Here is a 57,671-nt window from a genome sequence, read left to right as displayed (position 1 = left end):
TAATGAAAAATTACGTTGCGAAATTATGCCTGACAGCCCAATTCAAGGCTCTGCGAACCTTCTCGTCATGCCAGATATGGAATCGGCACGCATCAGCTATAATCTCTTACGCGCCGCCACAACAGCCATTACTGTAGGGCCAATGCTAATGGGATTAAAAGCACCAGCACATATTTTAACGGCTACCTCATCGGTGCGTCGCATTATCAATATGGTCGCACTCACTGCAGTGAAAGCAAAATAACCGAACTTTGCCCTAAAAGCGTGTCTTGTGCACGCTTTTTTAATGTATTGTTAAAATAATGATCTCGATCAAAAAATTTGCTATAATAACTCGCATTATCTAGCAACCAACACAAAGAAGGAAATGATTATGGCTTATACTTTACCTGAACTGGGCTACGCCTTTGATGCGCTTGAACCGCACTTTGATAAAGAAACCATGGAAATCCACTACTCCAAACACCACCAAGCCTACGTTAACAATGCCAATGCTGTGCTGGAAACATTACCAGAGTGGGCCGACAAATGCCCAATCGAGTTAGTTTCAAACTTGGATAAAATCCCAGCCGACAAACGCACCGCACTTCGCAACAATGCAGGCGGACACGTTAACCACTCAATGTTTTGGAAAGGGTTAAAACTCAACACCACGTTACAAGGCAAACTGAAAGATGCCATTGAGCGTGATTTCGGCTCTGTGGATGCGTTCAAAGCAGAATTTGAAAAAGCAGCCGCAACTCGTTTCGGTTCAGGCTGGGCATGGCTTGTGTTAAAAGATGGCAAATTGGCTGTGGTTTCAACGGCTAACCAAGATAACCCATACATGGGGAAAGACATTGCAGGCTGCGAAGGTTACCCAATTTTAGGTCTCGATGTATGGGAGCACGCCTACTATTTGAAATACCAAAACCGCCGCCCAGACTACATCAAAGCGTTCTGGATCGTGGTAAACTGGGACGAAGCCGCTAAACGTTTTGAAGAAAACGCCTAACTACATTAAAAATATAAAGACTAAAAAAGCCACTACAACGTGGCTTTTTTATTGAGCAAAGTGAAAGTGCGGTTAGAGTTAGTTAATAAGCACCTTTTCCTTTAATCACTACACTGACAGTCTTAGCCAAAATTACAATATCATTCCACAACGCCCAATTTTTGACATACCAACAATCAAGGTACACTCGCGTTGGATAATCTGTATCACTACGTCCACTCACCTGCCATAGACCAGAAAGTCCAGGACGCACCATATAATAATAAGTTAAATCATCACCATAAAATTTTAACTCAGGGCGAATTACTGGTCTCGGGCCTACTAAACTCATATCGCCTTTTAATACATTCCACAACTGTGGAAGCTCATCAAGGCTTGTGCGACGCAATAAATGCCCAATCTTAGTAATTCGAGGATCGTTTTTTAACTTATAAGTTGCATACCACTGCTTTCGCGCTTGCTCATCATTTTGTAATAATCTTTTTAATACCTGTGCAGAATTTGTTACCATCGTTCTAAATTTATAACAATGAAAGGCCCTTCCATTACGTCCAACACGAACTTGACTATAAGTAGCTGAACCACCGTCTTGACGAATACGCCATACTAGATATAAAAACAATGGCGCGGTAAATACCAGCAACAGAAATGCAACCACAATATCAAACGTACGCTTAACAAAACGAGAAGAGCGTTTAGCAAGGTTATTATGGATACGGAGAGCTATTGCTTCATGCCCAAAAAAGTGAGAGACTTCCGCATCATAAAGTGGCACACCGCGCAGTGGTGGCAAAATTGATACATTGCGCAGCCCCTCTTTAGCGAGCTTGCGCACCCAACACTCTAACAAAAGCGGATGTTGATTATCAAAGGCGATAAACACCTTTTGGAACTGGTTCAATTGTGCCCAAAATTCTGGAGGCGTGATATACTCCACTCCACTAATCAGATCCGGGCGTTCTTCTCCCTCACCTTGTAGCACAATTGCTGTGATATTGTAGCCCAAATAGGTTTCACTGGTGATGGCTTGAAAAGCCCCCTTCAAACTCTGAGCATCACATACCAGCGCACACGACATATTCCATGTGCCAAGTTCACGCAAGTTTTTTTTACACAACATTCGCCCTAAAGGCAGTAATACTCCAGCGAGTAGCCAAGTATAGCACCAAGTATAAAGCGAAAAATGATTATTACTAAATACTAAAAGAGCAAGATTGATCAATGCACCAATAAAGAGCGTGACATAAATATCTTTCAACTCATCCCAAAAGGGTTTACGGTAAGTATAATGTCGGTAAACTACCCAAATCCAGCCCACAATCCCAACTGCGGAGAACAAAAATAAACTCAAACGCACAACAGAATCATAAAATTCTTCAACAGAGAGGGAGAAGTCATCAGGGAAGGAAAGATAGTAAGCAAGAAAAATGGCAATGCAGAGTGAAAAAAAATCACATAAGATTAAAAAAAGTTTGTTCACTTTAGGTGATATTTTTTTTACATCTAGCATATCATTCCTTTATTTAAATAATTTTCGTCTAATCATATTGAATGCTTTGAGCAGTAAATTCTCACCCTCAAGATTGACAACGGGTAACTCTTTCACTTTAAGTTTTTGTTTGTATAACCAAACGTTGAAAAGACGCTCGGCTAAAAATCCAAAAACACGCTTTTGATAAGCGTCATAATTTACAACATCAATGTAAGATTCAATCTTAAACAAAATCGTAAATAGCCATTTGCAATAAGCATTGAAATCATCAACAGACATCACAAACATATTATAAAGTGCTAACTTTTTTTGAGACATGATAGCATCAAAGGCATCAACATAGTCTGGAAAATCAGACTTAATAATCGCTCTCACTTTATCTAAATCAGCTATATTGTGTGCATGTTTGTAATGAGAATAAACAGACTCAATCCAATAATTTCTTCTCTTAGGAACAATAACATCATATTGAGTTAGCAAGTCAGAAAGCATTTCAGGCTCAGCTATATAAACATCATTAAAAGCTAAATGACCTTTAAAATAGCGACGATAATGATTAAGGCCTATAAGGTCAGCGTCAAATTTTGAATAAAGTGCATTTTGCCAAATACAATAAAGTGCGGTCAACTCACAAAATGAAGCATTTTTCTTGGAAATATTGTCACCGACATCATCACGCCAAAATCCAAGATCGGCTTGTGCACACTCAGCCCCAACTTGAATAGGCACATAGCTTCCATGACTTGGGAAACTATATGCTTTATGCGTTGCGATGAATATCACAAGACCTTTCACCTAAATCAAACTCCCATATCAACATAAAATGGTTTTAACGATTGTTGTTTAGACAACGCATTAATCACTTCATCAGCCACTTCTAGTGCTTCTTTAATAGTGACGTCCATATCGAGATAGCGATAGGTTGCAAGACGACCGACAAAAGTTACCTTATTCTCTTTCTGCGCTTTTTCTACATATTGTTTCAAAAGCGCCTTATCTTTGACAAGTCGAATTGGATAATAAGGAATATCATCTTCTTCACACAAACGTGAAAACTCTTTATAACAGATGGTTTTTTCATGTTCTTCCCACGGTGCAAAGTGCTTGTGCTCAGAAATACGCGTGTAAGGTACGTCTTGATCGCCATAATTGATTACCGCATTGCCTTGAAAATCGCCTTCGTCTCTAAAAGCCTCAAAGTCCAAAGTGCGGTAGCCAAGGCGCCCTAATTCACAGCCAAACCACGCATCAAGCGGACCTGACCAAAAAATATGATCATATTGGTTATACATTTCATCATAATATTGTGTATTCAGTTTTACTTCAATATTTGGATGTTGAAGGATTTGTTCAACAAGTGCTGTATAACCTTCTTTTGGCATGCCTTGGAAGCGATGAGCAAAATAATTATCATCATAGTTAAAACGCACAGGCAAACGCTTCAAGATGCTTGCAGGCAACTCTTTCGGCTCAACACCCCACTGTTTTTTAGTATAGCCATAGAAAAAGGCTTTATAAAGCTCATCACCAACAAAACGCTGCGCTTGTTCCTCAAACGTTTTGGGTTCCGTAATCGACATGTCAGCTTTACTTTCAATCAACGCTTTAGCTTCCTTAGGTGAGTATGTTTTACCAAAAAATTGGTTAATTGTGTGGAGGTTGATCGGCAAAGAATACACTTGCCCTTGGCTTATCGTTTTCACACGATTAACGAAAGGCATCATCTCAGCAAAGCGATTAACATATTGCCACACCCGCTCATTATCTGTGTGAAAGATATGTGGGCCATAAACATGAACCATTACACCTGTTTGCTCATCACGTTGAGAATGACAATTTCCTGCAACATGATCACGTTTATCAATCACAGTGACATCAAAGCCTCGCTCAGCTAATTGACGAGCAATAACAGCGTTAGAAAAACCTGCACCTACGAGTAAAAATTTCATTACTTACACCTCAATTTAATATTTTATGCTTTAAATATATATAATTTTTTCAATCAAATGATAGCTTATGTACGATATTGGAAATAGAAAAACAGAAAAAATTAAAATCTTAAATAATAATTCCAATTCATTATAAAAAGTCAATTTGTCTAAAAACCAAATTATTGAGGTATGAAATAAAAATTGCTCCAATTCAAGTTAAATCCCATAAAATGAGAATATACAACAATCAGAGAAAATATACCTCTTAGACTATCAAAAGCATATATATGTTTCATCATCAAAGCCTATTTTTCAGATATTCTTTTAATTTATTCAATCTAACTTTCATAAAGGAAGGCAAACGATTCCAAACTTTTTTAGCTAGTTTCCATTTAAAACTTTTTGGTGTTATAGTTTGGACAAAAACAGTACTTTCTGCCTTATCGTTATTATTCTTATTAAATTTAAACAAGACTTCTTCATACCAAAACGTTTTTCTTAGGTAATAGAAATAATATTCATTAAATCTAGCTTCGGGATTATTCCAAGGTTTTGTTTCATAACCAGCATAATGGATAATATAAGGATCCTTTCTTGCATCTTCAATTTCGCTAATTTGATCATGCGAAAGTCCATTGAATATCTCATCACCACAGTTCACCACATTCCACTTAGGTGATATAAATTTAATATTATTACTAAAATATTTATTTAAAATATCTTGATCAAGAAACCAATATTTTTTCTCAATTAAGGCTTTCACCATTACGTCTGATAAATCTAGCCTGCGTAACTTTTCTAGATCAAATAAAATCACGCCTGCTTGGAAATATTTATTCCAACGATTTTTCAGTCCTACATAATCCTCAAGATACTCTTTAGATTTTATGCTACCAATATCACTTATAGAGGGTATTCCTGCTTGACAAAAGTGATGCATGATATAGTCAAAAACAGCACCAATCGCTTTGCCCTCAAGATCCATAAAAAACAATTTACTCAAATCTTGATTAACAATTGTATCGCAGTCAATATATAGAACACGATCTCTATCTGTAACCAGTCTATCAAGAATCAAACGATAGAATGTTGCTTTAGAAAAATGCATATGAACAGATAGATTGTTAAATTCTGATTTTAGATCTAAAAACTGAATATTAGCATCAAAATTTCTGCATAAGGCTTGCAGCATATTATGATTATAAATACTAATTCCACCATCAAGAATAATCAGATCTAAATAAAATTTATCATCTAAATTTTCTATGATTGATAGTATCAAAGATGCTAAATGAGGAACATAATTGTTATCTGATGCTATGACAACACTCACAATCTCTTTATTAGTTTCAGGTTTTATTGAATACCAATTTTTACTTTCTGTATTTTTGACAAAAACACGTCTTAAGTAATTTACTCTTAATTTTTTATTCTCAGATAATTGATAATCAAGCCATACATTCAATAGTCTTTCTGATAAGTAACCAAAGACACGCTTTTCTTGTGCATCATAGCTTGAGATATCAATCTGTTTTTCAAGCTGAAACAGTATATCAAATAACCATTTAGAATAATCATTAAAAATTTCTTTTTTCATTATAAACATATTCGTAGTTATAACCTTAGAACTACGCATAACTTTATCAAATGAATAAATATATTCTGGATACAGTTTTTCGATTACATTTCTTGTTTCTTTTAAATCTCTTTCATGGTGATAAGCCGAATTTATATAATTATGTCTAACATTTCTCCAGCCTGCTTTTGTCAAATCCCATGGATTAGGCAACACAATATCATAAGGTACAACTTGAGATTCAATTGTAGATTCATTCAATCCATATTGCTCACAAAAATCTAATGTAAAATTATCTACTTCTAATAGTCCCCAATTATTTTCTTCTCTTTCATCATAAGTATTGAAATCAAAAAATCGTCTATAGTGCATGAGACCAATGTAATTAGAATCTTGATCATTCTTCCAGGCCCAATATTGTGCGGTTAACTCACAAAATGAATTATTTTTTTCCGCAATATTCTCACCTGTATTATCTCTTAAATTAATTTCAGGGATTTTAAGTCCAGTTCCAACCTGAATTGGTTTAATATTTGCATTATTCAATATATGAGATGATTTGTGGTATACTGTATACAATGATATATTTTCCATTTTTCAACCTTTAAGCTATATTAATTTTACCATGCTCTAAATGAATATGTTTTTGACAAACTCTATCAGCTAGTCCTTGATCATGGGTTGCCATAACCAAAATTCCTGCTTTATTAACAAATTCTTCTAATCTTTTTTCAGCCTTATTCCTAAATTGCTCATCACCCACACTCATCCACTCATCCATTAAAAGAATTTCAGGTTGAGTACTGGTTGAGATAGCAAAGGCTAAGCGCAGCACCATACCACTCGAGTAGGTCCTCACTGGCATGTTAATAAAGTCACCCAACTCACTAAACTCAACAATTTCATCAATCAATTGAGATGTGTGTTTAGGTTTTAAACCTAGAAATAATCCTCTAAGTTTAATATTCTCAAGCCCTGTTGCTTCTCCATCCATACCCAGCATTGAATCGAGCAAGCTTGTTACTTTCCCTTTAACACTGATTGAGCCTTCAACTGGCGTATAAACACCAGCTAACACTCTCAGCAATGTCGTTTTGCCTGATCCATTGTGGCCAATCAACGCCACTCGATCGCCTTCTTGAATATCAAGATGAATATTTTTTAATGCTTCAATCTCTGTCAAACTGCCAGGGCCTTGAATAATCCGCCCACCAGTTGCTGCATTGAGCATGGTTTGCTTAAATGAACGTTGCTTGGCATCATAGATAGGAAAGCGGACTGATACATTTTCAAGTTTAATATGCATTTTCATCCCTCCATTAAAGCCAATATGTAATTCTGTGGCGTGTTTTCATAAACACAAAAAAGGCGAAAATAAGCCCTCCCAACGCAATCAATATTCCTGATATCCAATGGCTTGGGTCTGGTGTGCCACCGAGCAGCGGTGTTCGTAAAAGGTCCAGCAAAATAGCGAAGGGATTCCATAAAGCGAGGTAGCGTCTGTCTTCTGGCAATTGTTCCATGCTCCAAATAATTGGTGTAACAAAAAAGAGCAATGTGATAATGCTGTTAATAACGGGCAACATATCGCGGTAGCGTGTACAGAAAATCGAAATTACAATACCTATCCAGAATAGATTTATCATTGTGATAAAAAAGGCGGGCAATATGAGTAAAACATCTAAGGATATTGGCTTCCAAAAGATCAATAATATCACGGGATAAAGCAAAAAATTGTGCAAAAAGATAATAAATTGACGATGCAAAACGCGCAAAATGAATACTACAGGTGAAATTTTTGTCTGTTTTAGATAGTGTGCGGCTTCAGCAAATGCACCACAAAAGTCATTAATCGATGACGAGATTAACGCCCAAAAGATCATGCCCAGTGCTAAGTGCGGTACAAAGTCACTCATATCATGCCCAAAGAGGGAGCCATATAATGGCCCCATTGCACTGATTGTGATTGCCATGCTCAAAGTGATCCAAAATGGCCCAAGGGTTGAGCGTCGATAACGGGCTAACACATCATACCAGCCTAATGTCGTCCATAGATAATATTCTTTAAAGGCTAGCCCTACATCACTGATAGCATCTTTAAGTTTATTCATGTTTGTTCTCTTCAATCTTTTGTGTTTTTTGCTCAGCGAGATCAATATCTGTTTCTTTTAAATAGATATGCTTGTAGCAGTAATTTGTCGCGTCAATAAACCCTTCCACACTGCCGCAGTCAAATCGTTTACCCTTGAATTTATAGGCAATAACGCAACCGTTCTTAGCTTGTTGCAGCAACGCATCTGTGATTTGAATTTCACCATTTTTGCCGGCAGGTGTATTCTCAAGCAAAGTAAAAATATCTGGTGTGAGGATATAACGACCAATAATGGCTAAATTTGTTGGCGCTGTACCTAATTCTGGTTTTTCAACCATATTTTCCACGCGGTAGAGATCTTCACTTAATTGTACGCCATCAATAATACCGTACTTATTGGTTTCACTTTCAGGCACTTCTTCAACCGCAACAATTGTACAGCGGAATTGGTTATAAAGCTGAACCATTTGCGCCAACACGCCATCGCCTTGGTTAATACAAAGGTCATCTGCCAAAACTACAGCAAAAGGTTCATCACCTACCAGTTCACGCCCAACCAAGATAGCGTGGCCCAAACCTAACATTTCTCCTTGACGAATAAATGTGAAACTCGCTGAATTAATGATTTTGCGAATATCATCCAGCAAAGGTTCTTTATTCGTTCCTTTAATCTGATGCTCAAGCTCATAATTTTTGTCAAAGTGATCCATCAAAGAATATTTACCCCGCCCAGTGACAATACACATGTCTTCCATGCCGGCTTCAATTGCCTCCTCAACACCATACTCTATTAATGGCTTATTCACAACGGGCATCATTTCTTTTGGCATAGATTTAGTCGCAGGTAAAAAACGCGTTCCGTAGCCGGCTGCAGGGAATAAACATTTTCTTATCATAAAAACTCCAACATTATTATTTTACTAATTTCAACAAATACTGCCCATATTCATTTTTGCTCAGTGCGGTGGCGAGTTGATGGACTTTGTCGGTGCTCAGCCAGCCATTGCGCCAAGCTATTTCCTCAAGGCAGGCGACTTGCAGACCTTGCACATTTTGGATGGTATGCACAAACGAGGCAGCCTCATTGAGGCTTTCGTGCGTCCCCGTATCTAGCCACGCAAAGCCACGCCCCAGTAGTTGTACATTTAGCGCGCCAGCATCAAGATACATCTTATTGATCGAGGTAATTTCCAGCTCCCCGCGTGCAGATGGCTTAACGTGTTTGGCAAACTCCACCACGCGGTTGTCGTAAAAATAAAGCCCCGTCACTGCCCAGTTGGATTTCGGCTTTTCAGGTTTTTCTTCAATTGACCGCACTTTATAGTTTTCATCAAAATCCACTACACCAAAACGCTCAGGATCTTTCACTTGATAGGCAAAGACCGTTGCACCTTCTTTACGATTAACCGCTTTGTGCAGCAATGGCGTGAACGATTGCCCGAAGAAAATGTTGTCACCCAGCACAAGACAACAACTATCACCAGCTAAAAACTCTTCACCGATAAGAAACGCCTGCGCCAGACCTTCAGGCTTAGGCTGCACGGCATAACTGAGTTGAATGCCAAAGTCGCTGCCATCGCCAAGCAATCGCTTGAAGCTATCGTTGTCTTCAGGGGTGGTGATAATCAAAATCTCGCGAATGCCAGAAAGCATCAACACAGAGAGAGGATAATAAATCATCGGCTTGTCATAAACAGGCAGAAGCTGCTTCGACACACCGCGTGTGATGGGATAAAGGCGTGTGCCAGAGCCACCTGCAAGAATAATGCCTTTCATACGCGCTCCTTGTTATTGCCCAGTGCCAAGACGTTCACGACTATAAGAGCCGTCTTGCACACGTTGCCACCACGTTGGGTTATCAAGATACCACTGTACCGTTTTACGAATGCCGCTTTCAAAGGTTTCTTGCGGCTTCCAACCCAGATCGCGGGCGATTTTGCTGGCATCAATGGCATAACGTAAATCATGACCTGGGCGATCATTCACAAAGGTGATCAAATCGCGATATTGCGCCACACCTTGCGGTTTCTGTGGTGCTAATTCTTCTAATAAATCACAAATGGTTTGCACCACGGTGAGGTTAGTTTTTTCATTATGCCCACCGATGTTATAGGTTTCACCCACTTTACCCTGTGTGACCACGGTATAAAGCGCACGGGCGTGATCTTCCACAAATAGCCAATCGCGAATCTGCTGGCCATCACCATAGACAGGTAACAGCTTACCCTCAAGGGCGTTCAATATCATTAATGGAATCAGTTTTTCAGGAAAATGATAAGGACCGTAATTATTTGAGCAATTAGTCACCAATGTTGGCAGGCCAAAAGTGCGGTGCCACGCTCGTACAAGATGATCACTTGAGGCTTTAGAAGCAGAATACGGGCTACTTGGCGCATACGGCGTAGTTTCGGTGAAAAGTGCGGTCGTACCTTCTAAATCGCCATAGACCTCATCAGTGGAGATGTGGTGAAAGCGAAACCGCTCTTTGCGATCCTGATCCAAATTCTGCCAATAGGCACGGCTGGTCTCTAGCAGCGTGTAGGTACCGACAATATTGCTTTCAATAAACGCCGCAGGCCCATCAATGGAGCGGTCCACATGGCTTTCTGCTGCGAGGTGCATTACACAATCAGGTTTATGCTTGGCAAACACGCGGTCAAGTGCAGGACGATCGCAAATGTCCACCTGCTCAAAGGCATAACGCCCATTATCTGCCACACTCGCCAGCGATTCAAGATTGCCCGCATAGGTCAGCTTGTCGACATTCACCACCGCATCTTGGGTGTGTTCAATCACGTACCGCACCACCGCCGAGCCAATAAACCCCGCACCACCTGTTATGAGAATTTTATACATACATCACCATCAATAGCTATAACCAAAAATATAACAAATTTCACTAATTTCTGGTTATATTTATAACCAGTGCTGGTTATGACGATTATACTTGCAAGCAAGCAAGCAAGCAAGCAAGCAAGCAAGCAAGCAAGCAAGCAAGCAAGCAAGCAAAGTATGTGATATTCCTCAAAATTTTACAAAGGTCTTTTAGAAACGCATTCTTCTCGCTATAATAGAGCGTTTTTAAATTTATAGCTTGATAAACAGGCTATGCGATAAAGTTGTGTAAATTAGAGGAACTATGGCAAAAGAAGATAGCATTGAAATGCAGGGTACCATTTTGGAAACCTTGCCGAACACGATGTTTCGTGTGGAGTTGGAAAATGGTCACGTTGTGACCGCACATATTTCGGGCAAAATGCGTAAAAATTATATTCGTATTTTAACGGGTGATAAGGTAACTGTGGAATTAACGCCTTATGATTTAAGCAAAGGGCGAATTGTATTCCGCAGCCGTTAATCAAAAGCTAGCAACTGCTAGCTTTTTTGTTTTTCTCGTTGTGCGATTTGCTGAATTTTGTACCGTAATCCATAGCTTGTGATGTTGAATAAAGCCAATATTAGTAACAAGCCGTAAAGCAATTTGTCGCCAAACTGACTGTAAGGGGTGATGATATTTTCATTTTCCAACGTGGCGGTCAGCGTGGTTGCTTGAAACTGTGGTGCTTGCGCGGTGATTTTTCCATGCGCATTGATAAATGCAGTAATACCGTTATTAGTCGCACGAATCACCGTTTTACCATTTTCTAACGCTCTCATGCGTGCCATTTGTAAATGCTGCCACGGACCGATGGTGTCGCCAAACCATGCATCATTGGAAATAGTGAGTATGTACTCACTTTTATTATGAGCGAGATTTTGTTGTAGCTGACTGCCAAGGACAATTTCGTAGCAAATTGCCGCCGTCATTGTGCTTTTTTGCGTTTTCAATGCGTTTTGTAAAAAATCCCCTTGGGTAAAATTCGACATTGGTAGGTCAAACATCGTGCCTAATGGGCGTAACATGGACTCCAGCGGCACATATTCCCCAAAAGGCACAAGGTGATGTTTGTTATAACGCACCGCACTTTCAGCCTGTTGATAAAGTGCGGTTGGGTTGCCAAGGGTAATAATTGAGTTATAAAAACGCTGCTGTGCGTGATCTGCATATACTGTACCAACGATTAATTCACTGCCCTTTTCTAACGCTGCTTGTTGCCAACTGAGCAATAATCTCTGCACCCGATTTTCCACCACAGGAATGGCGGCTTCTGGCAAAATAATCACATCACTTTTGCCTAAGTGCGGTTGGATTAACGCTTGGTAAATCGCTAGTGTTTTTTCCGCATAAGCAGGATCCCATTTCCTATTTTGTTCAATATTGCCCTGTACAAGGGTAATGGTTTGAGCTGTCGCACGTTGTGTTTTTTGCCCCTGAAAATTGGCATTATGCAATAATAATACCCCACCTGATACCACTGCAAGGCTCAACAAAGCGGTTATGCGAACAGAAATAGGCAAAGTGCGGTCAGGTTTGCACAATGTAAGTAGTTGCCCACAAGCAAACACGATAAAAAAGGTTACGCCCTGTACACCAAGAAGGGGCGCTATACCGCTAAAGGGGCTGTCGATTTGAGAATAACCGAGTTGCAACCATGGGAATCCTGTCATTACCCAGCCGCGTAAAAACTCGGTGATTGTCCAAACTATTGCCATGGCGACCGCACTTTTAATCTGAAAACGTTGGAGTATATAAGCAAATAATAGCGGATAAAGTGCAAGATACGCCGCTAACACGCCAACAGCAAGAAAGCTGAATATGAGCGGCACGCCGCCAAAAAGGTTAATGCTAACGTGAATCCAGTTAATACCAAAGGCAAAGAAACCCAATCCCCAAAAATAGCTGCCCCAAAGTGCGGTTTTACGCTGTGAATGAGTGGCAAAATACAAAAGTCCAAGTGTGCTGATAAAAGCAACAAGCCAATAATCAAACGGCGAAAATGCCAACACGCCCAGCACACCAAGTGCGGTCGCACTGAGTAGATAGAATAAAAATGCAAATCTCATGCTTTACTCTTGCGGGTTCTCGTCATCTGCCTTAGCAATCAGCTCATCAGGCACTCGCACGCGTAATTGGATAATTTTACGGCTATCGGCAGCCGAAACCTTAAACACGAGCCCTTCAAGCTCAATTTCTTCATCACGCGTTGGTAAATAGCCAAAGGCTTGCATAATCACGCCACCGATAGTGTCTACTTCTTCAGCATCAAAATGAGTGTTAAAACGCTCATTAAAATCTTCAATATCCGTTAACGCACGCACAGAAAACGTATGACGCGAGAGCTGACGAATGTCATCCGCACCTTGCTCATCAAATTCATCTTCAATATCGCCCACAATTTGCTCAAGAATATCTTCAATCGTTACTAATCCTGAAATCGCACCAAATTCATCGACCACGATCGCCATGTGAAAGCGCTCCGCTCGGAATTCTTTGAGCATGCGATCCACTCGCTTACTTTCTGGCACAATCACGGCTGGACGTAGAATGGACTGCATATCAAATGCCGTCGCGGTGGAGCGAGAAAAAGGTAATAGATCTTTTGCCAGTAATAATCCTTCAACATTATCACGCTCATCACTCACGACAGGAAAGCGAGAGTGTGCAGATTCAATGATAATATCCAAGCATTCATCAAGGCTTTGCTCTTTATTGATAAAAACAATCTGCGCACGCGGGATCATGATATCACGCACGCGTAGCTCGGCAATTTCCATTACCCCTTCAATCATTTCACGGGTATCTTGATCGATGAGATCATTTTGTTCAGAATCACGAATCACTTCCACTAATTCGTTACGATTTTTAACTTCCCCTTGGAAAATACGGCTAAACAAACTCCCAAAAAAGCCTTTTTTACTCGGCTCTTGAACATCGATATGTTGATCATCACTCATTATTTTTAACTCATTGGTCTTTTTTTTCAAAAATTAGCACATTTTATCTTTCTGCGCTAGCAAAACGAATAACCCAGCGAGGATTGAGGCAAGTAGGCCTCGTCTGTTAAACCTAAAAAATAAAAGTGCGGTCTGTCATAACCGCACTTTTAAGTAGAACCTTTTTATATCGTTATAATATAGTGTATGCAAGGGTATAACCGACAAAACACGCCACAACAACCCCGACTAAACCGGGTGCCATAAAGCTGTGGTTGAAATAGAATTTACCTATTTTGGTGGTGCCAGTCACATCAAAGTTGATGGTGGCGATGTCTGACGGATAATTTGGAATGAAGAAGTAACCGTAGGTCGCTGGCATCAAACCGATCAACAATGGCACAGGCAAACCGATGGCTAAACCCACTGGCAACATCATCCGTGCGGTGGCTGCTTGGCTGTTGATGACAACAGACACGGCAAACAACGCAAAGGCAAATGTCCACGGATAAGATTCCACCATCTCAGTCACACCCGCTTTGAACGACGGCATAGCGTAGCTAAAGTAGGTATCGCTCATCCACGCAATCCCGAAAATGGCAATCGCGGCGACCATTCCTGATTTAAATACCACTCCATTCGGCACATTCTGCGGATGTGTTTTAGTGGCGATCATGATAATACCACCAAAGGCGAGCATCATCATTTGGATGATAAGGGTCATGGAAACGGGCTTTTCAGCATCCCCTAAAGTGCGGATCTCTGGCATTACCGCCACAATCACGATAGTTACCAAGGCGAGGATAAATAGCAACACAGCATTGCGTGCAGATGTTGGCAATTCTTCATTTAACGTCGTGCTTATTGTATTGGCAATACGCTCACGCCATACTGGATCTTGCAAACGGCGTTGATATTCTGGGTCATCTTGCAATTCTTTACCGCGACGTAAGCTATATAATGACAATGCAATTGTGCCCAGCAATGTGGCAGGAATGGTCACCGCAACAATACTAACCAGAGTGATGTGCTCAAAACTTGGAATTTTTACCACTTGCCCGAGGTAATACACCACGGCTGCGGAAATTGGGCTTCCTGTAATCCCGAGCTGAGATGCCACAGAGGCCGCCGCCATTGGGCGTTCTGGGCGGATGTTATTTTTCAACGCCACATCACCGATGATTGGCATAATGGTATAAACTGCATGACCTGTGCCGAGCATTAAGGTCATGGTGTAAGTGACCAATGGACCCAGAATGGTGACCCGTTTTGGATTGCTGCGCAAAATGCGTTCTGCAATTTGTAACATATATTTCAAACCGCCCGCCGCTTCCAAAATGGAGGCACAAGTAACCACCGCAATAATGATTAACATCACATTGATCGGCGGTGACGTTGGCGGCATACGCAACACAAAAACTTCAATCACTAAGCCGATACCTGATACCACACCAAGCCCAATGCCACCAAAGCGGCTGCCTGTATAAAGCATGACAAGCAAAAATAAAAACTCAAGATATAACATAACGTGTTCCTTAAAATTTTTTGAGAAAAATGCTGATATTTTTTGAAAATCTACGCGCGATCGTACTCAATTTAAGGTAACAGGCAAGCAGTAATTGTAGAAAATTTGATTTAACGCATAATTTTCTTTTTCACATAAAAAAAGCAAAATGATCTTAATCATTTTGCTTTCTGAAAGACTAAAGTGCGGTTTATAGAATGTCTAATAATTCCACATCAAATACTAATGTGCTAAACGGTGGAATTGCTTGACCTGCACCACGTTCACCATAGGCAAGCTCATGCGGAATCACCAAACGCCATTTCGATCCAACTGGCATCATCGTTAATGCTTCTGTCCAGCCTTTGATCACGCCATTCACTGGAAACTCGGCTGGTTGTCCACGCTGTACAGAACTGTCGAATACGGTACCATCTGGCAGGCTACCGGTATAATGCACCCGCACTTTATCATTCGCGCTTGGCACCTTGCCGTTACCTTCAGTCAACACTTGGTATTGCAAACCACTTTCCGTAACATTCACACCGTCAGCTTGTTTGTTTTCTTCTAAAAAAGCCTTGCCAGCAGCTTCAATTTCTTTAAATTGCGCTTGTTGTCGCTCTCTTGCCACCTGCTCCATTTGTTGTAAGGCTTGCCCTACGGCATTGAGATCGGCGGCGGGCGGATTTTGATTTAACACATCAAAAATGCCTTTGGCAACGGCATTCACATCAACAGGAAGTTGGCTTTGAACTAATTGCTGTCCGATTTGCAAGCCAATGCCATAGCTGCCTTGTTGTTCGGTTGTTTGCAGTTTTACGTTGTTAAAAAAATCTGTCATAATGTTTCCTTTAATTGTTGGTTGAATTATCTGTTTTCGGTGCACTCATTGCTTGCCCCATTTGCACCGCACTACCTGAAGTAAAGTGCGGTAGCAATGCAATCGCATCCTGGCTAAACAATGTTATTACGGTTGAGCCTAATCGAAATGCGCCCATTTCCTCGCCTTTTGCTAATTTGACCGCACTTTCTCCTTCCTGTGGATATTCCCATGTTTGAATCTCTTTCGTGCGTGGTGGATTAATCACGCCAGCCCATGTTGTGCTAATACTTGCCGTGATCGTCGCCCCAACAAGAATTTGTACCATTGGACCAAAATCGGTCTCAAAATAACAAATCACACGTTCATTACGGGCAAATAAATGAGGAATATGCTCACTTAAAAAGGGATTAACCGAAAAAAGTGCGCCTGGTACATACACCATCTTGCGCAACGTGCCTGAAACTGGCATATGCACACGATGATAATCACGTGGCGAAAGATAAACCGTCGTAAACTGCCCTTGCTCAAAGTGCGGTAGCATACTGTCATCGCCAGCAAGCAAGTCAGACAATGAAAATGAATGCCCTTTTGCCTGTAATAGCTGCCCTTGTTCAATACGGCCGAGTTCGCTAATATGCCCGTCGGCAGGGAACACCGCCACATCACGCCCATCTATTGGGCGTGCATCGGCTTTGAGTCTACGGATAAAAAAGTCATTAAAGCTGGCATAATCACTTGGGCGTGATTTTTCCGCCTCTTGCCAATTAATGTTATAATGCCAAGCGAATAATTTGATTACCCCATGGGTTAATGTGCCCCACTTTTTCTGTGCAAACCAGCCAGCCAAACGCGTCAGTGGCAGTTGCGGCACAAGGTAGTGAAATGCAATTTTTATGCGGTCGAAATAGCTCATTCGTTGCTCCGTTGGTTATGTTTAGCCATTGCTTAACAATATTGGGATCATTTTGCCGATTTCAAGCCATTTCATTTTTATACCGCACTTTGACTTTTTTCGTTTATCTAGTTGACTATTTTGCGTTGTGCGGTTAATATGCGCTCCCTATGCAAAAGGTTAAACTTCCTCTGACTGTTGATCCAATTAAAGCCGCACAACGGCGATTGGAATACGCTGGATATTATGCGCCCAACCAGCTTGAGCGTTTGCACGATAGCGTCAGTCAAGTGTTGGGCAATGCGCAGGCGACGATGTCGTTTGAGATTGATCCGCAACGTTTAGTGGTCATAAAAGGCAATGCAACAATTGATGTTGAGCTAATTTGTCAACGCTGTGGTAAACCTTTTATAATGACATTGGCAAGTCGCTTTACGTACTCGCCCGTGTCAAATCAGGATCAGGCAGAAAAACTACCTGAGTACTACGAACCCCTTGAAATGAATGAATTTGGGGAAGTAGATTTGCTCGAGGTGGTGGAAGATGAGTTAATCCTTGCACTACCCCTTGTTCCAAAACATAACATAGAACACTGTGAAGTGTCCGTGGCTGAACAGGTTTTTGGCGACTTACCCGCCGATGCGGAAAAACCAAACCCGTTCGCTGTATTAGCTAATTTAAAAAAGCAAAAGTAATTTAGGAGTATAGCCAATGGCTGTTCAACAAAACAAAAAATCTCGCGCTCGTCGTGACATGCGTCGTTCACATGATGCTTTAACCACTGCAGCTGTTTCAATTGATAAAGAAACAGGTGAAACCCATTTACGTCATCATGTAACCGCGGATGGCTACTATCGTGGTCGTAAAGTAATCAATAAATAATATTGATGCTTTAAGGAACGACATTGACTCGTCTAACCCTTGCGTTAGATATGATGGGCGGGGACTTTGGTCCCCGTATTACTTGCCCTGCTGCACGTCAAGCATTGGAAAGTGATCCAACGCTCGAATTATTATTGTTTGGCGATCGCCACCAAATCACCCCTTTTTTTGAAAATTGCCCTACCAATATCACGTCACGTATTACCTTACATCACTGCGATAAAGTCATTAAAAATGATCACGGTCTTTCTATCGCATTACGTCGCTCCAAAGGCAGCTCAATGCGTTTAGCCATTGAAGCGGTGCGGGATGGTAAGGCGTCTGCGTGCGTAAGTGCTGGCGATACCGCACTTTTAATGGGGCTGGCGAAGGTGATTTTGCAACCTTTACCAGGCATTATTCGCCCAGCACTGGTCTCGCTTATTCCAACGATAGAAGGCAAGCAAAGCGTGATGCTTGATCTCGGTGCCAACATAGATTGTTCCGCACAGGTTTTAACACAATTTGCTCAAATGGGTGCCGTTTTTGCTGAAAATCAATTACAATTAGTTTATCCACGGGTCGCATTACTTAACATTGGCATTGAAGAGCTCAAAGGCCTGAAAGCTATCCGAGAAGCCGCAGAGTTAATCCATCAAACCACGCAGCTCAATTATATCGGCTACATTGAAGGGAATTTATTACTCAACGGTGTCGCAGATGTCATCGTGGCCGATGGCTTTGCAGGGAATATTGCGTTAAAAACGCTCGAAGGTAGCGCAAAAAACATGCTTTCTTTATTCAAACGTGGCAATCAATCGCCTTCTGTGATACAAAAAGGGCTGAAAAAAGTCGGGAAATGGGCTATTGCTCGTTGGTTTCCGCAATTTAAACAATTTAATCCCGATCAATATAACGGTGCGTCGTTACTCGGGCTCACCGCTGTAGTGGTAAAAAGCCATGGTGGTGCGAATCAACGTGCATTTTTACACGCAATTGAACAGGCAAAATGGCAAGTGCGGTCAAACATTGTACAGCAAATTCAACAGGGACTTGCATTGAGCCAATCGCCGCGCCCAATCAAGGATAATGAATAACAACATCTCAGGATGCGTATGTTTAGTAAAATTTTAGCCACTGGCAGTTATCTGCCATCGCATATTAGAACGAATGCTGATTTAGAAACTATGGTTGACACATCCGATGAGTGGATTGTCACTCGCACTGGCATACGCGAACGTCGTATTGCTGGGTGTGATGAAACTGTCATCACGATGGCGACACAAGCCGCACAAAACTGTCTGACTATGGCTGCCATCGATCCTCAAGACATTGACCTCATTTTAGTTGCGACAACCAGTAATCAATATGCTTTTCCAAGTGCCGCCTGCTCTGTACAACTTGCACTAGGTATTAGTGATGCTATCGCATTTGATATTGCTGCCGCCTGCTCTGGTTTTGTGTACGCTTTAAGCGTAGCAGATCAATTTATCCGCACTGGCAAAGTCAAAAATGCACTCGTCATTGGGGCTGACCTTTTTTCCCGTGCACTTGATGAACACGATCGTGGCACAGTGATTTTATTCGGGGATGGTGCGGGCGCAGTCTTACTTACCGCCAGTAATGAAGCGGGTATTTTATCCACGCACCTACACAGTGATCCGACGCAAAATGACATTCTCACATTGAAAAATGCCACACGCAGTCGCCTTGAGCCATCACCTGAATTTTTACAAATGCAAGGTAATGAAACATTTAAAATCGCTGTACGCCAACTAGCAAATGTAGTGGAAGAAACGCTGCAAGCCAATAATCTCGCCAAAAGCGACATTGATTGGCTTGTGCCGCATCAAGCAAATCTGCGCATTATCAGTGCAACTGCCAAAAAATTGGATATGGATATGTCTCAAGTGGTTGTTACCCTTGATCGTCACGGCAATACCTCAGCAGGCAGCATTCCGAGTGCATTAGATGAAGCTGTGCGCGATGGACGCATTCAGCGTGGGCAACTTGTGTTGATGGAAGCATTCGGTGGCGGTTTAACATGGGGCTCTGTATTAGTGCGATTCTAACCGCACTTTATGGTTTACGCATTTAGATTTTATAGCAAACGATAATGAGGATTTAACATGAAAACATTTGCTATGGTTTTTCCTGGTCAAGGCTCACAAGCCGTTGGTATGCTAGCGGAATTGGCAACACAATTTCCGATTGTTGAAGAGACATTTAAACAAGCAAGTGCGGTTCTCGGCTATGATCTTTGGGCATTGGTGCAACAAGGTGAGGCGGAAGAGTTAAACCAAACTTGGCGCACGCAACCAGCATTATTGGCTGCTAGTGTCGCGATTTTTCGAGTATGGCAAGAACGTTATCCTGAACTCAAACCAACCGTCATGGCTGGACATAGCTTGGGTGAATTTTCAGCCCTTGTTTGTGCTGGTGTGATTGATTTCCAAGATGCAATCAAACTGGTTGAATTACGAGGCCGTTTAATGCAAAAAGCTGTTCCGCAAGGCACTGGTGCGATGTATGCGATTATTGGCTTAGACGATCAAACGATTATTGACTGCTGTGCCAAAGCTCAAGAAGGTGAGGTAGTTTCAGCGGTGAACTTTAACTCACCAGGACAAGTGGTGATTGCCGGCATTAAAAGTGCGGTTGAGCGTGCAGCACAACTGTGTAAAGAGGCTGGTGCAAAACGGGCTTTACCATTGGCGGTCAGCGTACCATCACATTGCGCATTGATGAAGCCTGCTGCCGATCAACTTGCTGTTGCACTGGATTCAATCAGCTTCAAACAACCGCTCGTTCCCGTCATTAATAATGTCGATGTCAAACAAGAAAACGACGCAGATGACATTCGCAATGCCTTAGTTCGTCAGCTATATAGCCCTGTTCGCTGGAGTGAAAGTGTGGAAAAAATAGCATCACTTGGGGTCAATATGTTAGTCGAAATCGGGCCAAACAAAGTCTTAACAGGACTTACCAAACGTATCAATAAATCATTGGAGGCAATGGCGGTTAATGACATTCAGTCACTCAACGCCGTTGTCGATATTTTAGCGGAGTAAGGACATTGTATGAAAGGAAAAATCGCATTAGTCACTGGAGCAAGCCGCGGTATTGGTAAAGCTATCGCACAAGAATTCGCCGCTCTAGGGTGCACTGTTATTGGTACAGCAACCAGTGAAAGCGGTGCGCAAGCTATTTCAAATTATCTGGGTGAATCTGGTCGCGGTATGGTATTAAATGTAACAGACACCACCTCAATTGAGACACTACTCGCCGAGGTTAAAAGTGCGGTCGGCGATATTGATATTTTGGTCAACAATGCTGGAATTACACGTGATAATTTAATGATGCGCATGAAAGACGATGAATGGAATGAGATCATTACCACGAACTTAAATTCTATTTTTCATCTCAGCAAAGCGGTTCTCCGTCCGATGATGAAAAAACGCTTTGGACGTATTATCAATATTGGTTCAGTTGTTGGCTCTATGGGCAACCCTGGGCAAGCCAATTACTGTGCCGCCAAAGCAGGGGTCATTGGTTTTTCTAAATCACTAGCACACGAAGTGGCTAGCCGTGGCATTACTGTTAACGTTATTGCCCCAGGATTTATCGCAACGGATATGACCGACGCATTAACCGATGAACAAAAACAAGGTATTTTAGCCAATGTGCCAGCCGCACGTTTAGGCGAACCGCAAGAGATTGCTAAAGCAGCAGCCTTTCTTGCAAGTGATGATGCAGGCTATATTACTGGCACCACATTGCATGTTAATGGTGGCTTATATATGAGCTAAATCAAAGTGCGGTTATCGGATTTAAGAAAAAGATGACAACCGCGCGTTGATAATGGTAAAATCTAGCTCGGTATCGATTATGGTTATAACGTATTGAGCCTATAACCAAATTTGCATAGTATGTAGTGCGCTGAGATGCCCTCACAAGTCTAACTTGTTATACACTATCATACGATTTTTATCTGGTCGCTCTTGGCGATATACAATATAGGAAACTAAAAATGAGCATTGAAGAACGCGTAAAAAAAATCATTGTTGAACAATTAGGCGTTAAGGAAGAAGAAGTTAAACCTGAAGCGTCATTCGTTGAAGATTTAGGTGCAGACTCACTTGACACCGTTGAACTTGTAATGGCTTTAGAAGAAGAATTCGACATCGAAATTCCTGATGAAGAAGCTGAAAAAATTACAACAGTTCAATCTGCAATTGATTACGTTCAAAATAATCAATAATCTGTTGTATCAAGGCGGTTTTTACACCGCCTAAATTTCACCTAAAGACTGCCAAACAATATTCATCAACTCCCCTCGGAGCTTACATATATGTCAAAACGTCGCGTTGTTGTTACAGGACTTGGGATGATTACCCCACTAGGTAATGACGTAAATTCTACTTGGAATAATATTTTAGCAGGCAAAAGTGGCGTAAATACTATTGAGAATTTTGATACCACGAATTATACGACTACCTTTGCTGCACAAATTAAAGATTTTAACACAGAGCAATATATCTCACGCAAAGATGCGAAAAAAATGGATCTCTTCATTCAATACGGTATTGCTGCTGGCATGCAAGCCATTGAAGACGCTGGGCTTGAAATTACTGAGCAAAACAGCCATCGTATTGGTGTCGCAATCGGCTCAGGCATTGGGGGATTGGGGCTCATCGAAGAAAATCATCATTCCCTGCTCAAAGGTGGTGCTCGCAAAGTAAGCCCATTTTTTGTGCCATCCACCATTGTGAACATGGTCGCGGGTCATCTTTCCATTAATTATAAATTACATGGTCCGAATATTACCATTGCAACCGCTTGCACCTCAGGCGTTCATAACATCGGACACGCTGCCAGAATGATTGCCTACGGTGACGCTGATGTGATGTTAGCAGGCGGTGCTGAAAAAGCTAGCACACCATTAGGTATTGCAGGTTTTGGGGCTGCTCGTGCATTATCTACACGCAATGATGAGCCACAAAAAGCGAGCCGTCCTTGGGATACTGACCGAGATGGTTTCGTACTTGGCGATGGTGCAGGTGTTATTGTGCTTGAAGAATATGAACAGGCTAAAGCCCGTGGTGCAAAAATATATGCTGAACTTGTTGGCTTTGGAATGAGTGGTGATGGCTATCATATGACATCTCCACCAGCAGACGGAGCTGGAGCTGCGTTGGCAATGCAAAATGCCCTTAATGATGCAAAAATCCACGCTGATCAAATCGGTTATATCAATGCCCATGGGACCTCAACGCCAGCAGGTGATATTGCAGAAGCTACGGCAGTGAGTACTGTCTTTGCGGCAAATAAAGAGACGATTTTAGTTAGCTCGACTAAATCAATGACAGGACATTTACTTGGGGCTGCTGGTGCAGTGGAGTCTATTTTCACGATTTTGGCTCTGCGTGATCAAATCGCACCGCCAACCATTAATCTCGAAAACCAAGACCCTGCGGTCGAACTCGATTTAGTCGCCAATCAAGCACGCAAAGTAGAGATGACGTATGCGCTTTGTAACTCTTTCGGCTTTGGTGGCACGAATGGCTCACTCATTTTCAAAAAAATCTAATTCGAAAACCGCACTTTAGATAAAAGTGCGGTTTTTTGCCCTCTAATTATACATCATCAATAATGACATAAACATTTTTGACTGGTCCATGTACACCAACAACTTTTACCAGCTCAATATCTGCCGTTGCACTAGGTCCCGATATAATGTTGATACATGATGGCATACGCTCCCCCTTCGCAGCTTTTTGGTCTAAAATCGACGCTAATTGTGCCACACGAGGCAAAATACTACTGCGTTTCAATAGCACCATAGAAACGGGAGGGAGTAAGCTAACTGAGCGACCAAAATGTTTATCCGAATAAAGCACGATACCGCCTGATTCAGTCAATCCATATTCAGCAAAAACAATTCCGATATTCGCATTAGCCGCAAAAGTGCGGTTTTGCACTGCTGATTCTGGTGACCAAATATGTGTTTGATAATGTTGTGATAATGTGTTCACTACTCCTAACGCCTGTAAACGGGTATCATCATTGATGATCACATCTCCACCGCCATATTTTTCACATAATGCCAATATCGTTTCGCCAACTTCAGCCGGTCGAGTGGTTAAACAATCCACCTCCAACGCTTGTGCATTAAGCATAAATGTGGCTAATAAATTTTTCGAATCAAGCTCCGTTAAACGCGTTTTAGGTGCATCGGTGAGTTGGGCATAATCACCCTGTACTTGAGTACGCACCTCTCGCCCTAATTGTGCGGCGAGGCGTGCTAAAAATTGATCACGATTTGTTGTATCTAACATGCTACTATCCCTTATGTTGTTCACGATGTTTAAACCAATCACGGAAACTTTCTCCGTCAGGTTGCGGCAGGTCACGCGCTTTCGTCCATTCACCAATTGCACCAAGATCAAAGGGTGCTTTACCATTTTTGATGGTTTTGCTCATCACTTTTGCACCTATATTCATCCCCACTTTCCACAACGTTGGATGGTTATTAGCAAAAGTAAATGCTTTGACACTGATTTTCTCCATCGTTGGCGCAATGCCTTCTTCTACCATATTTTGGCGATGCTTTAACAGCAGACTTGCCAATGGGATTTTTACAGGACAAACCTGATTACACGCAGTACATAACGAACAAGCATAAGGCAGGTCTTTAAACTCTTGATACCCCCCTAAAATTGGCGAAAGCACAGAACCTATTGGGCCTGGGTAAATTGAGCCATAGCCATGCCCTCCAATTTGACGGTATGCAGGACACGTATTTAAGCACGCACCGCAGCGAATACAGCGAAGAATATCATTAAATTCACTGCCCAATGCTTTAGAGCGTCCATTATCTACGATCACTAAATGAAACTCTTCTGGTCCATCGGTTTCACCTGCTAAACGTGGACCTGTCAACCAAGTATTATAAGCTGTCAATTTTGCACCGACCGCACTTCGTGCTAATAGTGTGATTAAAATATCCACTGCTTCAAAACTAGGTGCAATACGCTCCATGCCCATAACAGCGATATGTGTTTTCGGCAACGTAGTAGCAAGACGTAAATTACCCTCATTTGTCACAAGACACACACTACCAGTTTCAGGCACAGCAAAATTACATCCACTGATACCAATTTCTGCTTGCAAGAAGTCTTCTCGAATCGTATTACGAATGAAAAGCGTCATTTCTTCAGGTGTGGCTGCCCCTTGATAGCCTAATTTATCATGTAGCACTTGACGGATTTGCTCACGATCTTTATGAATCGCAGGGACAACAATATGCGACGGTTTATCGCCTGCAATTTGTAAAATATATTCGCCTAAATCACTTTCAATAACCTGTATACCTTCTTGTTCCAAACAATGATTTAAACCTATCTCTTCCGTCACCATTGATTTGGACTTAACAATTTTTTTCGCTTTTTTTTCTTTGGCAACGTTTGTGATGTAATTCGTCGCATCTTGTGCAGTGGCTGCAAAATAAACATGTCCACCATTTTGGGTTACTTTTTCTGATAATTGATAAAGATAAGCATCTAAATTCTCTAGCACATGGTTACGAATCGCTTTTGCTTGTTCACGCCACTCTTCCCAGAGCCCCAGCTCATCTACCATTTTTTGACGATTAGCACCGATGCGCTCTTGTGCCATAACTAATGCTTTGCGTACCACATCATTATGAATCTCTTGATCGATACGCTGTTTGAAAGGAATCTGGCTTGTTTGAATTGACATATTTCCTCCTAGCGGCTCATCAATACTTCAGCAATGTGCATCACTTTAATTGGGCTTCCCTCACGGTGTAGTCGCCCACCAATATTAATTAAACAACTCACATCTGCACCAATTAAATAATCAGGTTGTACGGCTTGAATGTGCGCTGATTTTTCTTTTACCATTTCACCAGAAATCTCAGCCATTTTTACGGAAAATGTTCCACCAAATCCACAGCAAGTTGTTTGATTAGCGATTGGCAATAATTCCAACCCCTCGACTTGTTCGAGCAAGGCTATGGGTTCATGTTGAATATTTAATTTACGAAATAAGCTACAAGAAGGATGATACACAGCTTTACCAGACAATTTTGCCCCGACTTTAGTAATGTTCAACTGATTAACGATAAAATCCGTTAAGTCATAAAAGCGATCTGCCACATTTTGTGCACGCATTGCCCATTCAGGTTCATCTTTAAGATAGTCTGCATAATTTTTAATCGCATATACACAAGAACCTGCGGGGGCGACAATCGGATCATGGTTGGCCTCAAAAGTTTCAATCAGATTTTTCATCGCAGGAATGGCAGATTTAACATACCCACCATTGATTGCTGGTTGCCCACAACACGTTTGTCGTTCTAAAAATGTGATCTTGCAACCTAATTGTTCAAGTAACAATACACTTTGCTTTGCAACATTCGCACGCACAGCATCACCTATGCACGTTGCATAAAAATTAACGTTCATTTTTCCTCCAACACTCGGAAAAGCGCACAAAGTGTGCGCTTAATAAAACACAATTATTACTGTAATTTAACTTAATAACAACACCGCAACTAACGCCGCAATCACACCATAGATAAACATCGGAATAACCGTGCGTTTAATGATTGTGCCTTCTTGATTTTTCATATTCAAAATTGAGCACACAGCAATAATGTTATTGATGCAAACCATATTCCCCATTGCGCCCCCCACGGACTGCAATGCTAGCACCAACGTAGCCGAAAGCCCTGTTGTTTGTGCAATTGAATATTGGATACCACCAAAAGTAAGATTAGAAACGGTATTTGAGCCTGAGAAAAATGCCCCTATCGCACCTAAATATGCTGAGAAGAATGTCCAATTTTCACCCGTGGCTTGTGCAAAACTGCGTCCAATGATTTGCACCATTGACTGCTCTCCCCCCACTAACATCAATTTTACCATAATTAATGCGCCAACCAACGCAAGGAATGGTTTTTGCACTTGTGCAAAACTGGCTGTAAAAATGGCACTTTTTTGCCCCCGTTGTAATTTAAAAATCGTAAACGAAATCAACACTGTTACCACAAATGGAATCAATGCTGGCACATATAAAGTGCGGTAATTTGCACTCACACCTTGTTCAAAAATGTTTAACCAAGAGAAGATTAACGCTCGACTCACTTCAAACTGCCCTAATACACCCAGTGGCAATGTAAAAAGTGCGGTTGTATCATTCAGCCAGCCTTTAATACCAAATTGGTGAATCCGCGTGACCACTAAAATCGCGATAAGCAACATCGTCGGTAACATCGCCTTAAACACCACTGAAAATGGCACACTTTCTTGGTTCTCATCATGGATTTTCTGAATGCCAAAACCTTGATTGGCAAAGAAAATAGATAACAATAATCCAATGGCACCACCTACCAATGCTGGAAATTCATAATTAATTTGCGCCAATAAGAAATACGGTACCGTACACGCCAAAATGCTAAGATAAATAAATATAATATTACGGCGAATTTCAGCCCAGCCAACAATAAAACGTAATGCAATAATTGGAATAACTAGGGCGGCTATAGAATGAATGACCGCACTTTGTGCACCAACCTCTAATAACGCTTGTTCGCCTAAATTTAATGGTGCAAAACCAAACCATGTTGGTGTACCAACAGCACCAAATGATACCGGCACTGAATTCATCACTAGCGTAAACACCGCAACACGCAATGGCGCAAAGCCAAGCCCGACCAGAATAGGTGCGGCAATTGCTGCTGGCGTACCAAAGCCCGATGCCCCTTCAATCATAAACGCAAATGCCCAGCCTATGATCATTAACTGTGCAACAGGATTTGGATTGATGTTAGAAAGCCAATGGCGTAGCACATTAACTGAACCTGTTTCCTCCATCATACGATTAAATAAAATCGCACCAAAAATAATGGTTATCGGTGTTAACGTAGCAACAACACCTGACACCATATTAGCACTCAATAGCGTTAAATCTTCTTGAAAATAAAAAATCTGAATAACAAGGACAATAACTGCGGTAATCGGTAAAGCAATATAAGAAGGCAAGCTATTACGCTTTACCATCAAATAGATCAAAATAACAATAGGAATGATGCTTAAAAATAATGCCATAAAAATTCCTTCTTAAAGATAACAATTATGTTTGTTTTAAATTACATTTTTAACATTAAATTAACATTGGGCGCACACCTTAATCTAATGCAACTGTTCTCGCAATGATTCGATAATACAAATGTAATCTCTGTCACAAAATCAAGAACAAGATTGACTTAAACGAAGAAAAAACGATCAATTTTCGGCATTCTAACCCCGAATACAATTAAAGTGCGGTGCAACTTTACACAAAAAACTTGTCCACAGGCGAGAAACTCGGTATAATTTCCGCCCTTACAGCCACATTTATTTTCGTTCCTTGCTTCCAAAGATCTGTGGCTGGTCTTATCATGGAGGCTGATTAACCCGTAAGGAGCTGCAGTAATGCGTCACTACGAAATCGTTTTTATGGTCCATCCAGACCAAAGCGAACAAGTACCAGGCATGATTGAGCGTTACACTGGCGCAGTAAAAGACGCTGGTGGGCACATTCATCGCCTAGAAGATTGGGGTCGTCGTCAATTGGCATACCCAATTAATAAACTACATAAAGCACACTATGTGTTAATGAATGTAGAAGCACCGCAAGAAGTCATCGACGAGCTAGAAACCACATTCCGTTACAATGATGCAGTTTTGCGTAACGTAATTATTCGTACTAAGCACGCCGTAACAGAAGCGTCCCCAATGGCTAAAGCAAAAGACGAACGTCGTGCTTCAGCCGATGTTGCTAACAACGATTATGAGGATGCTGAAGAGTAATTTAACAATTGAAAATCGTCTTCAACTTGTGGGAAAAGTTTGCTCACAACTGAAACGATCGCAAAGCCCAAATCGGATTGAACACTGCCAATTTTATCTTGAGCACCGTTCAAACCAAGTAGAAGCTGATTTGCCTCGCCTTGCATGGTGTAAAATAAAAGTTTCTCTGAGTGGGCATCAATTAATTAAACAATCTCAAAGCATTACGGTCGGCAGTAACCTTTTTATTAGTGGCTTTTTAACCACCCATAAAAATGCAAATGGATTAAACCAGTTGGTGTTACATGCCGAGCAAATCGAATTTATAGATTAGGAGACTAGCCCTATGGCCCGTTATTTCCGTCGTCGTAAGTTCTGCCGTTTCACAGCGGAAAACGTACAAGAAATCGATTACAAAGATATTGCTACGTTAAAGAACTATATTACAGAGAGCGGCAAAATTGTTCCAAGCCGTATTACCGGTACTCGTGCGAAGTATCAACGTCAATTAGCTCGTGCTATCAAACGCGCTCGTTATCTTGCGTTGCTACCGTACACTGACAATCATCAGTAATTAAAGAGAGGATACGGTAATGCAAATTATTCTTTTAGATAAAATTGTTCACCTTGGCAATGTAGGTGATCAAGTTAATGTTAAAGCAGGTTTCGCACGTAACTTCCTTATCCCACAAGGGAAAGCTGTTATGGCAACTGCTGAAAATATTGCTCATTTTGAATCTCGTCGCGCAGAGCTTGAAGCCAAAGTCGCTAAAGAATTAGCTGAAGCACAAGCACGTGCAGAGAAAATTGCCGCATTAGGTTCTGTGACTATCGCCTCTAAAGCAGGTGATGAAGGTCGCCTATTCGGTTCTATTGGTACGCGTGATATTTCTGATGCGATCAAAGCCGCAGGCGTTGAAGTGGAAAAAAGCGAAGTGCGTTTGTCAGAAGGTCCATTACGTACCCTTGGCGAACACGAAGTGCGGTTCCAACTTCATGGCGAAGTATTCACTCAACTTATTGTGAATGTTGTTGCTGAATAAGCATAAAAAACAACTCCAACCCGAGTATCTTACTCGGGTTTTTTATTCTCCAACATATTTTATCTCTAGCTTGTCCTGATAATTAGCACTTGCGCGTCTTGGTGTAATCTCGTATCCTATTAAGAAATATTTTTTTTACACCTTAATGGAGTGATTATGTTAGATACACAAACGCGCGAAATTATCAAAGCTACCGTCCCCGCACTTGAGGCCTATGGCACAACCATAACAAAAACGTTTTACCGTAATATGTTTAATGAGCACCCTGAGCTGTTGAATATTTTCAATAAAACCAACCAAGCTCGTGGGCAACAACCAACCGCACTTGCGACGACTGTGCTCGCAGCCGCAAAACATATTGATAATCTCGAGGCAATTTTAGATCATGTTATCCAAATTGGTCATAAACATCGAGCCCTTGAAATTCACGCCGAACACTACCCTATCGTGGGAAAACATCTACTTGGCGCGATCAAAGAAGTATTGGGTGATGCCGCCACACCTGACATTTTAGACGCTTGGGCGAAAGCCTACGGTGTCATCGCAGATGCCTTTATTGGCGTTGAGCAACAGATGTATGACAATGCAGCATGGCTTGGCTTCCAACCTTTTACTGTTGTTGAAAAACGAAGTGTTGGGCAAGATATTGTTGAATTTACAGTAAAAAATGATGATTTGATCAATAACTTGACTATTACTGCAGGGCAATACATCACTGTTCAAGTGCAACCTGCGGGTGAACAAAATCTCGCATTACGCCATTATTCACTCTGTGCAATTGATCCACAACAAGGGCTAAAATTTGCAGTTAAACGTGATAATCAAGGCGAATTCAAAGGGCTTGTGTCCAACCATTTGCACGATAATGTCCATGTCGGTGATGAATTAAAACTTTCTGCGCCCGCAGGTGATTTTGTGTTACGACAAAATGACACACCAGTCGTATTTATCAGTGCAGGAATCGGTATTACCCCTATTTTAGCAATGCTGGCGGAGCAAATTAAATACAATGCCGATCGTCCTGTGCTTTGGTTGCACTCTACCCGCAATGCACAAACACACGCTTTCCAAACAGAAATCGCTACACTACTGGCACAAGCAAATGTCCAATTTAACGATACCGTTTACACACAAGACAACGCTCGCATTGACAGCAATTATCTGCGTAAGGTAATTCCTCCGCATGCTGATGTCTATCTGTGTGGTTCAATGGAATTTATGCAAGCGATGACAAACCAGATTAAACAACTTGAACAAGAGAACATCGCCATCTACTTTGAACCATTTGGTCCAAAAATGAGTTTAATTGAAGTTTAACCGCCAAAAAACCGCACTTTTACTTAAAGTGCGGTTTATCCTAAAAGCCACTTGCATTTATCCTAATTTGTTCTATTATTTGCCAATCGATCAAGATAAGGATTAGTTAATGCTCTATCTCACACTAGAAGATACCCACACGATTGGTAGCCCAAAGCAAAACGGCACGCACTCAAATGTGCACGACCACTTTGCGGTGATGTTTGAAGACGATGGCGAAACAGGCTATTTTTATGCACTCGATACACGCCAAGCACAAAGCGTTGTTGATGCACTGCACCTATATAATGTCGATAGCTTTAATGACAGCTTGCAGACAGATAATCAGTTACAAATTTGCTGGTCAGAAGATGGCAATATCGCGGTGTTATTGCTCAATGGGCAAGTGCAGGCCGCCTTTGATTTTGTCAAATTAATTGGCTACAACCATTCCCATTTTCCTGAGCCTGAATTGGGTTCTATGTGGTCTCGTGGTAAGCTGGATGACGCGTTTATTACAAGCCTAAAATAAAACAGGTGGCATTGCCACCTGAGTATCATTCGACCACACTTTTCCATTCGCTATAGCCTTGGGCATCCATTTCCGCCAAAGGAATAAATTTTAACGCCGTACCATTGATGCAATAACGCAATCCCCCTTTGTCCTGCGGACCATCAGGGAAAACGTGCCCTAAATGCGAGTCTGCGTCGTGACTGCGCACTTCCGTGCGGCGCATATTAAAGCTATGATCGGCTTTCTCAACGACCGCACTTTGATGAATAGGGCGTGTGAAACTCGGCCATCCACAGCCACTATCATATTTATCACGGCTAGAAAAAAGTGGCTCGCCACTGACAATATCCACATAAATGCCTGGAGCAAACAGACGATCATATTCATGACTAAACGCTCTTTCCGTGCCATTTTGTTGGGTTATATAAAACTGGCGATCGGTTAAGCCCATTTTCTCTGCACGATACTCTTTTTTAACCGCACTTTGCGTTTTTTCAGGCTCTAGCGGTTTGTCCGCCAATGACACATCAATGTGGCAATAGCCATTTGGATTTTTCTGCAGATAATCTTGATGATAGTCTTCAGCAGGGAAAAATTGGCGTAATGGCTCGACTTCCACCACAATATTTTGCTGATATTTTTTCTGCTCTTGTGCAATGGCTTGTTCAATTTGCGTACGTTCGTCATTACTCGTGTAATAAATGCCCGTACGATACTGAATGCCACGATCATTGCCTTGCTTGTTGAGACTGGTTGGATCAATAACGCGAAAATAACGCCGCAAAATATCAGACAAACTCACTTTCGTAGGATCATAATCCACTTTGACCGTTTCCGCATGCCCTGAGCCTGCAATCACGTCTTGATAGCTTGGATTTTCTGTATTGCCATTGGCATAGCCTGAAACCGCATCGATTACCCCATCAATTCGCTCAAAATACGCCTCCAGCCCCCAAAAGCAACCACCTGCCAAATAAATTGTTTGCTTCTCCACCGCACTTTCTCCTTTTTTCTGTTGTTGTGCCACACGTAAATCAGCATGTGGATTGTCGATAAGCTGCATTACCTGCTCAACCCCTAAATGCCCTGTGATTAAACGTACTAGTTCCCCGTTTTTAGTAAACAATCCCCAGCTCGGATAGCCTTTTAACCCTAGAGATTGCAACCACTCACCCACCTGCGGACCTTGCGCTAATAAAACAGGTGGGGTTGCAAAATCCAAGCCCTTATACCATGCAATAAATTCTGCTTGTGGTTTTTCACCCCAAAAGTTTGGAGTTGCCACCGTGGTGATATTTACTCCCGCTAAGCGTTTATCTTGACGCATTTGCTCTGTTTCTTCCAGCTCAGATAAACATTGCGGACACCAGCTAGCCCAAAATTTAACGAATGTGGGTTTATCACTTGAAAACAGTGTTGCCGCTCGGCCATCTAAATCTATAAAATCCACAGTCTGTGGCTTTGCTTGTAATGTTGCTGCCATCAATAGCAACCACACGGCAATGATACTACGCCATTTTATCATAATACGTCCTATTGCGTTTTTAATTGTAACACGTGTTCAGCAAACGGTTCTGGTGGCATAAAGCCGCTAATGCGAGCATCAGGCAACTCTTGCCCATGTTGATCGAAAAATAAAATGGTCGGCAATCCAAGCACGTTAAATTGTGTCATCAATGTGCGATTTTTCTCGCTAGATTGGGTTAAATCCGCACGCAACAATAACATATTGTGAAATTGTGCTTGTACCACTGGGGCTGAAAACGTGTATTTATCAAACTCTTTGCACGCTACACACCAATCCGCATAAAGATCGAGCATAGCCACTTTGCCGGGGTTTTCGCGAAGTATCCGTGTGAGATCATCGGCACTTTCAATCATCAAAAAGTGCGGTTCGGTTTTATGTTGCACCGCACTTTGCCCCTGCCACGCCAGTTGCGCAAGCGGATAACCTGCCAAGATAAGCACCGCAAATAGGGGCAGTTTCATCCAATTAGTCGGCAATGTCAGAATTAACCACACAAGAAAGCTGACTGCCAATGCTGACCACAAGCACCACGTCCACGTCTCATCCAATAAGCGAGACACTAAAAAGATAGGCACTGCCAACATCACAAAACCAAATGCAATTTTGACTTTTGCCTGCCACTCGCCACCTTTTGGTAAAATGGCATTACCGAATAAGGTCACTAGCACCAGTGGTACGCCCATTCCGAGTGCCAATAAATAAAGTGCCCATCCTCCCAGTATAAAATCGCCACTTTGTGCCACATATAATAGCGCGCCTGACAACGGTGCACTAATACAAGGCGATGCGACCAGCCCTGCGATCATGCCCATGAGAAATACACTACCGTATGCCCCACCTTGTTGTTTTTGGCTAAGTTGTATTAATTTATTCTGCCAGCGATTAGGCAGTTGTAATTCAAATACACCAAACATCGCCAGTGCTAAAATCACAAATAACACCGCAAATCCCAATAAAACATACGGGCTTTGTAAGGCTTGTTGGAACGGCAAACCAATAGACACCACCAACAACCCAAGTGCAGTATAGGTCAGAGCCATTCCCTGCACATAGCTGAGGCTTAATAATAACGCACGCAGGGTATTCGGGCGTTGCTGCTGCCCAATTACAATAGAAGAAAGCAGCGGCAACATCGGCAATACACACGGTGTGAATGCCAAGCCGAGCCCCAATACAAAAAACCACCACACATTAAGCTCAGATGGACTTTCTGATCCAACCGCACTTTGCATTTCTGCCTGCGGATTTGGTGCGGCAGGCATAACCGCACTTTCATTGGCGAGGGTATTGAGCATGACCACTTGCGTTTGTGGCGGATAACAAAAATTAGCGGTGCACCCCTGATATTCCACCTCCAACTGCCCATCTTGCCCTGCACTTGATACAGGAACTGAAAACGTTAATTCATTACGATAAATGCCTACCTCACCGAAAAAGTCATCATGGTGTGGCTCACTTAGCGGCAACTTGAATGTGCCTAGCGTGGCATTTTGCCCCACAATATGAATCGATTTTTGATAAAGATAGTACTCTGGTGCAATTTGCCAATGCAAATTAACCACCTGTTTATCAACCTGTGCCGAAAACGCAAACGCCTGTTCTGCGGGCAAAAATTCATTATTACGATCAAAAAGCCCAGCTGTTGCTAGCACACTCGTGGTCAGCGTGGTGAGAAATACAAAAAGTGCGGTCAATCGGGAAAACGTCATACTCTATCCAAAAAATAAAATCATACGCCTTATTTATCCATAAATAGGCGTGCAACACCTGTTATTACGTCTCAATTGCTATGCGGTTTAATCTAACATTATCGCAAATACGACAATCACTGTACGAAAAAGTTTCGTTACTGTGCTTTGGTACGGGTTTTGATCCAAAAAAAGAAAAACCAATATTGCACCATAACCAGCAAAATCAACGCAATGCGACCATAAATCGTGGGCATAAAATAAAAACTGATCGCCATCATCACGCCAGAAACCGCTAAAATACTGACTTTAGCCCGCATGGTCATACTTCGAGTTTCATTGAATTCACGCAAATAGTTATCATAAATTGCCGTTTGCATAAACCAACTGTGTAATCGCTCGGAGCTTTTGGCAAAAAAATAGAGTGCCAATAACAAAAATGGCGTAGTCGGTAAAATAGGCAACACCGCACCTAATAACCCTAAACCAATAGCCAAAAATCCTAAAAATATATACAGCAATTTAACTGCGCGCATCGTTTTCTCGAGTAATAATAATTCTCATTATAATAATAAGTTACGAAAAAAAGTAAAGTGCGGTTTAGTGGGTCAGCAACATCGTGAGCCGCTCAAGGCGTTCCCACGGTGCGATAGGTTGCCCTTGTTTCAAAGCGCGTTCAAGCTCTGCCAATAATTGAATGGCGTGAAATAGTGTCTGATAATTAAGGCGTTGCAATGCCGTTTGATACAATGCTCTACGGCTTTGCCAAATCTTCAGTGCATCAAACCGCACTTTTAATCCGCTGCTTGGCAATAACGCATGGCGATTACTGATGGGATGATCCTTGACCAATTCCAATAACACTGTCAGCTCTTTTTGCGCACTACGCAGCAAGATCAACGGCTCAATCTCTTCATTGTGTAAACTGTGTAAAATGCGGATTGCACGCTTACTTTTGCCAGCAAGCAACGCATCTAACCATTGATAAGGCGTAAATTGAGACGATTGTTCAATACAACTTTGCACTTTATAAAAATTGAGTTTTTCATCGCCAAAGCGTAATGCCAATAATTTCAGTGCTTGTGCCAGTGCCAACAAGTTGCTTTCATAGTTATGGCACAATAGCTGCTGTGCTTCACTGTCTAGTTGCAATCCTTCTTGTTTCAACCGCACTTTTAACCATTGTGGTAATTGTTCAGGAGGTGGCGTTTGGCAGTTGACGATGACCAAATGGGGAAATTGTGCGCTAAGTGATTTAAACCACACCTGCTTTTCTGTTTGAAAATGTAATTTTGGCACGCAGAAAATAGGCAAAATGTCGGCATGCAAAAAACTGAGCAATGTCTGCCACTGCTTTAGCAAAGCTTGTGTAAAACTCTCTGGTAAAGTCAAAATCAGCGTCGATCGCGCGGAAAATAACCCTTGCGATTGGCAATGTTCAAATAACATCTGCCAGTCCGTCGAGCCATTAATATCGAAACGCAATGTTTCATCAAACCCGTTTTCGCGTGCTCGCGTAATAATGGCTTGACGCGATTCATCAAGTAATAAAGGATCGGTGCCTGCAAGCAAATAGGCAGGCGCAAGTGCCTCACTGGAGGCACTTAGCTGAGCACTACTAAGACGTTTCACTGTGCGTTATTGAGTTGCTGTTGTAACGTCACTAACTTAATCAACAACTGTTTTGCAGCTTGGCGACGCATATCATCATAAATCACATCTTGCTCGACCGATTTTGCCAGTGCAGCACGTGAGTCATTGAAAAACGTACGGCTATTGTTAACATCAATTGGATATTCACCTTTACCTGGCACATAAACCGTTGCACGTACATTTAATGTCAGTAGATTTTCTGCTTCACGCCCCTGCTTAAATACCGACACCACATTTGAACTGATAGTTGAACCTTTCAAACGCAGTTGAGGAACATCATCTCGCTCAACGAGCGTTACTTGGTGCAGCTTCAGTTGCTCACGCACTTGTCTGCTGAGAAAGTCATACGGCTCAGAACTGACCAATTTCATCGTGCTAAACTGCCCTGTAACCGCACTTTGGTTCGCAAAATGCAAACCACAGCCTGAGAGCAATGCCAATAGACCCACCATTAACAGTGTTTTTAGTTTGTTGAACATAACACGCCCTTTTGTTTATTTCGCCACAAAACTCAATAATTTTGCCGGCACATAAATCACTTTATTAATCGTTAAGCCCTCAAGATGACGACTCACATTTTCATCGGCTTGTGCAATGGCTTTGATTTCCTCTTCACTTGCCTCGGCAGCAACCGTGATTTTTGCCCGCACTTTGCCGTTGACTTGCACCACGATCAATTTCTCATCATCCACCATCGCTTTTTCGTCCGCTTTTACCCAAGGGGCGAAATCGATAGTATCTTGATTACCAAGTGCTTGCCATAATGTAAAGCAAATGTGCGGTGTAATCGGGTAAAGCATACGAATAACCGCACTTAATGCTTCTGCCATTAAGGCTTTATCTTGTTCTTGCGTTAACGGTGCTTTAGTGAGCTTATTCATCAATTCCATGATCGCGGCAATGGCTGTATTAAAGGTTTGACGGCGACCAATATCATCACTCACTTTGGCAATCGTTTTATGTAAATCACGTCGCAACTCTTTTTGCGCTTTGTTTAACTGGGCAACATCAAGTGCGGTTTGCGCTGGGCTTTGTAGATAGTCATACGTCAGATTCCACAAGCGACGCAAGAAGCGGTGCGCCCCTTCAACACTTGCCTCTTGCCATTCCAATGTCATCTCAGCAGGTGAGGCGAACATCATAAATAAACGCACCGTATCTGCCCCGTATTTTTCCACCATTTCTTGTGGATCAATCCCGTTGTTTTTGGATTTTGACATTTTGGTCATGCCGGCATGCACTAATTCATTGCCCTCATCATCAAAGGCTTTGATAATGCGCCCTTTCTCGTCTCGCTCCACAATCGCTTTCGTTGGTGAGACCCAGATTTTTTCACCTTTTGGCGAAATATAATAATACGCATCTGCCAGCACCATTCCTTGACAGAGTAATTTTTCCACTGGCTCATCACAATTTAGCAATTTAGCATCACGTAGCAATTTATGGAAAAAACGGAAATAGAGCAAGTGCATCGTAGCGTGTTCAATTCCACCAATATATTGATCCACTGGTAGCCAATAGTTTGCCTCTTCAGGGTTGAGCATACCTTGCTCAAAGTGCGGGCACGTATAGCGAGCATAATACCAAGATGACTCCATAAAGGTATCAAATGTATCCGTTTCACGCACCGCACGTTGACCATCTAATGTGGTCTGAGCCCACGTTGGGTCAGCTTTAATTGGGCTTTGCACACCATTCATCACCACATCTTCAGGCAATTCTACGGGCAAATCTGCTAATGGAACTGGCACAACTTCGCCATTATCTAGCGTCAACATAGGAATAGGTGTTCCCCAATAACGTTGACGAGAAACGCCCCAATCACGCAAGCGGTAGTTAGTTTGGCGTTTTCCCTGACCGCACTTTTCAAGTTCACTTGTAATAGCATTAAGGGCCTGCTCAAAATCAAGCCCATCAAACTGACCTGAGTTAAATAAGTATCCATGCTCTCCATAGGCTTTTTCTGTCAAGTCTGGAGCTTGCCCTTCACTATTTAAAATGACAGGTTTTAAGACTAAACCGTATTTTTTTGCAAATTCATAGTCACGTTGATCATGAGCCGGTACTGACATTACAGCCCCTGTGCCATAATGCATTAATACAAAATTAGCAACCCAAACAGGTATTTTTTCACCCGTTATAGGATGAATTACATGAATGCCTGTTGCCATGCCTTTTTTCTCCATCGTAGCGAGATCGGCCTCCGCCACTTTGGTATTTTTGCTCTCTTCAATAAAGGCTGCCAGTGCAGGATTATGCTGTGCTGCTTTTTGTGCTAATGGATGTGCAGCTGCGATTGCCAGATAAGAAACACCAAATAAGGTGTCTGCACGTGTTGTGTACACATCTACAACATCATCACTGCCATCAACTTTAAAGCTGATCTCAACGCCTTCTGACCGCCCAATCCAATTGCGTTGCATACTTTTCACTTGATCAGGCCAGTTTGGCAAGTGATCAAGCCCCGTAAGCAATTGATCTGCATAATCCGTAATTTTTATAAACCATTGCGGAATTTCTTTTTGTACCACTGGCGTGTCACAACGCCAACAACGTCCTTCATCCACTTGCTCATTCGCAAGCACCGTTTCATCATTCGGGCACCAGTTGACTACTGACGTTTTTTTATACACCAGACCTTTTTTATACAATTCAGTAAAAAACCACTGTTCCCATTTGTAATACTCTGGGCGACAGGTGGTAATTTCACGATCCCAGTCATAACCAAAGCCAAGCATTTTCAACTGCTGCTTCATATATGCTATATTTTCATATGTCCAAGCGGCTGGTGCTGTTTTATGTTTAATGGCGGCATTTTCTGCTGGCATACCAAATGCGTCCCAACCAATTGGCTGCAACACATTTTTACCATTCATGCGCTGAAAACGTGCAATCACATCGCCAATCGTGTAATTACGCACATGCCCCATGTGTAACCGCCCAGAAGGATAAGGAAACATGGATAAGCAGTAATATTTTTCTTTGGTAGGGTCAACGGTGGCTTTAAAGACATTATTTTTTTGCCAATAATCCTGTACTTGTGCTTCAATCTGTTCAGGACTGTACTGTTGTTGCATAACGATCACCTTGTGAAAAAAACCGCACTTTGGCGGTTAAAAATACGAAAAATGGAATGCTAATAGAATAGCGTAAAATGCCGGTAAAAAATAGCACTTCTCACGCAATTCTGCGCCTATGTGCAATAATTTTTTAGTGCATTTTGGTGGAAATAGGCTTTGTCTTCCCAACGCAAAAGTGTCATATAATTGCCCCATACGCACCCTGTATCAAGGGCATAAATATTTTTTGGGGTAGAAACGCCAACCAAACTTGCCCAGTGCCCAAACACTATCGCGTATTGTTGATAAAGCGGATTATCCAGTTGATACCATGCTACCAGTTCTCTCGGAGCCTGCTCTAACGGTGCTTTACAGACCATATCTAGCCGATGATCACGATAACAAAAACGCATGCGTGTGTAGGCATTGAGAATATAACGCCAACGTGCAATCCCCTGCAATGACGCACACCATTTATCAGGCACATCGGCATACATATTTTCCAGTAATGTGCGATAATCATCACTTTGTAGCACCGCCTCTACCTCACGCGCACAGGAACGCGCTGTTGATAAATCCCAATCAGGGCTGATGCCCGCATGGCAAAGTAAAAAGCCAAATTCTTTATGCTCACGCAATAGCGGTTGGGTGCGCAGCCAATCCATCAAGTCAGGCATATCGGGGGCGGTGAAAATGGCATCAACGTTGTCTTTAGGCTTAATTTTTTTAATACCAAGTGCGGTTGCAAGCAGGTGCAAATCGTGATTGCCCAGCACAGTTTTACCTGCTTCACCCAAGCTTTTCACCAGCCGTAAACATTCCAGCGATTTATCACCACGGGCGACCAAATCGCCCACGAGCCATAATTCATCACGGCTTTGATCAAACCGCACTTTATCTAATAAGCGAGCAAGTTCATCATAACAACCTTGCAGATCACCCACCAAATAGGTTGCCATTATACTGTCTCCGATGTCGGCGGATTATCCGCCAAGAAATTTGCCAAACAGACAAAGTCAGCGATGGTCAAATTCTCTGCGCGGGCATTATCAGGAATACCGAGATCTGCGAGCTGTTCGGCTGAAATGAGATGACTCAACGCGTTACGCAACGTTTTACGTCGTTGCCCAAAGGCGGCAGAGCAAACGCGATTAAGCCATACGCTATCTTTGGCAACATGTGGTAAAGTGCGGTGCGGAATAAGCCTAACCACCGCAGAATCCACTTTGGGTGCGGGTTTAAATGCACTCGGCGGTACTTCTAATACAGGAATGACTTGGCAATAATATTGTGCCATGACACTCAAGCGACCATAGGCTTTACTATTTGGTGCAGCGGCAAGGCGTTTAACCACCTCTTTTTGCAACATAAAATGCATATCCGCAATTGCATGGCTAAAACCAAACAGATGAAACATTAACGGAGTCGATATGTTATAGGGGAGGTTACCAAACACCCGCAATGGCTGCCCAAGCTGCTGACAAAGTGCGGTAAAATCAATTTGCATGGCATCCGACTCAATCACATTTAATTTTTGATGTAAAAACGGATGGTGACGCAATCTGTGTGCTAAATCACGATCCAGTTCAATGACGGTAAGGTGATCTATTCGCTCGCACACGGGCTCTGTCAATGCGCCAAGCCCTGGTCCAATTTCTACTAACGCCTGCCCAACTTGTGGTGCAATGGCGGCGACAATATTTTCAATGACGTGGGTATCGTGTAAAAAATTCTGTCCAAAACGCTTACGTGCCGTATGCCCTAAATGTGTTTTTCCGTTCATATTCTCATATCTACAATAAACAAAATCCCGACCAAGCGGGATTTTGTTGGATGTCAAAATTACTGTTGCATTATCTTAATATCTGCGTTTTTACGCAAGGCTTTTACCCAATTATTCGCCGCTTCCTGTGCTTGGCGATTTATCAAATTTTCATAGGCTTTTTGCTGGTAGTACTGCTCTGTCCGATCGCCTTTACGCGAATCAGTCACTTTCAAAATGTGCCAGCCAAATTCCGTTTTAAACGGGGCACTGATCACACCTTGTTTGCTTGACCGCACTTTTTGTGCAAATTCCCCGACATAACTTTCTGGGAAGGCGAAACCTAAATCCCCGCCTTTATAGCCTGAAAGATAGTCTTTAGAATATTGTTTAGCCGCCGCTTCAAAGCTGATTTTTTTCGCTAGAATATCGCTACGTAGTTGATTAAGTTGCGCTTTTGCTTTCGCATCCGTTAATATCGGATTGGTTTTTAATAAAATATGGCTCACGCGGTATTCTGTTGCCGTCGCTTTATGCAAATTCCCTTTAGCTTGTGCCTCCTGCTGCATTTTTTTACCTAACGCAAGCACTTGGTCACGATCAATATCAATACTTTTGCCAATGCTGTGTTGACGCACTTGCCCCATCAATAACTGATGACGAATTTGGTTACGATATTGATGATAATTAATCCCTTGATAATCTAACGCATCAAGCAGTTGCCCCCACGTGATGCCATTTTGATCAGCAATACTTTGCACAACTCTATCCACATCAGCACTGGTTACAACCACGCCCGAATTCTTAATGGCTTTTTGTACGAGTATATCATCGATCACATCATCGAGTGCTTTACTGCGATTCGCAGGGGTATTGGCACGTTTGCCAAGGGCTTTTTTAACCTGCCCTGATAAAATGGGTTCGCCATCTACCGTTGCGACCACAGTTTCTGCCGCCATAATCGGGTGAGCAACTAATAATGCACCCAAAAGTGCGGTTAATGTCATCAACTTATTTTTCATTTTGGTTAAATTCATCTATTTAATCTCTTTATTACGATACATTATTAGAACCTGATTTAGCCAAAAAATTCCATTAAAAGGCATTTATGGCGTTTAATTGCGTGATAAATCGCCAAAGACATTCTAAAACATTCTGTGCACGCTGTCATCTTATGCTATTCACTCGCATAGCCTGCGCTCCCTAGCACCCTGCCATCGAGTACCGCACATTGGTTGTTTAAAACCAAGCGTCCTTGGGCAAACCACTTGATGACAAGCGGATAAATTCGCCGCTCTTGCTGCTTGACCCGTTGCGCAACGTCTTCGGCACTGTCATTGGGAAAAATCGGCACTTTCGCTTGTAAAATCACGGCACCACCGTCAAGGGTATCGTCAACAAAATGGACGCTTGTGCCGTGTTCATGTTCTCCTGCCTCAATCGCACGTTGATGCGTGTTCAACCCTTTAAACTTTGGTAATAAAGACGGGTGAATGTTCAAAATGCGTCCAGCAAAATAGGTAGTAAAGGTTGGCGATAGCACGCGCATAAAGCCAGCAAGCACAACCAGTTGCACGTTATGCTGGACTAAAACAGCAATCAGTGCCTGTTCAAACGCAGATTTATCGGCAAAATCTTGTGGGCGAATCACCGTGCTTGCAATGCCAGCATCCTGCGCGCGCTTCAACCCAAAGGCATTTTCACGATCACTGATCACGCAAGCAATCTGAGCGTCGAGCTGACCGCACTTTTGTGCATCAATAATGGCTTGCAACGTTTCGCCATATCCCGAAAGTAACACGGCAATCTGCATTTAAGCCATCACCACCTGCGGTGCATTTTCAGCACGTTGTGCAATCTCACCGATGAGCCAAGCACGCTCGCCTGATTGCTGTAAAAGTGCAAGTGCGGTTTCCACATCCTGTTCAGGCAGAGCCACCACCATACCCACGCCGCAATTGAAGGTGCGATACATTTCATGGCGTTCAATGTTGCCCTCACGTTGGAGCCACGCAAACACCTCACCCCACTGCCAACTTTTTTCATCAATAATCGCTTGTACATGCGCTGGCAACACCCGTGGAATATTTTCCCAAAAGCCACCACCCGTAAGATGCGCGATGGCATGCACATCTACACGTTTAATTAATTGCAAAATCGATTTGACGTAAATTTTTGTTGGTGCGAGTAAGTGCTCTGCCAAGGTTTTATCGCCAAGTTTATCATGGGTTGGATTTGCCCCACTGCGTTCTAGCACTTTGCGAATCAATGAATAACCATTCGAGTGTGGACCACTTGATGCTAGGGCGATCAATTTATCGCCCACGCGTACACGAGAGGGCTCAATAATGTCACTTTTTTCTACCACACCAACGCAAAAGCCAGCCAAATCGTAATCACCTGCGTGATACATTCCCGGCATTTCAGCGGTTTCGCCACCGACTAACGCACAGCCTGATTGCACGCAACCATCTGCAATACCTTTCACTACATCGGCGGCTACATCCACCTCAAGTTTACCCGTGGCGTAATAATCGAGGAAAAAGAGCGGTTGCGCCCCTTGCACCACAAGGTCGTTGACGCACATAGCCACCAAATCAATCCCAATGGTGTCATGTTTTTTGCAGTCAATGGCAAGGCGAAGTTTGGTACCAACACCATCTGTGCCAGACACCAAAATCGGCTCTTTATATTCAGCAGGAATAGCGCACAAGGCACCAAAGCCGCCCAAGCCCCCCATCACCTCAGGGCGACGGGTACGTTTTACGTCGGCTTTAATTCGCTCAACTAAATCATTACCTGCATTAATGTCCACACCTGCATCTTTGTAGCTTAATGTTTCTTTTTCCACGACAATTTCCTGTTATTACATAGTCCAAGAGGCTCTTGTGTTCAACAAGAGAGATCCGTTCAAATTGTACCAGCTAGTCAAAATTTAAGCGATAAAAATCGTTCAATTTTGCTGAAAATATTGTGTTTATACAGTAAAGCAAAGAATGTATGGCAGCCGCACAAAAAGCTATTAATTACACGGGCAATGTTTTAAAATTGCACGGATAACATTTAAGGAGTGCAATATGAAACTAGTGCAAGTCAATCATCCTTTGATTAAACATAAATTAGGTCTTATGCGTGCCGCTGAGATTAACACGAAAGACTTTCGTGATTTAGCCACTGAAGTCGGCAGCTTGCTAACCTATGAAGCCACCTCAGATCTGGAAACAGAAACCGTGATTATCGATGGCTGGAATGGTCCTGTTGAGGTAGAGCGTATCAAGGGAAAAAAAGTGACTGTCGTCCCAATTTTGCGGGCGGGGCTTGGTATGATGGACGGTGTATTAGAACACATCCCAAGTGCACGCATTAGTGTTGTGGGGATGTATCGCAATGAAGAAACCTTAGAACCTGTACCTTATTTCCAAAAATTAGCGGGCGATTTAGACGAACGCATGGCGATTGTAGTAGACCCAATGCTCGCTACGGGTGGTTCAATGGTTGCAACGATCGATTTACTCAAACAAAACGGCTGCCAACATATTAAAGTGCTTGTGCTTGTGGCGGCACCCGAAGGGATAAAAGCCCTTGAACAAGCCCATCCAGATGTGGAACTTTATACCGCCTCCATTGATGATCACTTAAATGAAAACGGCTACATCATTCCAGGGCTAGGTGACGCTGGCGATAAAATTTTGGGGACGAAATAATGCACACACAAACCCTCACCTCAGAACCAACTCAGCACCCAATCAAGCAGGCTTTTGTGGGCTTGCAAATGCTATTTGTTGCCTTTGGTGCATTAGTACTTGTACCACTCATTGTTGGACTTGATAGCAATACCGCACTTTTAACAGCTGGCGTTGGAACGCTCTTGTTTCAACTGTGTACACGTCGCCAAGTGCCCATTTTCTTAGCATCTTCATTTGCGTTCATCGCACCAATGCAATATGGCATTGCCACATGGGGATTATCGGTCACGATGGGAGGCTTGATGTGTGCAGGTCTCGTTTATGTGGCACTGAGCTTTTTAGTGAAATTAAAAGGTGCAGAAATTCTACAACGCATTTTCCCGCCTGTGGTGGTTGGTCCTATTATTATCATTATCGGTATGGGGCTTGCGCCGCTGGCAGTGAATATGGCGATGGGGCGTGGTGGCGACGGTGCACAACTGTTTCCTTACGAACATGCCATTGTGATTTCAATGATAACGCTTATCACCACATTGGTGGTTGCCGTGTTTGCAAAAGGGTTGATGCGCCTAATTCCTATTATGTTCGGCATTGTCGTGGGCTATTGCACCGCACTTTTCTACGGATTAATTGATTTTCAACCTGTCTTTGATGCCCCGTGGTTCAGCCTGCCAACACTGACAACGCCGTCTTTTAAATTGGAAGCGATTTTCTATCTTCTTCCTATTGCTATCGCTCCCGCAATTGAGCATGTTGGCGGCATTATGGCAATTAGCTCAGTCACTGGCAAAGATTTTCTACGCACCCCAGGATTGCACCGCACTTTACTCGGTGATGGTATCGCCACTTCGACCGCAGCCTTCTTAGGCGGTCCACCCAATACCACCTATGCGGAGGTCACAGGGGCAGTTATGCTCACACGCAATTTCAATCCGAAAATTATGACTTGGGCCGCCTGTTGGGCAATTGCTATTTCATTTTGTGGTAAAGTAGGGGCACTGCTTGCCACCATTCCAACCGTGGTGATGGGCGGCATTATGATGTTAGTATTCGGTTCTATCGCAGTAGTCGGAATGAGCACGCTCATTAAAGCACAGGTTAACGTTTCTGAACCTCGCAATCTGTGCATTATCTCGGTCGTGCTTACGTTTGGTATCGGCGGAATGATGGTCAACATGGGGGAAGTATCACTAAAAGGGATTAGTCTCTGTGCGATTATCGCCGTACTCATGCACCTGATTTTGCCAAAAGATAAAAGCCAAAGTGCGGTCGAATAAGTCTTATGCACGGCACAATGCGTCAAATTCCATTACCGATTCAATCGGTTGATGAACATACTTTTGACTACTTTAACGGCGAGAACAATCCGTTGTTACTCGCCAGCTTGCATACGCACCTCGCACAACCACAACCGCACTTTTACTTTATTTTTGGGCAAAAAAGTGTAGGAAAAAGCCATTTGCTCAAAGCCTGTTGTGATGAAATCACGCAACATGGCGGTGCGGCGAGCTTTCTGCCACTCGACACACTGTGCAAACTCTCGCCAGACTTGTTACATAACCTTGAATATCAGGATTTGGTTTGCCTTGATGATTTGCACGCTATTGCAGGCAATCCTCACTGGGAACGGGCGGTGTTTGATTTATATAATCGGATTAACGAACGCCAGCAAGGTGAACTGATTATCAGTGCAAATGCGCCCATTTCAGAACTTTCGCTGGAGCTGCCCGATTTACGTTCTCGCTTGATTTGGGGCGAGGTGTATCAATTAAAACCGCTCAGCGATGAACAAAAAATGCACATTTTACAACAACGTGCGTTTGCCCGAGGCTTAATTCTTAACGATGATGCCGCACAATTTTTACTTAAACGCCATGACCGTGATCTTAAAAATCTGTTTCTCACCCTCAATAAACTTGAGCACGATACCCTCGAAGCCCAAAAAGGGAACTTGACCATTCCCTTTTTGAAAGACAAACTCGCATTATAAAATAGCCAGTACATTTTCAGGTGGACGACCAATGCAAGCTCGTTCACCATGAATGACTATCGGACGCTCCAACAGTTGTGGGTGAGCCACAATCGCTGTTAATAACGCCTCTTGCGTTGCCTCGCTCAGATTCAAAGTGCGGTACAGCTCATCTTTGGTGCGCATCATGGCACGCACATCATCTATGCCCAATTTCTTCGCTATGGCAAGAATATCCTGTGTTTGATACTGTTGTTCTTGATAAAGCTCTATCTCTGGGGTTATCCCTTGAGACTCTAACAATGCCAGTGTCGCACGGCTTTTTGAACAACGCGGGTTATGTAATATTATAATTGCCATCATCATCTCCTACTTTTTTATCATCAAAATAGATTTAATCTTTCATCGTGTCAATAAGTTGTTATAATCAATCACAGTGATGAATTGACAAGGAAAGCCTATGTTCGAGATGTTTCAAAAATGGTATAAGCGACGCTTTAGCGATCCACAAGCAATGGGACTGCTCGCCATTTTATTGTTTGGTTTTCTTGCGATTTACTTTTTCAGCGACATTATCGCACCGCTCTTGATTGCATTGGTTTTCGCCTATTTGCTTGAAACGCCTATTAATTTTATTGCCAAGCACTTAAAATTGCCGCGTATTGTCGCCATCAGTATCACACTATTAGTGTTTATTGCCATTGTAATTTTTATTTTTATTGTCATCTTGCCACGCCTTTGGAACCAAACTATTTCCATGATGCAAGATTTACCTGATATGATAAATCAGCTACACAGTTGGATACTCACATTGCCTGAAAACTACCCAGCACTGGTGGATTATCAAATGCTAGATTCCATCATCTCAACCATACGCACTAAAATCTTAGCGATGGGGGAATCTGCGTTAAAATATTCAATTTCCTCGCTTGTTAGTTTGGTTACGATTGGCATTTATGCCTTTTTGGTGCCACTGATGGTCTTTTTCCTGATCACAGACAAAGAGCAATTAATCAACGGAGCAATGCGATTTTTACCACGTAACCGCACTTTAGCCTCTCAAGTCTGGCGTGAAATGCAAGGGCAAATTTCAAAATATATCCGCGGAAAACTAGTGGAAATGTTAGTTGTTGGCTGCGTAACCTATATTTTGCTACTCAGCTTTGGATTACGTTATCCTTTGCTACTGTCTGTTGGCGTTGGATTGTCCGTATTAATTCCTTACGTTGGCGCAGTGTTGATTACCATTCCAATTATCTTGATTGCAGTAGCACAATTTGGAATAAGCTCCACATTTGGTTACTTAGTGACGGGATACGTTATTATTCAAATTCTCGACGGCAATCTGCTCGTGCCGTTACTGTTTAGTGAGGCGGTGAATTTGCACCCCCTCATTATTATTCTCGCCGTGTTAATTTTCGGCGGGTTATGGGGGCTTTGGGGAATTTTCTTCGCCATTCCGCTAGCAACGCTGGTGAAAGCGGTGCTTAACGCATGGCCTTCAAATGAAGATGTAGATACCCCAGCTCTTTAATAATAAAGTGCGGTTAACCGCACTTTCACAAGCACCTCGCTAAGTGGTGCTTTTTTATTTTTACAATAAATAATTACAATGAAGGATCATTTATGATTGGATTGTTAAAATCTCGACCAGGCAAACCTGTTGCACCAGAACATATTTTAGCTGAGTATAATCGCTTGAAATGGCGAGCACTATTCGGTATTTTTATCGGTTATGCGGCCTATTATATCGTACGCAATAACTTTATTCTCTCCACCCCATATCTTATTAGCGAATACCACTTTGACAAAGCAGATATTGGTTTTTTATCGGGTGCAATGCTGATTATCTATGGGCTCAGTAAAGGCTTTATGAGTGTCTTAGCGGATAAAGCCAACCCGAAACTGTTTATGATCTGCGGGTTGGTACTCTCAGCATTAGTGAATTTAATGATGGGATTTAGCACCGCATTTTGGATGTTTTTTATTTTGGTGTTGCTCAATGGTCTATTTCAAGGCATGGGTGCAGGACCTGCGTATGTCGTATTAGCAAACTGGTTTCCTCGCCAATCACGTGGTGTTACAACAGCTATGTTCAACATCTCCCATAATGTCAGTGGCGGCTTGATTGCACCTATCGCAGGTGGTGCCATGGCCTATCTTGGCACAGAACATTGGCAAGCAGCAAATTTTATCATTCCTGTAATTATTGTCTTTATCGTGGCGTTAATTTTCTACCTCTTTGGTGCAGGCAAAACCTACAACGAAGGATTACCGCCATTAGTAGATATTTTACATAACGAAGACGAAGAATTGGTGGTACGCAAAGAAGACACCAGTGGTTATTCATCATGGTATATTTTTAAAAACTATATTTTGAAAGACATCAATGTGTGGTTTGTCTCGTTCATTGATGTATTTACCTATATGATCCGGTTTGGAGTGCTAACATGGTTGCCACTGTATTTGCTGGAAACCAAAGGGTTTACCAAAGGAGAAATGTCCGCCGCATTTGCCATTTTTGAATGGGCAGCCATTCCATCAACCCTATTAGCTGGCTGGATTACAGATACCTACTTCAAAGGTCGCCGTATGCCACTAGCCATGCTCACCTTAGTCGGTGTCGGGCTTGCCATGTTTGCCTACTGGGGCGGCAGTAGCCTCGGCGTCGTTACCCTTGGTGCTGGCATTATTGGCTGCTTAATTTATGTACCGATGTTCTTATCATCATTGCAAACCATCGAACTTGTGCCATCATTCGCGGCAGGCTCAGCCACTGGCTTACGTGGCTTTCTCAGCTATGTGTTAGGCAGTTTCTCAGGCACCGCACTTTTTGGTATTTTAGCCAAAAATTTCGGCTGGGACGCAGGTTTTTATTTGCTACTTTTTGCCGTCGCGGGCTGCATTTTCTGCTGTTACATGACCCATCGTGGCGTACTCAAACTCGAACACGCCAAAGCGCAACGTTTACAACAAAACGCATAACAAGAAAAAGGGCTTCATGCCCTTTTTTACTACAAAGTGCAGTCAGCATGATTGTAAAAAATCCAGCACAATGCGCGCGTGATCTTTCGTTTTAAATTTGTCAAACACATGCGCGATGGTGCCATTTTCGTCGATCAAAAAACTGATGCGATGGATACCATCAAAGGTTTTTCCCATAAATTTCTTCTCGCCCCACACGCCATAAGCGTCCGCCACTTTGTGGTCAGGGTCTGAGAGCAGGGTAAAATTAAGCTGTTTTTTCTCCTCAAAGCGGGCGAGTTTTTCAGGGCTATCAGGGCTGATACCCAGCACCGTCAAACCGCACTTTGCCAATTCAGCTTGGCTATCACGCAGATCACATGCCTGCGTTGTACAACCGGGTGTAAGTGCTTTCGGATAAAAATACACCAGCACTTTTTGCCCTTTAAATTGGCTCAAGCTAACCTGATTTTCATGCTGATCAAGCAGGCTAAACGCCGGTGCAAGTGTTCCTTTTGCAAGTGGAGCGACCATAAAATATTCCTCTTATCACATTTTTTGATGGCATAAACACTATGATTGTAAATGGCGCATGATTTTTTTGCAAAAAAACAGGAAGATTTAAAAAAAGCACTTGCAAACTGTGCTAAATTTGGCAAGCTAACGTTATTAATTAATAATGACGAAAAAGAAAAGCGTTACAGGAGAAGATTATGTCGGCACAGCAACCGTTATTTTCAGGCAGCATTGTCGCATTGGTTACCCCAATGACCGAAGCAGGCGATGTAAATTATGAAGAATTAGAGTCATTAGTCAATTTTCATATTGATGCGGGTACAAATGCCATCGTATCTGTAGGCACCACAGGCGAGTCGGCCACACTGAGCATTGAAGAAAATGTTAAAGCCATTATCAAAACGGTTGAATTTGCAAAAGGGCGTATTCCTATTATTGCGGGCACCGGCGCAAATGCCACCAGTGAAGCCATTACCATGACCAAATTATTGCACGGTAGCGGTGTGGCGGGATGTTTATCTGTTACCCCTTACTACAATAAACCGACCCAAGAGGGCATGTATCAGCACTACAAAGCGATTGCAGAAAGCACAGATCTACCACAAATTCTTTATAATGTGCCAGGACGCACAGGCAGTGACATTAAACCTGAAACAGTGGCACGTTTAGCAAAAATACCGAATATTGTTGGCATCAAAGAGGCCACAGGTGAAGTGGAACGTGTGAAACTGATCAAACAACTTGCTGGTGATGACTTTTTAATTTTTAGTGGCGATGATGCAACCGCACTTGCTGCCATGCGTGACGGAGCAGAAGGGATCATTTCAGTTACCAGTAATGTTGCCCCTAGCGAAATGGCAAAAATGTGTGCGCACGCGCTTGCTGGTGAATTTGAGCAAGCCGAAGAAATCAACCAATTACTGATGCCTCTACACAAAAACTTGTTTGTAGAATCCAACCCAATCCCTGTGAAATGGGCATGTCATCGCTTAGGGCTGATCAGTAATTTGCACATTCGCTTGCCACTCACGGTACTAAGCGAGGAAGCGCAACCTGTTGTGATTGAGGCGTTACAGCACGCAGGACTCATTCGTTAATAAACCATAAAAGCACCTTAAGGTGCTTTTATTTTGTCTGTAATAAGGTTTGAGGATAATAAAGATCAAAACGGTGATTTTTCGTTTTAACCTCACCTTGTGGCATGATATTGGCTAAATAAGGCGCACTGCTTGGGCGTTTAACTACGACCCGTTTTCGGGCAAAAACCGCACTTTGCTTTAATAACACATCCGCATCAACATCTTCGCCGACCAATGATTGGAATACGCGCATCTCTTTTTTTACCAACGCACTTTTTTGCCGATGGGGAAACATCGGATCGAGATACACCACATCAGCACACTCAGGCGATTGCTCGAAAATTGATCCAAGTGGTAACAGCTGCATTCGCTCACGCATCCACATGCCAATGGTATCATCACGATACGCACGCGCAAGACCATCTTGCAATAGTGCATATACCACAGGGTTGCGCTCAACTAACCGCACTTTACACCCAATGGATGCCAGCACAAACGCATCTCGTCCTAAGCCTGCGGTGGCATCCAACACACTAGGGAGATACGCTTGTTTCACCCCTACCGCTTTGGCTACCGCCTCCCCTCGCCCGCCACCAAATTGGCGACGGTGTGCCAGCGTGCCTTGAGTAAAATTCACCCACACGGCACCGAGTTTTGGCTCATCAAGCTTACGCAGCTCAATATGCTCAGCAGTTTGCACCAATGCCAAAGGGCTGTCGTCATCATTTTCCAGCCCTAAACAAGTACAAGTGCGGTCAAACTCTGCTTGTTTACCCGCACTTTCACAAAATAGCTTAATCACGTTGCACCAGCCACACGCCTGTTTCGATATGATCGGTGTAAGGAAATTGGTCAAACAACGCTGCTTGCGCGATACGATGAGTTTGGCACAAGTGAGTGAGGTTATCCACTAAGGTGTGCGGATTGCAAGAGATATACAGAATATGCGGATAATCTGCCACTAACGACAACGTAGCATCATCCAGCCCCGCACGCGGCGGGTCAACCAATACCGTGTGGCATTGGTAATCGCTCAAGTCCACACCTTGCAGACGGTTGAACGTGCGTTCACCACGCAAGGCTTGCGTGACCTCTTGTGCTGACATACGGATAATCCGCACATTATCAATGCCATTAACATGCAAATTATGTTGGGCGGCTTGCACCGATGATTTCGCAATTTCGGTGGCAAGTACCCGACGAAAATTCGCCGCCAAGGCAATAGAAAAATTGCCATTCCCACAATACAGTTCAAGTAAATCACCTTGCATGTCACGCGTACAGTGTTGCGCCCACTGCAACATTTGGGTATTCATCGCAGCATTCGGCTGAGTAAAGCTGTTTTCGATTTGGCGATAGTGAATATTACGCCCATTGACGCACAACGTTTCATCAACCCAATCGTGATCAAGGCAAATTTTCTGCTTGCGAGCACGCCCAATAAGTTGCATATCAAAACCTTGCGCTTGCAACCGCACTTTAAGTTCTCTCGCCGCCTGTTCCCACTCGGCATTCAACGCTTTATGATAAAGCAAGCTAACGGCAATTTGCCCGCTTTGCGTGCTTAAATAATCAACTTGAAACAATTTCTGACGGAGCACGAAATTGGCTTTCAGTTCAGACAAAAGTGCGGTCATCATCGCATTAATTAAGCGGCTGGCAATGGGAAATTGATCCACGCGATAACGTTCGCCACGCACCTTATCAAACATAATATGGTAAAGATCATCGCCATCATGCCAAATCCGAAACTCAGCACGCATACGAAAATGCGCTGTGGGAGAGGCAAATACCTCAATGTCGGGTGCATGAAATGGCGCGAGTAAATCGCGTAGTTGCTGGTGTTTTTTGGCTAAGCGAGCTTGATACTCACTTGTGGGCAAGCTGTGTGGCATAATGGAATCCAATAAAAAGCAAAAGGCGCGACATGCGCCTTCACATTACTCGGTGAAGTCATCACCGACACTGTCAGCGGCGGCAAGCCCTGACAAGGTATATACGCGTTTTACGCTATTAATACGAGAGGTGTATTTTACCCATGTTTTTTCAAAAAAGGTTTCAGGTTCGCGCTCTTTTTTACACACCGCAACAAATTGTTTTTCCTCTTTGGTTTTCGGTTGACGATTGCCTAGTTGCAATTCAATAAAAGCCTGCCCGTATTTTTCCAGGGTTTCTGCTTCACGAATAGTGTAATCACCATGACGTGAAAAGCCGCGTGGATAGTTTTTATCATCAAAAAAGCGACGCGTTACGCTAAAACTGTCTGCCATAATCATTCCTCATAGATAATTTTCCGCTTGCATTAAATCAATCCAGAAAAATAAGTCAACCTTTTTTTCATCATTTCATGCACTTTCATCGTATTTTTGCCTAAATTCGCTATAAAGTGCGGTCTGCTGATGAGTGTATCTGCCATGAGCCATCGGCATGAATTGTCAAATGCGTTTCATGCCATGCTTTTAAGGTGGAGCGATGCCCTACACTCACCACCGTTGTGTGTGGCAAGGCGTGTTTTAATAAGCGATACATCGCATCTTCCAAGCCTTCATCCATGCTGGCACTGGCTTCATCAAGATAAATGACATCGGGTTTCTGTAATAATGCTCTAGCAAAGGCCAAACGCTGCTGCTCGCCTAATGATAAGACCTGCGTCCATTCATTATGCACGACTAATTTTTCACACAAATGCCCTAACTGCACTTGCTGTAAAAGTGCGGTTTCCGTGTCGTAATTAGTCTTTTCTGGTGCTTGCTCAGGATAATACATGGCATCCAGTAAACGCCCTTGCGGCAAATATGGCTTTTGCGATAAAAATAACGCATGACGTGGCACGTGAATCTGCCCCTCTGCAAATGCCCAAAGCCCCGCTAAACTACGCAATAAGGTTGTTTTTCCAACCCCTGATTGCCCTTGAATGAGCACCCATGCCGATTTTGGAATCGTCAATGTTAAATTTTTGATCAACATACGTTGCATAGGGGTGTATACGGTAACATTGTCTAGCGCAATACACTCACCTTGGTGAATAATCTCGGGCATTGTTAAGGTTTCCGCACTTTGCATCGCATCACTAAAGCCCGTTAGCCGATCTAATGTTGCTCTGTATGAGGCAAAATCATCATATGAATTACGGAAAAAAGAGAGGCTTGAGTGCAACTGTCCAAACACCTGCCCTGTTTGCATCAAATCCCCCAATGAGATTTGTTTTTGGAAAAAACGACCAGCCTGAATTAAAAAAGGAAATACTGTAGACGCCTGACCAACGATGAGGTTAAAGCCTGAAAATTTCAAGGTTCTAAACACAATCTGCCACACATTTCCAATGACGGCATTAAATTGCTGCGTAAGAAGATTTTTTTCCGTTTTTTCGCCACGATAGAACGCAATGCTTTCAGCATATTCTTTTACACGGATCAAGGAATAACGAAAGTTTGCATTGAGTTTTTCATTTAAAAAGTTCAGTTGAATCAGTGGTCTTCCCAATCGAAATGCCATTACAGACGTTACCAGCACATAAAGGTAGGTTAAAAACACCATGGCATGTGGAATATCCACCCCACCCAACGAGAGCGAGCCTGATAAGCCCCATAATAAAATCGTAAATGCAATAATTGAGGTGACCGCACTAACCAATCCTGTCGCAAACCCTAAGGTGGTGGTAACAAATGATTGCACATCTTGTTGAATACGCTGATCGGGGTTGTCTAAAATGCCATGACTGTAATGGGTTTTATAATAAGTGCGGTTAGCCAACCAACGGGCAACAAACTGATAGTTTAACTGTGTACGCCACTTGATAATAAAACGTTGAGATAGGTAATAATTAACCAATGCAAGCACAACATTAATGGTAGCTAAGCCGGCAAAAACCCACATTAAATGCCAAAACAAGTCCGCTTGATAATCCTGCAATGAGCCATACATTTTGTTATACCAATTGGAGATAACCACATTCAAACGGACATTTAATAATGACATAAATAAAATTGCGCCAAAAAGTAGCATCGCCGCAAAATTGGATCTCGGATTAAGATATTGTGCCGCAATATGCCAAAACTGCCGCCCCCACTGCGTAAACCGCACTAATATAACCCCTAACAGGATCAAAAAAAACACACTACCAATAAAGGCTTTTGCTAGCCAAAATCCCGAATCCAATAATTCATTTTGCCAATTCATATTTCTTTATCATCTACACATCAATTAATGCTAATTAACTTACCTTATTTTGCCAAAAATCCCTATTTTTCTTTTAAAAATTTGGGCTAGGGCAAATTTTTGTTTTTCTAAGACAGGTATAATCTATCACAGTTCACATTTATTCAAAAAATTTAGGAGTTCTTATGAGCGATATTGCAATCACCATAAGCCTAATTTCCTTAGTTGCTGTGATCGGGCTTTGGCTTGGACATTTTAAAATTAAAGGAATTGGCATTGGTATCGGTGGCGTACTCTTTGGTGGCATTTTAGTAGGGCATTTCACCTATCAATATAATCTCACACTTGAACCACATACGCTTCATTTTATCCAAGAATTTGGTTTGATTTTATTTGTATATACCATCGGAATTCAGGTAGGTCCTGGTTTTTTTGCCTCCCTGCGTCAATCGGGGTTAAAACTGAATTTATTTGCCCTAATGATTGTGTTACTCGGTGCGTTATTAGTCGTGATTTTACACCTGATATTTGGCATTGAGTTGCCAATTATTCTCGGCATCTTTTCAGGAGCGGTCACCAATACACCATCACTTGGGGCTGGGCAACAGATCTTGAGTGAGCTGGGCATGACAAACATCACTGAAACTATGGGGATGGCCTATGCCATTGCGTACCCATTTGGGATATGCGGTATTTTGCTCACCATTTGGCTCATTCGTGCCTTTTTCAAAATTAAAATAGAACACGAACACGAGCAGTTTGAAAAAGAATCTGGGCACGACAAAGAAAGTCTCAGTAGCCTTAATGTGAAAGTCAGTAATCCCAACATCAACGGGCTACGCATTCGCGATATTCCTGGCTTTGAAGCACGCAATGTGGTGTGCTCTCGCCTTAAACGTAATAATGATCTGATTGTTCCTCACGCGGATACAGAAGTTCTACATGGCGATATTATGCACCTTGTCGGCGATAAACCTGATCTCTATCGCTTGCAATTGGTTATCGGCGAAGTCGTTGAAACTTCACTTACCACTCGTGGCACCGATTTACGTTCAGTACGCGTGGTTGTCACAAACGAGCAAGCACTTGGCAAAAAAATTCGTGATCTCAAATTTAAACAAAAATACGAAGTGGTCATCTCACGCCTAAACCGTGCGGGGATCGAACTTGTTCCCATCAGCAACACCAGTTTGCAATTCGGGGATGTGCTAAACCTTGTTGGACGGCTAGATGCCATTGAAGCAGTAATCTCTGTTATTGGAAACGTACAACAAAAACTGCAACAAGTACAGATGCTACCCGTATTTATCGGGATTTTACTCGGCGTACTGGTCGGCTCAATCCCTATTATGATCCCAGGCTTTCCTGTGCCACTCAAACTAGGGTTAGCGGGCGGTCCATTAGTTGTTGCGCTTATTCTTGCCCGTATCGGTAGTGTTGGGAAACTCTATTGGTTTATGCCCCCAAGTGCCAACCTCGCACTTCGTGAAATTGGCATTGTGCTCTTCCTGTCTATTGTAGGGCTAAAAGCTGGTGCACACTTTGTTGATACCTTGGTTAGCGGCAGCGGACTTGAGTGGATGGGCTATGGTGCACTTATCACATTTGTACCACTCTTTATCACAGGCATCATTGCAAGAATATATGGCAAAATGAATTATTTAACGTTAAGTGGCTTACTGGCAGGCTCTATGACCGATCCACCCGCATTAGCCTTTGCAAACGCCATTAAAGAGGAAAGTGGAGCTGCCGCCCTTTCCTATGCTACGGTTTACCCACTGGTTATGTTTATGCGGATTATCTCACCGCAAGTACTCGCCATTGTTTTAGTGTTGTTTGCGTAATATCGTAAACCGCACTTTGTCGTAAAAAGCAGTAAAGTGCGGTTTTATCCCACACTACACTTTGCATTGTAAAAGTG

The 57,671-nt window shown here is 42.6% G+C and carries 59 protein-coding genes (1 of these 59 running past the window's edge); 24 read left to right on the top strand and 35 right to left on the bottom strand.

Going from position 1 to position 57,671, the window contains the following annotated elements; all coding sequences use genetic code 11:
- Both HPC40_RS06895 and sodA read left to right on the top strand, forming a co-directional pair.
- Positions 1-244, top strand: partial view of an NADP-dependent malic enzyme gene (locus HPC40_RS06895; protein WP_208118760.1) — the 3' portion only. It extends 2,027 nt beyond the left edge of the window; 244 of the gene's 2,271 nt are visible here — the last part of the coding sequence; its start codon lies beyond the left edge, outside the window; its stop codon occupies positions 242-244.
- A 129-nt stretch (positions 245-373) separates the two neighbouring features.
- Entirely contained in the window at positions 374-994 is a 621-nt protein-coding gene (sodA, locus tag HPC40_RS06890; protein WP_208118759.1) for a superoxide dismutase [Mn], read from the top strand.
- A gap of 82 nt (positions 995-1,076) precedes the next feature.
- Here sodA and wbaP read toward each other — a convergent pair whose 3' ends face one another.
- From wbaP to rffG, 9 genes are all read right to left on the bottom strand, one after another.
- Positions 1,077-2,504 (bottom strand): undecaprenyl-phosphate galactose phosphotransferase WbaP, encoded by a 1,428-nt coding sequence (gene wbaP, locus HPC40_RS06885; protein WP_208118758.1) that lies wholly within the window; start codon positions 2,502-2,504, stop codon positions 1,077-1,079.
- A gap of 9 nt (positions 2,505-2,513) precedes the next feature.
- On the bottom strand, positions 2,514-3,281 hold the full coding sequence (locus tag HPC40_RS06880) for a DUF4422 domain-containing protein (protein ID WP_208118757.1): 768 nt from the start codon (positions 3,279-3,281) through the stop codon (positions 2,514-2,516).
- Between the two features lie 5 nt (positions 3,282-3,286).
- On the bottom strand, positions 3,287-4,435 hold the full coding sequence (gene glf / locus HPC40_RS06875) for a UDP-galactopyranose mutase (protein ID WP_208118756.1): 1,149 nt from the start codon (positions 4,433-4,435) through the stop codon (positions 3,287-3,289).
- Between the two features lie 280 nt (positions 4,436-4,715).
- Entirely contained in the window at positions 4,716-6,587 is a 1,872-nt protein-coding gene (locus tag HPC40_RS06870) for a DUF4422 domain-containing protein (RefSeq protein WP_208118755.1), read from the bottom strand.
- A 10-nt stretch (positions 6,588-6,597) separates the two neighbouring features.
- On the bottom strand, positions 6,598-7,305 hold the full coding sequence (locus HPC40_RS06865; RefSeq protein ID WP_235972346.1) for an ABC transporter ATP-binding protein: 708 nt from the start codon (positions 7,303-7,305) through the stop codon (positions 6,598-6,600).
- Between the two features lie 7 nt (positions 7,306-7,312).
- Positions 7,313-8,104: an ABC transporter permease gene (locus tag HPC40_RS06860; RefSeq protein WP_208118754.1), complete on the bottom strand. Its 792-nt coding sequence runs from the start codon at positions 8,102-8,104 to the stop codon at positions 7,313-7,315.
- The gene (gene galU / locus HPC40_RS06855) at positions 8,097-8,981 is read right to left on the bottom strand and encodes a UTP--glucose-1-phosphate uridylyltransferase GalU (protein ID WP_208118753.1); all 885 of its coding nucleotides are present in this window, start codon (positions 8,979-8,981) and stop codon (positions 8,097-8,099) included. The genes HPC40_RS06860 and galU overlap by 8 nt, the downstream gene beginning before the upstream one ends.
- Positions 8,982-8,997: 16 nt before the next feature.
- The gene (rfbA, locus tag HPC40_RS06850) at positions 8,998-9,861 is read right to left on the bottom strand and encodes a glucose-1-phosphate thymidylyltransferase RfbA (RefSeq protein WP_208118752.1); all 864 of its coding nucleotides are present in this window, start codon (positions 9,859-9,861) and stop codon (positions 8,998-9,000) included.
- 12 nt (positions 9,862-9,873) lie between these two features.
- Positions 9,874-10,941 (bottom strand): dTDP-glucose 4,6-dehydratase, encoded by a 1,068-nt coding sequence (gene rffG, locus HPC40_RS06845; RefSeq protein WP_208118751.1) that lies wholly within the window; start codon positions 10,939-10,941, stop codon positions 9,874-9,876.
- A gap of 283 nt (positions 10,942-11,224) precedes the next feature.
- On the opposite strand from rffG, the gene infA reads away from it, so the two are divergent.
- Positions 11,225-11,443: a translation initiation factor IF-1 gene (infA, locus tag HPC40_RS06840; RefSeq protein ID WP_208118750.1), complete on the top strand. Its 219-nt coding sequence runs from the start codon at positions 11,225-11,227 to the stop codon at positions 11,441-11,443.
- A 17-nt stretch (positions 11,444-11,460) separates the two neighbouring features.
- Here the strand turns inward: infA and lnt are convergent, their stop codons facing one another.
- The 5 genes from lnt to asd all read right to left on the bottom strand — a co-directional run bounded on the left by lnt (position 11,461) and on the right by asd (position 17,139).
- Positions 11,461-13,029, bottom strand: a complete 1,569-nt coding sequence (gene lnt, locus HPC40_RS06835) for an apolipoprotein N-acyltransferase (RefSeq protein ID WP_208118749.1) — start codon at positions 13,027-13,029, stop codon at positions 11,461-11,463.
- 3 nt (positions 13,030-13,032) lie between these two features.
- On the bottom strand, positions 13,033-13,920 hold the full coding sequence (gene corC / locus HPC40_RS06830; protein WP_208118748.1) for a CNNM family magnesium/cobalt transport protein CorC: 888 nt from the start codon (positions 13,918-13,920) through the stop codon (positions 13,033-13,035).
- A 172-nt stretch (positions 13,921-14,092) separates the two neighbouring features.
- A complete protein-coding gene (locus HPC40_RS06825) occupies positions 14,093-15,424 on the bottom strand; it encodes an anaerobic C4-dicarboxylate transporter (protein ID WP_208118747.1) in 1,332 nt (443 codons plus the stop codon).
- A gap of 190 nt (positions 15,425-15,614) precedes the next feature.
- Complete coding sequence (locus HPC40_RS06820) at positions 15,615-16,247, bottom strand: FKBP-type peptidyl-prolyl cis-trans isomerase (RefSeq protein ID WP_208118830.1); 633 nt, start codon at positions 16,245-16,247, stop codon at positions 15,615-15,617.
- 7 nt (positions 16,248-16,254) lie between these two features.
- Positions 16,255-17,139 (bottom strand): archaetidylserine decarboxylase, encoded by an 885-nt coding sequence (gene asd, locus HPC40_RS06815; protein WP_208118746.1) that lies wholly within the window; start codon positions 17,137-17,139, stop codon positions 16,255-16,257.
- Positions 17,140-17,288: 149 nt separating this feature from the next.
- Here asd and yceD point away from each other — a divergent pair, with 149 nt between their 5' ends.
- The 8 genes from yceD to fabF all read left to right on the top strand — a co-directional run bounded on the left by yceD (position 17,289) and on the right by fabF (position 23,569).
- Positions 17,289-17,813, top strand: a complete 525-nt coding sequence (gene yceD, locus HPC40_RS06810) for a 23S rRNA accumulation protein YceD (protein WP_208118745.1) — start codon at positions 17,289-17,291, stop codon at positions 17,811-17,813.
- 16 nt (positions 17,814-17,829) lie between these two features.
- Positions 17,830-18,000, top strand: a complete 171-nt coding sequence (rpmF, locus tag HPC40_RS06805; RefSeq protein WP_208118744.1) for a 50S ribosomal protein L32 — start codon at positions 17,830-17,832, stop codon at positions 17,998-18,000.
- Positions 18,001-18,023: 23 nt separating this feature from the next.
- Positions 18,024-19,076: a phosphate acyltransferase PlsX gene (gene plsX / locus HPC40_RS06800; RefSeq protein ID WP_208118743.1), complete on the top strand. Its 1,053-nt coding sequence runs from the start codon at positions 18,024-18,026 to the stop codon at positions 19,074-19,076.
- Positions 19,077-19,088: 12 nt separating this feature from the next.
- Positions 19,089-20,051: a beta-ketoacyl-ACP synthase III gene (locus HPC40_RS06795; protein ID WP_408021825.1), complete on the top strand. Its 963-nt coding sequence runs from the start codon at positions 19,089-19,091 to the stop codon at positions 20,049-20,051.
- 57 nt (positions 20,052-20,108) lie between these two features.
- A complete protein-coding gene (gene fabD / locus HPC40_RS06790; RefSeq protein ID WP_208118741.1) occupies positions 20,109-21,050 on the top strand; it encodes an ACP S-malonyltransferase in 942 nt (313 codons plus the stop codon).
- Between the two features lie 9 nt (positions 21,051-21,059).
- On the top strand, positions 21,060-21,788 hold the full coding sequence (gene fabG, locus HPC40_RS06785) for a 3-oxoacyl-ACP reductase FabG (RefSeq protein ID WP_208118740.1): 729 nt from the start codon (positions 21,060-21,062) through the stop codon (positions 21,786-21,788).
- A gap of 221 nt (positions 21,789-22,009) precedes the next feature.
- The gene (gene acpP / locus HPC40_RS06780) at positions 22,010-22,240 is read left to right on the top strand and encodes an acyl carrier protein (RefSeq protein ID WP_111301362.1); all 231 of its coding nucleotides are present in this window, start codon (positions 22,010-22,012) and stop codon (positions 22,238-22,240) included.
- Positions 22,241-22,330: 90 nt separating this feature from the next.
- Entirely contained in the window at positions 22,331-23,569 is a 1,239-nt protein-coding gene (gene fabF, locus HPC40_RS06775; protein WP_208118739.1) for a beta-ketoacyl-ACP synthase II, read from the top strand.
- A 46-nt stretch (positions 23,570-23,615) separates the two neighbouring features.
- Here the strand turns inward: fabF and HPC40_RS06770 are convergent, their stop codons facing one another.
- The 4 genes from HPC40_RS06770 to HPC40_RS06755 form a co-directional block, all read right to left on the bottom strand.
- Entirely contained in the window at positions 23,616-24,317 is a 702-nt protein-coding gene (locus tag HPC40_RS06770) for a LutC/YkgG family protein (RefSeq protein ID WP_208118738.1), read from the bottom strand.
- Between the two features lie 4 nt (positions 24,318-24,321).
- Positions 24,322-25,740, bottom strand: coding sequence for a LutB/LldF family L-lactate oxidation iron-sulfur protein (locus HPC40_RS06765; protein WP_208118737.1), 1,419 nt, complete (start codon positions 25,738-25,740; stop codon positions 24,322-24,324).
- Between the two features lie 8 nt (positions 25,741-25,748).
- A complete protein-coding gene (locus HPC40_RS06760) occupies positions 25,749-26,468 on the bottom strand; it encodes a (Fe-S)-binding protein (RefSeq protein ID WP_208118736.1) in 720 nt (239 codons plus the stop codon).
- Positions 26,469-26,534: 66 nt separating this feature from the next.
- Complete coding sequence (locus HPC40_RS06755) at positions 26,535-28,112, bottom strand: L-lactate permease (RefSeq protein ID WP_208118735.1); 1,578 nt, start codon at positions 28,110-28,112, stop codon at positions 26,535-26,537.
- Between the two features lie 366 nt (positions 28,113-28,478).
- Here HPC40_RS06755 and rpsF point away from each other — a divergent pair, with 366 nt between their 5' ends.
- The 6 genes from rpsF (at position 28,479) to HPC40_RS06725 (ending at position 31,706) form a co-directional block, all read left to right on the top strand.
- Entirely contained in the window at positions 28,479-28,856 is a 378-nt protein-coding gene (gene rpsF, locus HPC40_RS06750; RefSeq protein WP_208118734.1) for a 30S ribosomal protein S6, read from the top strand.
- Positions 28,843-29,169 (top strand): primosomal replication protein N, encoded by a 327-nt coding sequence (priB, locus tag HPC40_RS06745; RefSeq protein WP_208118733.1) that lies wholly within the window; start codon positions 28,843-28,845, stop codon positions 29,167-29,169. The genes rpsF and priB overlap by 14 nt, the downstream gene beginning before the upstream one ends.
- Before the next feature lie 12 nt (positions 29,170-29,181).
- Positions 29,182-29,409: a 30S ribosomal protein S18 gene (gene rpsR, locus HPC40_RS06740; RefSeq protein WP_208118732.1), complete on the top strand. Its 228-nt coding sequence runs from the start codon at positions 29,182-29,184 to the stop codon at positions 29,407-29,409.
- 19 nt (positions 29,410-29,428) lie between these two features.
- On the top strand, positions 29,429-29,878 hold the full coding sequence (rplI, locus tag HPC40_RS06735) for a 50S ribosomal protein L9 (RefSeq protein WP_208118731.1): 450 nt from the start codon (positions 29,429-29,431) through the stop codon (positions 29,876-29,878).
- 156 nt (positions 29,879-30,034) lie between these two features.
- Positions 30,035-31,195, top strand: a complete 1,161-nt coding sequence (locus HPC40_RS06730; RefSeq protein ID WP_208118730.1) for a globin domain-containing protein — start codon at positions 30,035-30,037, stop codon at positions 31,193-31,195.
- 109 nt (positions 31,196-31,304) lie between these two features.
- Positions 31,305-31,706: a DUF2251 domain-containing protein gene (locus HPC40_RS06725; protein WP_208118729.1), complete on the top strand. Its 402-nt coding sequence runs from the start codon at positions 31,305-31,307 to the stop codon at positions 31,704-31,706.
- A 25-nt stretch (positions 31,707-31,731) separates the two neighbouring features.
- Here HPC40_RS06725 and msrAB read toward each other — a convergent pair whose 3' ends face one another.
- The 11 genes from msrAB to purM all read right to left on the bottom strand — a co-directional run bounded on the left by msrAB (position 31,732) and on the right by purM (position 44,229).
- The gene (gene msrAB / locus HPC40_RS06720; protein WP_408021824.1) at positions 31,732-33,213 is read right to left on the bottom strand and encodes a bifunctional peptide-methionine (S)-S-oxide reductase MsrA/peptide-methionine (R)-S-oxide reductase MsrB; all 1,482 of its coding nucleotides are present in this window, start codon (positions 33,211-33,213) and stop codon (positions 31,732-31,734) included.
- 8 nt (positions 33,214-33,221) lie between these two features.
- Positions 33,222-34,910 (bottom strand): protein-disulfide reductase DsbD, encoded by a 1,689-nt coding sequence (locus HPC40_RS06715; protein ID WP_235972351.1) that lies wholly within the window; start codon positions 34,908-34,910, stop codon positions 33,222-33,224.
- 152 nt (positions 34,911-35,062) lie between these two features.
- On the bottom strand, positions 35,063-35,440 hold the full coding sequence (locus HPC40_RS06710) for a YbaN family protein (RefSeq protein WP_208118727.1): 378 nt from the start codon (positions 35,438-35,440) through the stop codon (positions 35,063-35,065).
- Positions 35,441-35,504: 64 nt separating this feature from the next.
- Positions 35,505-36,536 carry a DNA polymerase III subunit delta gene (holA, locus tag HPC40_RS06705; protein WP_208118726.1) on the bottom strand — a complete coding sequence of 344 codons (1,032 nt, stop codon included), beginning with the start codon at positions 36,534-36,536 and terminating at the stop codon, positions 35,505-35,507.
- Positions 36,533-37,036 carry an LPS assembly lipoprotein LptE gene (gene lptE / locus HPC40_RS06700; RefSeq protein ID WP_208118725.1) on the bottom strand — a complete coding sequence of 168 codons (504 nt, stop codon included), beginning with the start codon at positions 37,034-37,036 and terminating at the stop codon, positions 36,533-36,535. The genes holA and lptE overlap by 4 nt, the downstream gene beginning before the upstream one ends.
- Before the next feature lie 15 nt (positions 37,037-37,051).
- Positions 37,052-39,634: a leucine--tRNA ligase gene (gene leuS, locus HPC40_RS06695; RefSeq protein WP_208118724.1), complete on the bottom strand. Its 2,583-nt coding sequence runs from the start codon at positions 39,632-39,634 to the stop codon at positions 37,052-37,054.
- Positions 39,635-39,750: 116 nt separating this feature from the next.
- Entirely contained in the window at positions 39,751-40,575 is an 825-nt protein-coding gene (apaH, locus tag HPC40_RS06690; protein WP_208118723.1) for a bis(5'-nucleosyl)-tetraphosphatase (symmetrical) ApaH, read from the bottom strand.
- Positions 40,575-41,399, bottom strand: coding sequence for a 16S rRNA (adenine(1518)-N(6)/adenine(1519)-N(6))-dimethyltransferase RsmA (gene rsmA, locus HPC40_RS06685; protein WP_208118722.1), 825 nt, complete (start codon positions 41,397-41,399; stop codon positions 40,575-40,577). The genes apaH and rsmA overlap by 1 nt, the downstream gene beginning before the upstream one ends.
- Positions 41,400-41,458: 59 nt before the next feature.
- Positions 41,459-42,415, bottom strand: a complete 957-nt coding sequence (locus tag HPC40_RS06680) for a peptidylprolyl isomerase (protein WP_235972344.1) — start codon at positions 42,413-42,415, stop codon at positions 41,459-41,461.
- Between the two features lie 140 nt (positions 42,416-42,555).
- Complete coding sequence (gene purN, locus HPC40_RS06675; RefSeq protein WP_208118721.1) at positions 42,556-43,191, bottom strand: phosphoribosylglycinamide formyltransferase; 636 nt, start codon at positions 43,189-43,191, stop codon at positions 42,556-42,558.
- A complete protein-coding gene (gene purM, locus HPC40_RS06670; protein ID WP_208118720.1) occupies positions 43,192-44,229 on the bottom strand; it encodes a phosphoribosylformylglycinamidine cyclo-ligase in 1,038 nt (345 codons plus the stop codon).
- A gap of 226 nt (positions 44,230-44,455) precedes the next feature.
- Between purM and upp the strand changes: the two genes are divergently transcribed.
- From upp to hda, 3 genes are read left to right on the top strand one after another with little or no spacing between them, the layout of a single operon-like run.
- The gene (upp, locus tag HPC40_RS06665; protein WP_208118719.1) at positions 44,456-45,082 is read left to right on the top strand and encodes a uracil phosphoribosyltransferase; all 627 of its coding nucleotides are present in this window, start codon (positions 44,456-44,458) and stop codon (positions 45,080-45,082) included.
- The gene (locus HPC40_RS06660; RefSeq protein WP_208118718.1) at positions 45,082-46,341 is read left to right on the top strand and encodes a uracil-xanthine permease family protein; all 1,260 of its coding nucleotides are present in this window, start codon (positions 45,082-45,084) and stop codon (positions 46,339-46,341) included. Before upp ends, HPC40_RS06660 begins: the two co-directional genes overlap by 1 nt.
- A 5-nt stretch (positions 46,342-46,346) precedes the next feature.
- On the top strand, positions 46,347-47,054 hold the full coding sequence (gene hda / locus HPC40_RS06655) for a DnaA regulatory inactivator Hda (RefSeq protein ID WP_235972343.1): 708 nt from the start codon (positions 46,347-46,349) through the stop codon (positions 47,052-47,054).
- On the opposite strand, the gene arsC is transcribed toward hda, so the two are convergent.
- On the bottom strand, positions 47,049-47,393 hold the full coding sequence (gene arsC / locus HPC40_RS06650) for an arsenate reductase (glutaredoxin) (protein ID WP_208118717.1): 345 nt from the start codon (positions 47,391-47,393) through the stop codon (positions 47,049-47,051). The two genes, hda and arsC, sit on opposite strands and share 6 nt — an antisense overlap.
- Positions 47,394-47,493: 100 nt before the next feature.
- Between arsC and HPC40_RS06645 the strand changes: the two genes are divergently transcribed.
- The gene (locus HPC40_RS06645; RefSeq protein ID WP_208118716.1) at positions 47,494-48,567 is read left to right on the top strand and encodes an AI-2E family transporter; all 1,074 of its coding nucleotides are present in this window, start codon (positions 47,494-47,496) and stop codon (positions 48,565-48,567) included.
- Between the two features lie 92 nt (positions 48,568-48,659).
- The gene (locus tag HPC40_RS06640) at positions 48,660-50,018 is read left to right on the top strand and encodes an MFS transporter (protein ID WP_208118715.1); all 1,359 of its coding nucleotides are present in this window, start codon (positions 48,660-48,662) and stop codon (positions 50,016-50,018) included.
- A gap of 42 nt (positions 50,019-50,060) precedes the next feature.
- Here the strand turns inward: HPC40_RS06640 and bcp are convergent, their stop codons facing one another.
- Positions 50,061-50,531 (bottom strand): thioredoxin-dependent thiol peroxidase, encoded by a 471-nt coding sequence (gene bcp / locus HPC40_RS06635; RefSeq protein ID WP_208118714.1) that lies wholly within the window; start codon positions 50,529-50,531, stop codon positions 50,061-50,063.
- A gap of 179 nt (positions 50,532-50,710) precedes the next feature.
- On the opposite strand from bcp, the gene dapA reads away from it, so the two are divergent.
- Positions 50,711-51,610 (top strand): 4-hydroxy-tetrahydrodipicolinate synthase, encoded by a 900-nt coding sequence (gene dapA, locus HPC40_RS06630; protein WP_208118713.1) that lies wholly within the window; start codon positions 50,711-50,713, stop codon positions 51,608-51,610.
- Between the two features lie 28 nt (positions 51,611-51,638).
- Here the strand turns inward: dapA and HPC40_RS06625 are convergent, their stop codons facing one another.
- The 4 genes from HPC40_RS06625 to HPC40_RS06610 form a co-directional block, all read right to left on the bottom strand.
- Positions 51,639-52,394, bottom strand: a complete 756-nt coding sequence (locus HPC40_RS06625) for a class I SAM-dependent methyltransferase (protein ID WP_208118712.1) — start codon at positions 52,392-52,394, stop codon at positions 51,639-51,641.
- Positions 52,387-53,487, bottom strand: a complete 1,101-nt coding sequence (gene trmA, locus HPC40_RS06620) for a tRNA (uridine(54)-C5)-methyltransferase TrmA (RefSeq protein WP_208118711.1) — start codon at positions 53,485-53,487, stop codon at positions 52,387-52,389. Before trmA ends, HPC40_RS06625 begins: the two co-directional genes overlap by 8 nt.
- Positions 53,488-53,532: 45 nt before the next feature.
- On the bottom strand, positions 53,533-53,862 hold the full coding sequence (locus HPC40_RS06615) for a DUF413 domain-containing protein (RefSeq protein WP_208118710.1): 330 nt from the start codon (positions 53,860-53,862) through the stop codon (positions 53,533-53,535).
- 109 nt (positions 53,863-53,971) lie between these two features.
- Entirely contained in the window at positions 53,972-55,771 is a 1,800-nt protein-coding gene (locus HPC40_RS06610; protein ID WP_208118709.1) for an ABC transporter ATP-binding protein/permease, read from the bottom strand.
- A gap of 164 nt (positions 55,772-55,935) precedes the next feature.
- On the opposite strand from HPC40_RS06610, the gene HPC40_RS06605 reads away from it, so the two are divergent.
- The gene (locus HPC40_RS06605) at positions 55,936-57,594 is read left to right on the top strand and encodes a putative transporter (RefSeq protein WP_208118708.1); all 1,659 of its coding nucleotides are present in this window, start codon (positions 55,936-55,938) and stop codon (positions 57,592-57,594) included.
- Positions 57,595-57,671 lie beyond the last annotated feature (77 nt).

Origin of the sequence: Spirabiliibacterium falconis, assembly GCF_014885015.1 — a bacterium.
Classification (GTDB): Bacteria; Pseudomonadota; Gammaproteobacteria; order Enterobacterales; family Pasteurellaceae; genus Spirabiliibacterium; species Spirabiliibacterium falconis.
This window is presented reverse-complemented; position numbering and strand designations above follow the sequence as displayed.

Excerpts from the sequence above, each read along its gene's own strand:
- sodA (WP_208118759.1), top strand. The coding sequence starts at position 374 with ATGGCTTATACTTTACCTGAACTGGGCTACGCCTTTGATGCGCTTGAA.
- wbaP (WP_208118758.1), bottom strand. The coding sequence starts at position 2,504 with ATGCTAGATGTAAAAAAAATATCACCTAAAGTGAACAAACTTTTTTTA.
- glf (WP_208118756.1), bottom strand. The coding sequence starts at position 4,435 with ATGAAATTTTTACTCGTAGGTGCAGGTTTTTCTAACGCTGTTATTGCT.
- HPC40_RS06870 (WP_208118755.1), bottom strand. The coding sequence starts at position 6,587 with ATGGAAAATATATCATTGTATACAGTATACCACAAATCATCTCATATA.
- HPC40_RS06865 (WP_235972346.1), bottom strand. The coding sequence starts at position 7,305 with ATGAAAATGCATATTAAACTTGAAAATGTATCAGTCCGCTTTCCTATC.
- HPC40_RS06860 (WP_208118754.1), bottom strand. The coding sequence starts at position 8,104 with ATGAATAAACTTAAAGATGCTATCAGTGATGTAGGGCTAGCCTTTAAA.
- galU (WP_208118753.1), bottom strand. The coding sequence starts at position 8,981 with ATGATAAGAAAATGTTTATTCCCTGCAGCCGGCTACGGAACGCGTTTT.
- rfbA (WP_208118752.1), bottom strand. The coding sequence starts at position 9,861 with ATGAAAGGCATTATTCTTGCAGGTGGCTCTGGCACACGCCTTTATCCC.
- rffG (WP_208118751.1), bottom strand. The coding sequence starts at position 10,941 with ATGTATAAAATTCTCATAACAGGTGGTGCGGGGTTTATTGGCTCGGCG.
- infA (WP_208118750.1), top strand. The coding sequence starts at position 11,225 with ATGGCAAAAGAAGATAGCATTGAAATGCAGGGTACCATTTTGGAAACC.
- lnt (WP_208118749.1), bottom strand. The coding sequence starts at position 13,029 with ATGAGATTTGCATTTTTATTCTATCTACTCAGTGCGACCGCACTTGGT.
- corC (WP_208118748.1), bottom strand. The coding sequence starts at position 13,920 with ATGAGTGATGATCAACATATCGATGTTCAAGAGCCGAGTAAAAAAGGC.
- HPC40_RS06825 (WP_208118747.1), bottom strand. The coding sequence starts at position 15,424 with ATGTTATATCTTGAGTTTTTATTTTTGCTTGTCATGCTTTATACAGGC.
- asd (WP_208118746.1), bottom strand. The coding sequence starts at position 17,139 with ATGAGCTATTTCGACCGCATAAAAATTGCATTTCACTACCTTGTGCCG.
- yceD (WP_208118745.1), top strand. The coding sequence starts at position 17,289 with ATGCAAAAGGTTAAACTTCCTCTGACTGTTGATCCAATTAAAGCCGCA.
- rpmF (WP_208118744.1), top strand. The coding sequence starts at position 17,830 with ATGGCTGTTCAACAAAACAAAAAATCTCGCGCTCGTCGTGACATGCGT.
- HPC40_RS06795 (WP_408021825.1), top strand. The coding sequence starts at position 19,089 with ATGCGTATGTTTAGTAAAATTTTAGCCACTGGCAGTTATCTGCCATCG.
- fabD (WP_208118741.1), top strand. The coding sequence starts at position 20,109 with ATGAAAACATTTGCTATGGTTTTTCCTGGTCAAGGCTCACAAGCCGTT.
- fabG (WP_208118740.1), top strand. The coding sequence starts at position 21,060 with ATGAAAGGAAAAATCGCATTAGTCACTGGAGCAAGCCGCGGTATTGGT.
- acpP (WP_111301362.1), top strand. The coding sequence starts at position 22,010 with ATGAGCATTGAAGAACGCGTAAAAAAAATCATTGTTGAACAATTAGGC.
- fabF (WP_208118739.1), top strand. The coding sequence starts at position 22,331 with ATGTCAAAACGTCGCGTTGTTGTTACAGGACTTGGGATGATTACCCCA.
- HPC40_RS06770 (WP_208118738.1), bottom strand. The coding sequence starts at position 24,317 with ATGTTAGATACAACAAATCGTGATCAATTTTTAGCACGCCTCGCCGCA.
- HPC40_RS06765 (WP_208118737.1), bottom strand. The coding sequence starts at position 25,740 with ATGTCAATTCAAACAAGCCAGATTCCTTTCAAACAGCGTATCGATCAA.
- HPC40_RS06760 (WP_208118736.1), bottom strand. The coding sequence starts at position 26,468 with ATGAACGTTAATTTTTATGCAACGTGCATAGGTGATGCTGTGCGTGCG.
- HPC40_RS06755 (WP_208118735.1), bottom strand. The coding sequence starts at position 28,112 with ATGGCATTATTTTTAAGCATCATTCCTATTGTTATTTTGATCTATTTG.
- rpsF (WP_208118734.1), top strand. The coding sequence starts at position 28,479 with ATGCGTCACTACGAAATCGTTTTTATGGTCCATCCAGACCAAAGCGAA.
- priB (WP_208118733.1), top strand. The coding sequence starts at position 28,843 with ATGCTGAAGAGTAATTTAACAATTGAAAATCGTCTTCAACTTGTGGGA.
- rpsR (WP_208118732.1), top strand. The coding sequence starts at position 29,182 with ATGGCCCGTTATTTCCGTCGTCGTAAGTTCTGCCGTTTCACAGCGGAA.
- rplI (WP_208118731.1), top strand. The coding sequence starts at position 29,429 with ATGCAAATTATTCTTTTAGATAAAATTGTTCACCTTGGCAATGTAGGT.
- HPC40_RS06730 (WP_208118730.1), top strand. The coding sequence starts at position 30,035 with ATGTTAGATACACAAACGCGCGAAATTATCAAAGCTACCGTCCCCGCA.
- HPC40_RS06725 (WP_208118729.1), top strand. The coding sequence starts at position 31,305 with ATGCTCTATCTCACACTAGAAGATACCCACACGATTGGTAGCCCAAAG.
- msrAB (WP_408021824.1), bottom strand. The coding sequence starts at position 33,213 with ATGATAAAATGGCGTAGTATCATTGCCGTGTGGTTGCTATTGATGGCA.
- HPC40_RS06710 (WP_208118727.1), bottom strand. The coding sequence starts at position 35,440 with ATGCGCGCAGTTAAATTGCTGTATATATTTTTAGGATTTTTGGCTATT.
- lptE (WP_208118725.1), bottom strand. The coding sequence starts at position 37,036 with ATGTTCAACAAACTAAAAACACTGTTAATGGTGGGTCTATTGGCATTG.
- leuS (WP_208118724.1), bottom strand. The coding sequence starts at position 39,634 with ATGCAACAACAGTACAGTCCTGAACAGATTGAAGCACAAGTACAGGAT.
- apaH (WP_208118723.1), bottom strand. The coding sequence starts at position 40,575 with ATGGCAACCTATTTGGTGGGTGATCTGCAAGGTTGTTATGATGAACTT.
- rsmA (WP_208118722.1), bottom strand. The coding sequence starts at position 41,399 with ATGAACGGAAAAACACATTTAGGGCATACGGCACGTAAGCGTTTTGGA.
- HPC40_RS06680 (WP_235972344.1), bottom strand. The coding sequence starts at position 42,415 with ATGAATTTAACCAAAATGAAAAATAAGTTGATGACATTAACCGCACTT.
- purN (WP_208118721.1), bottom strand. The coding sequence starts at position 43,191 with ATGCAGATTGCCGTGTTACTTTCGGGATATGGCGAAACGTTGCAAGCC.
- upp (WP_208118719.1), top strand. The coding sequence starts at position 44,456 with ATGAAACTAGTGCAAGTCAATCATCCTTTGATTAAACATAAATTAGGT.
- HPC40_RS06660 (WP_208118718.1), top strand. The coding sequence starts at position 45,082 with ATGCACACACAAACCCTCACCTCAGAACCAACTCAGCACCCAATCAAG.
- hda (WP_235972343.1), top strand. The coding sequence starts at position 46,347 with ATGCACGGCACAATGCGTCAAATTCCATTACCGATTCAATCGGTTGAT.
- arsC (WP_208118717.1), bottom strand. The coding sequence starts at position 47,393 with ATGGCAATTATAATATTACATAACCCGCGTTGTTCAAAAAGCCGTGCG.
- HPC40_RS06645 (WP_208118716.1), top strand. The coding sequence starts at position 47,494 with ATGTTCGAGATGTTTCAAAAATGGTATAAGCGACGCTTTAGCGATCCA.
- HPC40_RS06640 (WP_208118715.1), top strand. The coding sequence starts at position 48,660 with ATGATTGGATTGTTAAAATCTCGACCAGGCAAACCTGTTGCACCAGAA.
- bcp (WP_208118714.1), bottom strand. The coding sequence starts at position 50,531 with ATGGTCGCTCCACTTGCAAAAGGAACACTTGCACCGGCGTTTAGCCTG.
- dapA (WP_208118713.1), top strand. The coding sequence starts at position 50,711 with ATGTCGGCACAGCAACCGTTATTTTCAGGCAGCATTGTCGCATTGGTT.
- trmA (WP_208118711.1), bottom strand. The coding sequence starts at position 53,487 with ATGCCACACAGCTTGCCCACAAGTGAGTATCAAGCTCGCTTAGCCAAA.
- HPC40_RS06615 (WP_208118710.1), bottom strand. The coding sequence starts at position 53,862 with ATGGCAGACAGTTTTAGCGTAACGCGTCGCTTTTTTGATGATAAAAAC.
- HPC40_RS06610 (WP_208118709.1), bottom strand. The coding sequence starts at position 55,771 with ATGAATTGGCAAAATGAATTATTGGATTCGGGATTTTGGCTAGCAAAA.
- HPC40_RS06605 (WP_208118708.1), top strand. The coding sequence starts at position 55,936 with ATGAGCGATATTGCAATCACCATAAGCCTAATTTCCTTAGTTGCTGTG.